Genomic DNA, 57,671 nt, shown 5'->3' on the forward strand with positions numbered 1-57,671 from the left:
ACAATTTATATATTGGATTTTCATTGAAGATATATATGATTTTTTTAGTCATATATTTTTGTTTAACAATTAAAAACTTTCATATTCAAAAGTTATATTTTCATGAAGTTGTATTTTTACTGTTTTATTTCATTTATTGTTTAAGTGGAATTCTTTCTATGTATTTAAATGCTAGTATTCGTATGATTTTTGGCGTGCTACTCGTTTTAGGATGCTATTTTATAATGAGGAATTTATTGGGCAATACTGAAATAGTGGTACTTGAATCATCTATTGCTTATGTAGGAGTAGTATTTAATGTTGTAAGTCTAATACTCTATATAATCGGTTTACAATACTTTAGTTTATACGGTGGAGAAGAGAGAGAAATTTTTGCTGGGTTATTAGTGGATAGAGGATATCCACGGTTAATTGGATTGCTAGATGATCCTAACATTTTTATTTTCTATAATACAATATTTTTTATGTACTATATGACGAATTTACAAAATATCACTAACATCCTAGGGTTAATTTTATGTGTTACGACGAGTTTATTAACCTTTTCAAGGGGCGGTATATTAGCGCTTGTACTTGTCGTTTTTGTATATATATGTATGTCTAGTTTCGCCAAAAAAATAAAAATAATTATGAGTTTAGTATTGTTTAGTGTAGTTATTTTTAGTTTATCGAATAGTGTAATGGGGGGCCAATTAGATGACATATTAAATAAACGAATTTCTGATTTTTCCCATGATAATGGAAGTGGTAGATTTACATTATGGGAAGCTGCTTTTAAATATTATTTATCTAATCCATATATTGGAATCGGCGCTTTTAACTTTTCGAATTATTATGAGTATCAATTTAATGAAAAATTATATGTACACAATACATTTTTAGAAATTTTGTCTGAATCGGGTACAATTGGTTTTCTTCTATATAGCGCGTTTTTATTCATATTAATGTTCAAGCTAGCGCAGCATACTTTGTTTCGTGAAAAACCATACCTTCTATTGACTATGATTGCATTTTTATTTCAGATGATGTCATTGTCACTCATTATTAACGAAGCGTTCTTTTTATTTTTAGCAGTTGTTGTGAAGTATATTTCAATATATGAAGGAAGGGGAAAGATAGATGGTAAAATGTCTATCAGCACATAATGAGCCGCCTTATGTTTCTGTAATAACACCTTCTTATAATAGTATACGATTTATAGGTGAGACAATTTTATCTGTACAGAATCAATCGTATGAAAACTGGGAAATGATTATCATTGATGACTGTTCAACCGATCAATCTGCCGCAAAAATTAAAGAGATAATAGAAGGAGACTCACGAATTAGATTATTATCATTAAAAGAAAATGTCGGTGCTGCTAAAGCTCGGAATTTAGCAATCCAAGAGGCGAGAGGAAGGTACATTGCCTTTTTAGATAGTGATGATATATGGTTGCCGCATAAATTGAAGACACAATTGTCATTTATGGAAGAAATGAATATTGCTTTTTCATATGCGTCGTATAGTTTAATTGATGAAAATGGTAATGAACTAAATCGTGAAGTGAGTGTACCAAAATCTGTTGACTATCATTATTTAGCAGGAAATACAATTATCGGGTGTTTAACAGTGATGATTGATCGCGAAAAAATTCCGTATGTTGAAATGCCTATTATACAGCCGGAAGATACAGCGTTATGGCTGAACTTATTACATGAAGGGTATGAAGCAAAAGGGATACAGCAAGTATTAGCAAAATATAGAATTGTTACAAATTCTGTTTCTAGAAATAAAATTCGAGCAGCTTTCCGGTATTGGAAATTGTTAAGGGAACAAGAACGACTGAATTCGGTGCAAATTTTTTACTATTTTAGTAAGTATGCTTATCATGCTTATAAAAAAAATAAAATCAATGTAGTTGGGAAGACGCGATTATGAATATACTGTTGATGACAGATAAATTGATAACTGGCGGAGCCGAGAGCTATTTCTGTAAATTGGAAAGTAATTTGCGTTATGAGGATTTTAAGATTTATACAGCTGCAGGTGATGGAGAACTATATGAATCTCTTACTAGAAAAGAAAATTTTATCTTACTTAGTCGATGGAATCATTTGAGAAATATTTATTATTTACGAAACGAAATTTTTAAACGAAAGATAGAACTTATTCATGCAAATAGTTTGCGAATGGTATTATATGCTTTTCTACTTCAAAAGTTTATTAAAAAAAAGATGAAAATTGTTTATACAAAACATAATGTAACGATATTAGAAAAGAAAATGCCAACGCTTTTTCGGTATTTCATGAATAAATATGTGAACAATATTATTACAGTAAGTGAGTTTGAAAAGAATAATTTAATGTCAATTCATGTAGCAGAAGAAAAAATAAATACAATTTATAACGGTGTCGATATTGACAAGTTTTTATTCCAGCAGAAAAAGAAAGAATCTACATATAAAATAGGGATATTAGCTAGATTATCCAAAGAGAAAAACCATCAACTATTTGTCAAAATTGCAAATGTGTTGAAAAAGAGAAGTGATTTTATGTTTTATATTGCTGGTGATGGACCAGAGAAAGAATCGATTATGAAAGAAATAGAAAAATATGGATTGCAGCAAAGAGTGAAGATGCTAGGGAATATTTCAGAGCCGCATGAGTTTATAGGGAATATGGATGCCTTACTTTTATTATCTTTTCGTGAAGTGTTTCCAATGGTAGTAATTGAAGCGATGGCTACAGGGACACCCATTGTTTCAATAGATGTTGGTGGAATACATGAAGCAGTAATAGATGGAGAATCAGGTATTTTGATATCTGAATATTGTGAATCTGAATTTGCAAGTGCACTTGAGGAACTACAAGGGAATGAAGAAAGGGTAAATGATATTAGATTGAAAGCACGAGAAAAAGCAGTGAGGTATTTCTCGTTAACTAAAATGATAGAAGAAACGAAAAATATATATGAATTAAACAAATGACCGGGTAGGTCGTTTGTTTTTTTTATTATAGAAACTTTTAAGAGAGAACTCACATATTATATGAAAAAGGTAATATGAGGAGTGAGTTTATTTTGTCAGAATATATTTCTTCCCAAGAAGATTGTGCGCCAGAAAGTAGCGTTCACATTGATTGTTTTGGCGCAGTTCCGAACTCAGGAAATGATAGTTCATTAGCAATCCAGCAAGCTATAAATTATTGTGTAGCGAATCGAATTTCGACGGTTCGAATTACAGGGTTAAATACGTACAAAATTGCAAAACCGATTGTTATTAAATCAAACGTAAGATTAGAGTTGGATCCTACCGTAACGCTGCAAATTGATGGAGATTTTAATGCACTTGAGCTGCAAAGTGATGCTTCAATAACTGGTGGTACTATTCAAGTTATAAATCCATTGTTTCAATCTGCTGTTATTTATGTTTCTGGTTCACAACAAATCGAAGTACCTAATCAATCTGTTATATCAAATATAAATATAATAAATACAACTCCATCGTATAAAGGAAAAGCTATACATTTTTATTGTCAAAAGGCATGGGATTATATTAGTTTCTTTCAAGTTAAATTTATTCAAATTAAAAACTTTCAAACTGCAATATATTTGAAAACAGAGTATATAGATGATATCAATACACCTTGCTGGATTAACGCCAATGTATTTCAATCTATTTTTATTGATGGGTGTGGGTATGGGATTGAAGTCGATGGAAATAGTGATTTGCCAAATGAAAGTTCAGGAAATACGTTTCATGATATTCAAGTGCAATGTAGACAACAAACGAAAAAAGTAATTCGTTGCTCAGGTGCGTATAATACATTTGATTGTATGATTTGGGATACGTACCGGATGAGTAGTGAACAGATTGTCATTGAATTTTCTTCTAATTCGCATCGTAACTACCTTTTTTCAAATTTACTTTCTACAACTATTGTAGATAAAGGACAATACAATGTTTGTAAGTCTACCTATGAAGAATCTCTTCGAATTCAGTTACCGATTACGTTAAATAAACCACATTTAATAGGGAATCAAGATGATATTTTAGTAAACGCTCAGCAGAAGTATACGATTAAGCAAGTAAGTGGGAAAGTGCCTTACGGGGGGAATCTCGCAAATTGCTTTAATTTAATAGATGAACAAAGTGTAAACTATATTGACGTTCCAGATAGTAATCCAGTTGTAATTGAACTGGATTTTACGAAAAAACCAATACAAATGTTAAATTGTTTTGGAATGTATTTTGGGTGGGGAGAGAGCCCAAAGAAAATTAAAATTGAATATGCATTAAGCGCAACTGGAAGTTGGGTTATCGCGTTGGATGTTCCATTAAATGTTGGCGATACAATTATATCGAATATGAAGGCGAGTCAGTTATATAAAGTTAGAATTACATTAAGTGGTTATTCTCAAGATCATAAGCGTTTTCGAATTAATCGTATTTTTGCAAGGTCTTCTATGGAAAACGGGAACGCTTGGTTAGCGACAACTGGTGGAAGAATGTTTGGAGATATTGAAATAGAGGCAAGTAAAGGTATAATCATGAAGACTGCTAGTGGAGTGAAATGGAAAGTTACTATTAATGAAGCTGGCCAACTTATTACGACTAAGATAACTTGAGATGTTGTTTAATTGTATATCCTTGGACGAGTTAAAACGTAGTGGGATATAGGTAATGAAAAAGAGATTGTAATTTGGTTTCAACCAAACTACAATCTCTTTTTTGTTTCAATTACTTCCACCAAATCCAAGTCCAAAGGTAATTTCGTACATTTCGAGGAGTAATGCGAATGAAGCGTTCACCGTCAAAGAAGCAATTTAAATTTGGAAGTGTTTCATCTGGATTTTCTGGAACAAAAGTGACGATGTTTTCGTTACTTGTAACGGTTACTGTAATTGGTGGGTCGGTAGGCGAGACTTGAAGTTGTAACGAAATATTGGCCGTATTTTTAAATTCATTATTAACAGGTGGACTTATTACTTGTACTGTGAATAATACGATAATTGTTTCGTTTGGTTCCAAATTAGTGGCAACTAGGAAACCGATATTCGGATTCGCTAGTGGAGAGCGTTCACCGTTAATAAAGACAGTGCCGTTTATAAATTGTAAACCTGCTGGAATGGTATCTTGTAAAGAAATATTTGAGAGTGAAATTTTGGAATTATTTGTAATTCGTACCGTGTAATCAAAATATTGATTTAAATAAGCTGAGCTGACGGAAGCATTTTTCGTGACTGTTACAGTTATAAATTGAATTGGTATACGAACGATATTTGAATTAACAATGAAAGTAATAATTGGATCCTGTGGTGTCAATTGAAAGGCAGCGGTAACTGTTGCAGAATTTATAATTGTACTGTTTGAAGGAATAGAAGTTACGAGAACTTGAAATGTTATAGTTGCTACTGAATCTGCAGGTAAAGAGCCGATATTAATACCAGTGTCTGGACGAACATTTGGAACGGGAGTACCGTTAATTGTTACGCTGTTTTCTATAAATGTTGTACCAGCTGGAATTGTGTCTATAACAGAAGTACTGATTGTCGGAATTGGGGAGTGATTAAATACCGCTAATGTGAATGTAATGATATCTCCTATAACGACAATAGATTTGTCAGCTGTTTTTTTAATGTCAACCATCGGATCAACGACTGTCGTTGTAACGGTATTTGTTTGCTTTGTAACTGTATTTATTTGCTTTGTAATCGTAATAGGTGGTTGGATTGGACCGACAATAGGCGTATAGGAAATAGTAGCATCGTTATTGATTGTAGATTGAAGAGTAGAAGAAGAAATTGTCACTTGGAATGTAATAATAACAGATTCATTTGGAGCAAGATTTCCTAACGTAATACCATTTTCCGGATTCGCATTAGGTTGATTGATTCCATTAATCGTAACACTACCAATAACAAATGTCGTATCTGCTGGTGCTGTGTCTACTAAAAGAAGGTCTTCGATAATGATATTACCATTATTAGTAATCGTGATGGTATACGTTAAAGTTTGACCGGGTAAGGCACTTGTGAAATCAACAGCTTTTATCGCAATGACATTATCATTTTGGACAGTAGTTGTGACGGTGTTTGTTGTAGTCGTATTTGTAACAGGTACGTTATTTGGGTTGACTATATAGTTAAAAGTAGTAATTGCGTTGTTGTTTAGTTCATTTGGTGTTGGAATAGAAGTCACAGTTACTTGGAATGAAACGATAGCGTCTCCACCTACAATTATAGTACCAATTGGTATGCCGCTTACTGGATTCACTCCTGGAAGAGTTTCTCCGTTTACAATGACGCTATTTTCTATAAACGTAGTACCTTGAGGAATAATATCTTGAATGATTACATCATTTACTGCAACATTACCGGTTTGATTTAGTGTGATCGTATACGTTAACGTATCACCAACCGTTGCAAATGCAAGGTCAACAGCTTTATTACTATTCAAATTTGCGTGATTAATTTCTGTTGCGGCAGCTGATGAAATAATAGTTTCGGTAATAGGTGGTCGATCTGGTACCGTGTATTCATATTCAATTGTACTCGTGTTAGTGATTGGATTTGTTTGTGGAATCGAAGTAACCCGTACTTGGAATAGAATGGTTGCTGTCGTATTAGGTGGAATGGTATCAATTTGTATACCGTTAAGAGGGTTGTCATTTGGCCGAGCGTTGCCGTTCACGATAACACTATTCTCTATAAAGCTCGTATTTGCCGGGATAATATCTGTAACAATAATGTTTTCGACTTGTATATTTCCGTTATTTATGATGGAAATTGTATAAGGGATGATAGTTTGTAAGTCAGCATATTGGATAGGTGTTGTTTTTGTCGCAATTACATTAGCGGAAATAACTTCAGTGAAGGTAATATTGCTAGTCGATATTTGTTCTTCCACGTTTATTGTATAACGAGAAGTTGATTGATTTTGAACATGACCGCTAGCAGGAAGAGCTACGACGGTAACAGAAAATGTGACTGGGATAGAAATGTTAGGAGCAATCGTTCCCACAAGTATACCTACACTTGGGTTGGCGTTAAGCTGAGGAATGTTATTTACTAAAACGCTACCGCCAATAAAGGTTGTTCCATCAGGTATATTGTCTGTAAATACAACAGCAGTGGCATCCGTATTCCCTGTATTCGTTAAAGTTGTTGTATAAGTTAAAATGTCACCAATCGTTACAGAGGTTAAATCAACAGTTTTAAGTGAAACGATATCAGCATCATTAATTTGAACGAAAGTAGTATTGGAAGTAGTAGATTTTTGAATTGGTGCAAAGTCAGGATTGAAAATAAAGTCGTAGGCGATGTTTGCAGTATTAGGTGTTGGATTTACAGTAGGTAAATTCGTAACGGAAACTTGGAATGTTATTGTAGCCATTTGACCTGCTGCGACATTAGGAATGGAAAAGCCGATATTCGGATCTGCTGCAGGAAGTACAGTATTATTAACTATTACACTTCCTGGAATAAATACTGTTCCATCTGCTATAGTATCTGTAAAAAAGATGGAGTTAGTTGTAGCCGATCCATTATTTTGAATGAATACTGTATATTCAATGGTTTCATCAATAGTAGCTAATACAGTATTAGCAGATTTTGTAGCAATAAGAATAGCATCAATAAATTGTATGTTTGTAGCATTGGAAGAGGTCGTTTCTGAAATTGGTGGTGTGCTTGGGTCTGGTCGATACTCATAGTGAATGACGGCGATATTATTAATGTTATTTTGTGGCGGTATAGAAACTACGCTTACTTGGAACGTAACAATAATCGTATTATTTGGAAGAATTATATCAAGATTGATACCGGTAATTGGATTTTCGTTAGGTCTTGGTACGCCATCTACAAGAATGCTATTTGGAACGAATGTGGTGCCAGAAGCAATTGCGTCAAGTAGGAGAGTATTTGTAATAGGTATTGTACCGGCGTTTGTAACTGCGACTGTATATGTGATGATTTGACCGATACGTGTAATGGATCTGTTAGCGGATTTAATTGCACTAACATTTGCCGTTCGCACTTCAGTATTTACTGCATTTGATAACGATCTACGCTGAATAATTGGAGAACTAGGGTCAATTTGGTATTCGTACGAAGTGTCTGAAATATTAATGACTGTATTGCCCTCTGGTATATTTGTAAGTTGTACTTGGAATGAAATAGTGACTGTTTCATTTGGTTGTATCGTGCCGAGAGTTACTCCGTTTTCAGGATTCACGCCAGGCTGAATTACATTATTTATTGCTAAGCTATCTTCAATGAATATAGTACCTTCTGGAATGTTATCAATGAACACGATATTGTTAGCCGGAACGGTTCCTATATTTTGAAGTGTATTTGTGTAGGTAATCATTTGCCCGATTGATACGAAATTTACATCCGCACTTTTAACAGAAATAATATTTGCATTTTGAAGTGATGTTGTAACAATGTTAGAATTTGCAGAGCGATTTACTGGTGGGGCTGTAGGAATACTTACATATTGGTAAGTTGCTGAAGATTGATTTACAATTTCAGTTTCATTCGGTGGATTATTTGTTTGCACTTGAAATAGTATCGTTTTGGAACTGTTTGCTGGAATTGTTCCAATTGGTATTCCGTTTTCAGGATTTACACCTGGCTGAAGGACACCGTTAATTGTGACACTATCGGGAACGAATGTAGTCCCAGTTGGAATAGAATCTGTGAAATCAATATTTATTGCGTCAACATTACCGATATTTTTCACTTCAGAAATATAAAGTATAGTTCCACCGATATCTACAGTTGTTGGATTGGATGTTTTTGTAATTGTCAATTGTGCTTGCACGAAATTTGTAATGACGATATTACTAGTAGATGTTTCAGTAATAGGCGGTTGCCCTGGGTCTGGTTGGATTGTATATGTTGTATTGGATTGATTTGTAATCGATTCTTGCGAGAATGAATCGTTAATAAGAATTTGGAACGAAATAAGATGAGTAGCGTTTGCTACTAGGGTAGGCAAAGTAACACCTACATTTGGATTGGCACCAAGTATAGTTGTTCCATTAAGTGTAAAACTATTTTCTACGAATGTAGTATTTTGGGGAATAGTATCTGAAAATATGAGATTAGTAGCTGGAATATTTCCGGTATTTTCTAGTGTTATCGTATAAGTCAAAATATCACCTGTTGTTGCTTGTTGTGCATTGACTCCTTTTAAAGAAAGGATAGTCGCATCTGAAATTTGTGTGAAAGCGGGATTAGACGTAATTGTTCGAGAGATGATAGGAGCAGTTGGATCGGCGATAAAAGTGTAGTCAATACGGGCTGTATTAGAAATTGGGTTCACGCTTGGAATAGATTGAACGATAACCTGGAATGTTACAGTGACGATTTCTGACGGTGTGATGGAGTTTAATGGTATTCCTACGTTAGGATCAGCATCTGGAACGGAAACGCTATTAATAGTTACGCTATTCGGAATAAAGGCAGTTCCTTCGGGGACCAAATCTGTTAAAGTAACTGTATTTGCAGTAGTATTTCCGTTATTTTGAACGACTACTGTGTAAGTGATTGTACCGTCAGTAGATTGTACGAGAGAATCTGTACTTTTAATTACGGATAACGATGCATCAACAACAGCTGTATTAACCGTATTAGACGAGGATGTTGCTGTAACAGGAGGTTGACTTGGATCGACAATATACGTGTAACTTGTAAGTGCTTGATTTATAATTGCTCCTTGTGGTGGAATAGAACTTGCAAGAAATTGGAATGTAATAGTAGCGGAATCACCTGGTGCGATAATACCAACGGGAATACCGAGAGTTGGACTTGCATCTGGAAGTGAAATCCCGTTGAGCGTAACACTATTTGGAACAAATAATGCTCCTTCAGGAACTCCGTTAATGAGTAAAACAGAGTTTGCAGGGAAGTTTCCAGTATTCGTTAATGTTGCTGTATACGTAATTACATCCCCGATAGACACAATTGAACGATTTGCTTGTAAAACAGTTGTAACAGTCGCGTTATTAATTTGTGTTGAAGCGCTATTAGAATTTATCGTGCCTGTAACAGGAGGAGAGGCCGGATCAACGATGAATGTGTATTGAATAGATGCTACGTTTGTAATCGGATTTGAAGGTGGAGTTGATGTAACTATGACTTGGAAAGTAACGGTTAAGGAACTATCCGAGCTAATTGTTCCGATATTCACTCCGTTATTTGGATTTGCACCTGGAATTGTACTCCCATTTACAGCAAAACTATTTTCAACAAAGGTTGTTCCTGCTGGAACTGGGTCTGAGAAATTTACATTCGTAGCGTTTGTATTGCCGCTATTTTGAATCAAAACTGTATAAGTGATCGTATCTCCAATATTTGCAAAGGCTGTATTAGCAGTTTTTACAGCTGAAAGTATTGCTGTATTAATAGAAGTAACGAAGACATTCGTTTCCACATTGCCAGGCTGAGCCAGTAATGCATTGCCTACGTTATATTGGAAGTTAACAAATCCTAAGTTTTGGAGTTCAGGTGTGAACGTTGTTGGATTACTTACGATTTGTACTTGGAATATGATTGTAACAGTTTGATTTGGATTGATTGTATTTATGCCAACACCGTTAATAACCGAAGCGGATGGTAATGGAGTGCCATCAACAATAACTGATCCTGTAACAAATTGTGTCCACGATGGTAAAGGGTCTGAGAATATAGCGTTGTTAGCAGGAATATTGCCTGTGTTCGTAATAGTCGTTGTATACGTAATCGTATCACCAATCGTTGCAAAAGTTTTATCTCCTATTTTAATAGTATTTAAAATAGCACTTTCAATTTTTGTTGTAACGTTGTTAGAAATAATATTTTTTGAAACTGGAGGATTAGCTGGATTAACGATATGTTGAAAGCTAACGCTAGCTTGATTAGTAATTGGATTTATAGGCGGAATTTCATTGGCGATAATGTTAAATGCTACGATGACAGATTCGTTTGGCGCGATATCACCGATTGGAACGCCTGTAATGATATCTGCATTTGGGATGCTAGTTCCGTTCAGTGTAAAGCTATTCGGTTCAAAGGAAGTTCCGTCTGGAATAAGGTCGGTAAAAATAACATTCGTTGCACTCACATTTCCGCTATTTGTAATTGTAACGGTGTAGGTAATATCCTGCCCGATATCTACCGTAGATACATTTGAATTTTTTTGTGCAGTAAGGATAGCGCTATTAATTTGTGTTGTCGTTGTATTAGATTGATTGGAAGTTGTAATAAGTGGCTGGCTAGGATCAACGACATAATGGTATGTGGTAGAAGCAGAGTTAGAAATGGGATTAAGTGTTGGAAGTGTAATAACAGTTGCTTGGAATGTAACGATTGCCGTATTACCACCATTAATGGAACCAATATTTACACCAGTTGATAAATCGGCGTTTGGAATGGTTTGCCCATTAGCTGTGAAACTATTTGGAACGAAACTTAAATTGCTATCAAGAATATCGATAATAGTTACATCAGTTGCGGTCACATTTCCGGTATTAGGAAGGTTAAGTGTAAATGTTATTGTATTACCAACATCCGCAAAAGTAAGGTTTGCTGTTTTGGTACTAATAATAGTTGCGTTGTTTATTTGAAGGAGTGTAGTGTTGGAAGTAGCTGCACTTGAAACGGGAGGATTAACAGGATCAACAGTAAATTCATACGTCGTTGCTGCTGTATTTGGTGCTGGATTAATAGGTGGAATGTTGTTCACCACAACTTGAAAGACGATACTATATATTTCATTAGGCGGAAGTGCTGCAAGTAATACACCGGTATTTGGATTCGCGTCAGGTTGTAAAACACCATCAACAGTTAATGTGTTAGGAACAAATGTGAGTCCGCTCGGTAATACATCCGTGAATACAATGTTGGCTGCATCTGTATTTCCTATATTCGAAATAGAAGTAGTGTAAAAAGCAGTTTGCCCAATATCTGCAAAGGAGACACTTTCATTTTTCGTCATGGATAATATAACTTCGTTAATTTGTGTTGAAACAGGATTACTAATTGAAGTTTCTGCATCAGGTGGTGAGACTAATTGATACGATGTTGATGAGACATTTACAATTGGGTTTTGGTTTGGTAATGATGTTACAGTAACTTGGAACGAAACTGTTACTGTAGTCCCGGCTGTTATTGTCCCAATATTCACACCGTTCGATGGATCCGCCCCACTTTGAGGAACTCCATTAATAGAAAATGTGTTTGCAATAAATGTAGTGACGCTTGGCACTGTATCTGTAAATATAACATTTTGTGCAGATGAGTTTCCATTGTTTGTTAAAACGACAGTATAAGTGAGTGTGTCTCCAATACGACTAAAGGATTTATCGACTTGTTTTAATGAAAGAATGTTAGCTGTATTAATCGTAGTAAACACTGTGTTTGAAGTAACGTTTCTTGAAACAATCGGTGCATTTGGATCAGCGATAAATGTGTAAGAAGCAGTAGCGGAATTGGCTACAGGATTTTGGTTTGGTGTAGAAGTAGCAGTAACTTGGAATGCGATAGATATTGAGTTGTTAGGAGCAATTGATCCGATTGTTATACCTGTATTAGGATCGAGTCCGATGTGTGTACTGCCATTGATTGTGACACTATTCGGAATGAAAGTTGTGCCGTCTGGAATAAGATCAGTGAAAGTAATATTCGTTGCATTTGTATTGCCATTATTCGTTAAAATGGTTGTATAGGTAATATTATCACCTAGTGTAACAATTGTTTGATCGACCGATTTTACCATCGTTATCATAGCATCTAGTACCGGGTTTGTAACGATATTCGTTGAAGTAGAAGTTGTAATAGGAGCGGCACTTGGATCAACAGTATAAGAGTATAAAATTGTATCGTTATCCATAATTGAACTTGAAGGAGGCACAGAAATAACATTTACTTGGAAAGTAACGGTTACTGTTTTACCAGGAGCGATATTTGGTATAGTTACTCCGAGCGCTGGCCGTGCACCAAATTGCGGTATACCATTGATTGTGAAAGAATTTGGTATAAATGTAGTGTTAGCTGGAATAGCGCTTGTGAATGTAATATTCGTTGCTGTTGTATTTCCTGTATTTGTAATAGTAGATGTATACGTAATCGTATCGCCAACAGAAATAATGGATTTATCAGCATTTTTTGTGGTAGTTAATATTGCGCTATTTATTGTCGTAGTAACGGTATTCGATGAAGCAGTTTGAGTTATAACTGGTTGATTTGGATCGACAATATGCTGAAATTGTACAGAACTAAAATTAGAAATTGGGTTTATACTTGGAATGTTTGTAACAAGTACATTGAGAGTAATAATGGCCGTTCCACTCGGATTTATATTTCCAATCTGAATCCCGTTAGTTGGATTTCCGATTTGCTGTGTACCAGAATCGTTTGTAAGAGTGCCAGATATGAATGTTGTTCCATCAGGTAAAGTATCCGTAAAAATTATATTTTGTGAAGTGACATTTCCAGGGTTACTTAATGTAATCGTATAAGAAATTGTATCGCCAATTGTAGCGAAAGTTTTATCTACAGATTTGATTGCCACGATTTCCCCAGAGTTTATTTGTGTCGAAACCGGATTGGACGTCGTACTTCTTGAAACGAGTGGCAAGTTTGGGCCTGTCATAAATTGATAATTAATGGAAGCACCGTTTACAACCGGTGAGTTTGGTCCGCCTGGTCCAATTGTGAAAATTGGATTTGGAATGCTAACTACTTGCACACGGAAGGTAACATTTATAAAATCTCCTGCAATAATATCTCCAATTGGTATCCCGTTCGCTGGATTTACTCCAGGTAATAAAACTCCGCCTACTCGAACGCTATCTTCTATAAATACTGCGTTATTTGGAATCGGATCTGTAAAAATGATATTCGTAGCAGTTGTGTTTCCTACATTTTCTAATAAAACTGTATACGTTAAAAATGAATTTCCAGGTGCTATGTCAGAAAATAGCCGATTCACACTTTTCGTTGCTTGAATAATCGCTTCGTTAATTTGAACTAAAGTTGGATTACTTGTAGCTGTTTCTGTCACCGGCGGCTGGGTAGGATCAACAATGATCGAGTATGTCGTGCTAGACTGGTTCAAAGTTGGATTTGTAACTGGTATTGAGCCAACGATAGCTTGAAAGCTAATTGTTGTCGTTCCTCCAACTGGAATTGAGTCTAAAGAAATCCCGCTATCTGGTCTAAATCCAAGTTGTGGGATGGTATTAATTTGTACGCTATCAGGAACGAATGAAAGTTCAGGTGGTAATATATCGATAAAAACAGGTGTGTTTGCGGTAGTATTTCCGCTATTGGTGAGGGTAGTTGTATACGTAATTGTATCTCCAACAGCAGCAAAAGCACTGCTTGCAGTTTTTGTTGCGATAACAGAAGCAGTATTTACTTGTGTAAAGGTTTTATTAGATTGAACTGTTCGTGAAACTGGCGGTTCATTTATATCTACAATAAAGCTATATTGAAGCGATGATTTATTCGGGATTGGATTAGGGTTTGGAAGTGTTGTAATGTTTACTTGAAAACTGAGTGTAGCAGATGCATTTGAATTCAAGTTACCAATATTGATACCGTTTTGTGGATTTGCATTCGGAACGGTTACACCATTTATCTTAAAGCTATTTGGGATAAAGGTAGTACCGTTTGGAATTGTATCAGTAAAAATAATGTTGTTCGCAATAGTATTTCCGTTGTTTGTAACAGCTGAAGTGAATGTAATTGTATCACCAATTGTAGCGAAAGTTGTACTAGCGCTTTTATTTATTACTAAAGTAGCGTCAATAATTGGTGTAACTGTTGTATTTGTTACGGTGCTACCAACAGCAGGAGATTGGTTTGGATTTACGGTATATTCATAATTTACAAGAGCATTATTTGTTAATGTGCCACTAGGTGGTATCGCTAAAATTTGTGCTTGAAAAGTAATGAATACAGTATCTCCTGGCGAAATATCTGCCAAGTGAACACCAAGTGATGGATCTAATCCTGGTTGTGGAACATTATTGATAGTTACGGAGTTCTGGATAAATGAAGCTCCTGCGCCAAGCCCATCTGTTAAAACAGTTGCACTAGCAGGGATATTACCCGTATTTGTTACTGCAATCGTATAGGTAACAATATCACCAATTGCAGCTGTCGGTGTATTCACAGACTTAGTAGCGACAATAGTAGCGTTATTAATTTGAGTTGTTATTACGTTACTTAACGTATTGGCGGATGCTGGAGGTAAGTTAGGATCTACGACATACTGGTACGTTGTATTACTTTGGTTCGGGATTGGATTTGGATTTGGGATAGAATTTACTTGTACTTGGAATGAGATGATTGTATTTGCATTCGGATTTATTGGGTCGATTGCAATTCCGCTTGCTGGATTGACATTAGGCAGTGTATTCCCATTTACAGTAACACTATTAGGAATAAACGATGTCCCGTTTGGAATTACATCTGTAAATATTACATTTGATGCAAGTGTGTTCCCATTATTCGTTAAAGTAGTCGTGTACGTAATAATATCATTTACGTTAGCAAACTGTTTATCTGCAGATTTAGTAGCGGCAATTGAGGCGTTATTAATAGTTGTCTGTACAGTGTTAGAAGCAACCATCTGCATCACAACAGGTTTGGATGGATCATACGTATATTGGAATGTTGTGCCTGATTGATTTGTAATTGGGTTTACAGCAGGGATAGTTGGTACAAAAACTTGAAATGCAACGGTGCGTGATGAATTCGCTCCTATCGTACCAATTGAAATGCCGGTGGCAGGATTTGCGTTAGCTACAGGGACATTATTAATCGTTACAGTATTAGGAATGAAGAGGGTACCCGCTGGAATGATATCTGTAAACGTTACATTAGCAGCAGGGATATTCCCGTTATTTGTTAAAATAGTTGCATATAGTATGACATCACCAACATCAGCGAAGTTTGTGCTTGTGAGTTTTGTAGCAACGATATTAGCAGTATTAATTTGTGTAGTTACTATATTGCTAGCAGCGTTTCTAACGAGAGCAGGTAAGTTTGGATCAGCGATAAAGCTATATTGAAGTGAAGCGCTGTTTTGAATTGGGTTTGGTGAAGGTAGCTCATTTGCACTTATTTGAAAAACAATCGTTGTAAAACCACCTGAAGGAATGGAGCCGACTTGAAGACCGGTACTAGGGTCTTCACCTTGTTGTAAAGTACCACCTATAAAAATACTATTTGGTACGATAGTGGAGCCATTAGGGATTATATCGGTAACAATAACATTATTTGCTGTAGCATTGCCAAGATTAGCTAAAGAAATTGTATATGTGATTGGTTGCCCGACGTCGGTGATAGTTAAATCTACTTCTTTGACAATAACAACATTTGCTAAATTAATTTGTGTACTTACAGTGTTACTTACAGATGTTTCTATAGTTGGTGGATCGCCCGGATTTAGAATAAAGCTATACTGTGTACTAGATGAATTTAATGTTGGATTTTGTGTTGGTAAAGAGGTGACGGTTACTTGATAAGAGACGGTAAGTGAACCGTTAGCAGCAATGGAAGGTAGTGGAACACCTATATTTGGATCTGCGTTATTTTGGAGTACACCATTAATAAGAAAAGTGTTTGGAATAAAGGTAGTACCGTCTGGATTCGTATCTACGAAAGTAGGACTATCAGCAGAAACACTTCCTGCATTCGTCAAAGTAACAGTATAAGTTAATATATCCCCTACGGTAGCGAACTCTCGATCCACTGTTTTGGCTGAAATGACATTTGCATCGTTTACTTGAGTAAATGTAGTGGTTGAAGTAGTGTTCTTACTTACAGGTGAAGTGTTTGGATCAACGATAAAGTTATAGGAGATGGAAGCGCTATTTGAAATAGGGTTTGGATTTGGAATGCTAGTTATTACTACTTGGAATGAAGCTGTAATTGTAGTATTAGCATTGATGCTACCAATATTGATGCTAGCTGGTGTAACGCCTGGCTGAGTAACACTGTTAACTATAACGCTGTTTGGGACAAAAGCGGTTCCATTCGCAATTGAATCAGATAGTAATACATTGTTCGCTGCAACATTTCCATCGTTAGTAAGAGCAAAGGTGTAAGTTAATACATCGCCAACTTCCGCAAACGTTTTATCTACAGATTTATTAACGTGGAGATTTGCTAGTCTAATTGTTGATGTAACAGAATTAGAATTTGCTGTTTTTGAAGTCGGTGGCAAACTTGGATTTACAGTGTAAATATAAGAGGCGAAAGCATTATTAATAATAGGGTTTTGGGCAGTAATGTTAATGACTGTTACTTGAAAGGATAAGGTAAAAGTAGCTCCACCAGGAATTGTGCCGATAGGTAAAGCAACGAGAGAATCTACATTCTGCAAAACTCCGTTTAGTGTTACAGTACCAAGAGTCAATATCGTTCCGTTTGGAAGTGGATCTGTTAGTTGAACGTTATTAGCGGCTGCATTTCCACTGTTTGTAATAAGGATTGTATAACTTATCGTTTCGCCAATTGTGGCAAATTGTTTGTTAGTTGATTTTGTTAATGTTACATTCGCATTGTTAATTTGAGTGGAAACGAGATTAGAAGAAATGTTTTTTGTAACGGGAGATTGGCTAGGGTTGACGGTATATTGATAAGAAGCGCTTGATCCGTTAGATACGACATTTGACGCGGGTATTGTGTTTACTACTACTTGAAATGCAACATTTTTTATTGTGCCGCTTGGGATGGATCCAATGTTCACACCGCTAGCGGGATTTGCGCCCACTTGTGTCGTGCCATCTATTGTTAAACTGTTTAGAACGAAAGTTGTTCCAGTAGGAATGACATCCGTAAAAATAACATTGTTCGCATTTGTATTACCTGTACCTGTAAAGGAAACGGTGTACGTTAGTGTATCACCAATATCTGCAAAATTTTTATCTACTGCTTTTGCCATTGTTACAGTAGCGTTATTCACTTGAGTAGATACGATATTGGTCGTATCAGTCCCACTTACTGCAGGTTGATTTGGTACAGGAATGTATTGATATGTTGTTGTACCACTATTTAATATTGGATTTGTTTGGGGGATAGAAGGAACAAATACTTGAAATGAAATAGTAGTAGTAGAATTTGCAGCAATTGATCCAATTGATATACCATTAGCGGGATTTGCGCCAGCTTGAGTAACTCCGTTCACAGTTACACTTCCTGGAATGAAAGTAGTCCCGCTAGGAATCGGATCCGTATATATAACATTTGTTGCAGCAATATTTCCTATATTAGCTAAGGCAATACTGTAAGTTAATGTTTCACCAATATCTGTGAAAAGTTTGTTAACTGATTTTGTTCCATTAATATCTGCCAGGTTAATTTGTGTTCCAGCAGAATTGCTTGTTGCAAGACCGTTAAAGGTTGTTCCTCCAGCGATAGGTGTATATTGAAATGTAATATTAGCAGTGTTAGAGATAGGATTTTGACTTGGAAGAGAAACGACAGTAGCTTGGAAAGTTACTGTGCGAGAAGTACCATTATTAATTGTTCCAAGAGATATACCAGCTGCAGGATTTGCATTTGTTTGTGGTACGTTATCTACTGTTACAGTGCCGGGTATAAAAGAAGTACCGTTAGGGAGGCTATCTATAAAAATAGCGTTATTGGCAGGAAGAAGCCCGGTGTTAGGGATAGTAACTGTATAAGTGAGAATATCTCCAATTGCAGCAACACTTTTATTTACGCTTTTCGTTGCTTGTATATTTGGGGAGTTTATATTAATTTGTAAGCCAACTGTATTTAACATATATGCATCTCCGTTAGTAGTTAAACGGATTGCGGCGGATACTTGTGAGTTTGTTAAATAAGGAGAAATATCAATAGAAGTAATATCCCAGCCCTGTCTTCCAGCGGAGATGTTTGTACTTGTAGAAGCACTTTGATTTCGCGTTCCAAATGTCCCAGTTGTATCTAAGTTTCCTGCAGCATTATTAACTTGAGAACCGAAGAAATTATTTACAGCATTATTTGGCCCAGATAAAGCATTTAATGAACTGAAATTTGTTCCAAATAATGCTTGATCCCCTATTAAATCTGCATCTCCTTCAATAGAACTTAAAAATAACCTCCCGCTTACAGGTCCTCCTGAAGGTGTTAAAAATCCAGAAACAGCTACATCTGCACTACCAGTTTCTGCAGAAACACGGTTACCAGCTACATAAATGGTTAAGTTTCTTGCTGGCAATGTCCCGTTTTGATAAGCGACGATAAGCGTCCATCCAGCCGAATTAATTGTTCCATTAGAAGCATCTATAGGATCTACAAGTCCAGGAACCGCGCCTGTAGTATAGGAACCAGAACCTCCCGCTTGAATAAGGGTTGTTACGTCTGCTGAACGAGTGTAAAAGCCAAATGTAATAGAGTTTGAAACGAATGTTTGGTTTGAAGCCGTAACAGCTGAAGGAGTAATCGAGTATGTTGAAACAGGTGTTGTAAAAGAAACTGGATTTCCTAATACACTCGTAATGTTTTGATCACGAGATAAATAGTTTCCACCCCAAACGAGTTCTGCGTAAAGAATAGTACTACCAGCAGGGATATTTAAAATGGCGGTAGAACTATTTTGTGTATAGTTTAACGTTGTACCAGCAGGAAAAGTAGGTACTTGTAAAGCAGTATTCGTAGTTGCGAATGCACCAATTGCCCCGATTGTACCAGCACGGTTTTGATTGCTGATTTTACTTAAGCCTAAAGTATTACCTGTAATAGCGAGTGCGCCGTTAGTGGTGGTAGAAAATCGATTCGTAATGGGCATGTTGTCACCTCATTTACAATATAGTCTTGGTCAAAATAACATATGTGTGTGACAAATAAAGGGAAACATGTACAAGTTGATTTAGTAATAATGATTTAAATGTCTAGATAAGGGGATGGAGTATGAGTGAATTAGAAATTAGGTTGGAGTGTCTTAGGGAAGAACAAATAGGCGATATTGTATCATTATCTTCTTATATTGGGTGGGATTATAACAGGGAAGAAGTTGAAACAATTTTTAACTCAGGTATTGTATACGGCGTATGGAATGAGAGAAAGGAACTTATTGCTAGCGCAGCAATAATATTATATGGGGAGGCGTTGGCATCTATCGGAATGGTAATTGTACATCCAGATTATAAGGGAAGAGGAATTGGAAAGATGATAACAGATTCATGTATTAAGAGTGTACTAGCTCATACTCCCATTATGTTGATTGCTACGGATGAGGGAAAGCCTTTATACGAAAAGTTAGGATTCAGGGAAGTAAGCTATGTTTCTAAATATATATGTAACTCGTACAATGCGAATAATTATTGTATAGAAAATGAAGATTATATGATGAATTATGAAGAGTGTGATTTAGAAAAAATAATAAAAATAGATGAAAATGCGTTTGGAACAAATCGAAAGGTGTTTTTAAAGAAAAGGATTATGCAAAGTGAACAATGCAATGTTGTGAAAGATAAGGAACAAAATGTACTAGGATATGGTTTGAGTATACAAACGCTAGAAAATAAAATAATAGGACCAGTCGTTGCTAAAAATAATGCGATGGCAATGAGAATAGTACATGATTTAGCAAGAGGGCATAATGGAAAATTAAGAATGGATGTACCAGAAGGAAAGAACGATTTTATGAAAGAATTAGAGATTGCTGGTTTTAAAAAGGTGAATACACCACCAATTATGATGAAAAATAGTAATCGGTTATTAAAAAGAAATGGTGAACTATATAGTATTGCAGCGCAAATTTTTGGATAAAAAAAGAATCCTTTTAAATGAAGGATTCTTTTTTTATCCCGCTATTTGCCGGGCAGTAAGACTCCCACCCAAAAAATTCAGCGGAAGCAAAGAAGTTAGGTGGGGGATCAACAAACCACCACTGATTAAAGTTTCACTTTATCCAATTTAATCACGATATTGGTCATGAGTTGGCTGAAAGAGGTCTTCCTCGATATCTCTCACCATAGAAAAATTATCAACGTTATAATGACCGTGTAAAGTTTTATTGTGATGACCAATAATTTGTTCTGCAGACAATACGTTAGAATCAGTTGTTGAATGCCCGTTTTTAATTAATGTAACGTCAAATCCTTGTACAGTTGCTGTCCTAACGGCAGTGTCAATGCAATGTTCTGTTTTACATCCGCCTATAACAATATGATTAATGTTTTCTTCTTTTAAAAGCTCAAGTAAAGAAGTGCCGTAGAATGAATTGGTTGCTGCTTTATTAATAAGGATTGCAGATTGGGGTACTTGAATTTGATTATGTACTTCAAATCCTTCGCCACTACCAGAAGCAACATCGATATCTCTTACGAAAACAATAAGAGCATTTGAATCTATTGCTTTCTGCAGTGCTATATTTAGTGTAGATAATAGCTCGGTTTTACGAAAAACTGCATTTTCTTGCTCATTTCCATCAATTAATTCTTGTTGAGCGTCGATAATTAATAGTGCTTGTTTCATCGTGTCTCCCCTTTAATATGAAATAAGTTCCACTTTACATATTCCTTCAGATTGTTAGAAAATCCTCCATTGTAAGCGAAGTAGAAGATTGATTTACAAAGTTGTCAAAGAAATTTCATTCTCATAGCGTGTAAAAACATGTATGATAGGAGATGGAGAATTTTTGAGTAGGTGGGAATAACATGCAAACAGTAGAAGATTATCTTTCATTCTTACATACGAAAGGATTTAAATTATCAGAGGAAGCGCAAGGGTTTATTATGTTCGGACAAGGATATACTGGTGCGTCTGATGGGATTGTGAACGCAGCAATAGAAGCGACAATTAAACATCAATTGCAGTTTGATGGTAGTTATTTCGTTGCGTTATTAGAACGATTGAAAGAAGAAGAAATTACAGATAAAAAAAGCGCTAAGGCTTTTATGCGGAAGTTACAAGCGTAACTTCACGCAGCCTGCGCTTCTTTTTTTGTTTTGGAAGGTAATTCAACAAAAATCATGCCTAGGAAAATACATAGACATCCGATAATAGCAGAAATAGAAAGTTGTTCATTTGCAACGAGAACGCCTGTTAAGGCAGCAAAAACGGGCTCCATTGCGAAAATAATTGCTACTCTCGTTGGAGAAGTGTGTTTTTGTGCCGATGTTTGAATGAAAAAAGCAATAGATGTTGCAAACAGGGCAGTTAGAAAGAGTGCGAATAAAAAGGATTGATTCGTCCATAGTGATACTGAAAATAACTTTTCCCAATCTTCAAACAAGAAAGCGCAAATAGAAGAAAATATACCAACAGCTAATACTTGAGATGTGCTTAATAATAAAGGTGATATTTTTTTAGAAAAGAAGCCGTTAATAAGAATATGGGCAGCGAAAGCGACTGCACAACCGAGAACAAGTATATCTCCTATATTTAATTGGAAAGAATCAGCAGCTGTTAATAAGTACAAACCTGTTGTAGCTACAGCAATACCAAGTACGATGAAAATGGTAGCTTTTTGTTTTAAAAAGATAAATGATAAGATTGGGACCATAACAATGCTTAGCCCAGTTAAGAAACCTGCTTTTGAAGATGTTGTATAGAGTAAGCCAAATGTTTGCAATAAATAACCGACAAATAAGAAAAAACCAACGATTATCCCTGCCGTGCTACTATGTTTTATATCTTGTTTTGAAGTTTTTTGTGAGAAAATAATTTGAACGAATAATAAAATAATTCCAGCGAATAAAAAGCGAATACCATTAAACGTAAATGGACCAACGAAAGACATAGCGTTTTGAACGACAACAAACGTAGCTCCCCAAATAAAAGAGACAAATAATAAAGCAAGAGGAGCAATCCACTCTTTTTTCACACTCATACCCCCGTTAATTTTGTAAGATAGCTTTTCTAGCTAATTCATCAGCTACTTTATTTTGACTACTTGGAATCCACTTAATAAAAAAGAGATCGAAGTTTTTTATGTACTGCAGCGCTTCATCTAAAAGAGGTGCAAATATTTTATTTTTTGCGTATTCCTTTTCAACAGCCCGTTCGACAAGCTGGGAATCTGTACGAAAAGAGACAGTGCTATAATTATGCTCGATGCAATATTTTAATGCTAGAAGTAAAGCGCGGTATTCTGCTTCATGATTGGACATTGTTCCAAGTGGTAATGATAATTGTACAGGTGGCTGAACGCCTTTAATAAACACTCCTGCACCAGAAGGACCAGGATTTCCTTTTGATGCACCATCAATATATACTTCAATCAAAATGAGAAACCTCCAAATTATAAGATTATCCCCTACTTAAATGCTTTTTGAAGTAGGGGATAGAGTAGTTATCCGATTGTGATGCTATAACGACATGTAAATGTTTCATTCGCTTGTAAAGATTGAATTCCCTTTTTGTTCTTGAAATCTTTTGCTGGATTTATTTCATCAGCGATTCCATACCAAGGTTCAATACATAAGAAAGGTGCGTTATCCCCTGGTGTCCATACGCCGACAAATGGGAAGCCATCAAATTCTACTTTTACAAATTTATTATGTTTATGAGAACGAATCGAAATTTCATTCGTATTCATATTTTCAAAAATAAGCGCATCATTTTTGAATAAATCATATGTAAGTGGCAATTCAGTTGTATTTTCAGCGATTAATTGCTTTTTGTTTGAAAGATAAGGTCCTTCTAATACGCTTGTTTCTAAGCGTTCCGAACCATTAAATGATAAATGATAATCTGTAAATGATTCACCGTCCAATAAGGGGAAGTTGAATCCAGGGTGTGCTCCGATTGAGAAGAACATCTCTTTAGAAGTAGGATTGTTTACTTCATATGTTACATGAACGCTTTGTCCATTTAGCTCATAAGAAACGAGTAATTCGAATTCGTATGGGTATTTTTTTAATGTTTCTTCATTACTAGTAACGATATAAGTGATTTTTGTTTCGCTTTGTTCTTTCACAGAGAAAGTAAGATCACGAGCGAAACCGTGTTGTGTTAATGAATATGGTTTACCGTCTACGTAGTATGTATTATCTACTAATCGGCCGACAATTGGGAACAAAATTGGTGCACGGCGTCCCCAATAAGTAGAATCACCTTGCCATAAATATTCTGTGTTGTCTTCTTTTAAGCGAACGCTCTGTAATTCTGCACCTTTGTCAGAAATGGAAACGATCACTTTTTCATTTTGAATTGTTGCTGTCATGAAGTGAAACCTCCTAAATCTTTCATATGTTTCATTATACGTTGTCTAAAAGGAAAAAGGTAGTTTATGATAGGAATCTATTGACGAAAGAGGGGCTACCACGTAAAATATAATCTTGTTGCTTAAAAAACGAATAACGTGGTTCGAAACCATCCCACGTAAAAAAACTAAGGAGATTTTGTCATGAATATTAGAACTTTAGTCGGTAATGGTATTTTAGCGGCATTATATATTGCTGTTTCTATGCTTATTCAGCCATTTGGCTTTACGAATGTACAATTTCGTATTTCAGAGATGTTTAATCATCTCGTTGTATTTAACAAGAAAGCAATTTACGGAATTGTATTAGGTGTATTTTTAACGAATCTCTTTTTCTCACCTATGATCGCTTACGATTTAGTATTTGGAGTAGGGCAATCTATTCTTGCGTTAGTTGCAACGATTATTTCTATGCGATTTATTAAAGGTGTTTGGGCTCGTATGATTTTTAATACAGTTATCTTTACAATTACAATGTTTATGATTGCAATTGAACTTCATCTTGCATTGGGTTTACCATTTATGTTGTCTTGGTTAACTTGTGCAATTGGTGAATTTGTTGTCATGGCGATCGGTATGCCTGTAATGTACTGGATTAATAAGCGAGTACAATTTGAAAGATTTATGTAATAGATGAAAGAGCTATTCCTATAGGAATAGCTCTTTTTGTATGTAATCATATTGAATATAATGCTGTGACTCTAGATAAAATATAATAAAATAAAGTGAGGCTTCAATTAGCCGGATATATATAAGAAGTCTTACATAAGGGGAATGTAGTATGAAATATAAAATTCATTGGTTGTATAAAACGAAGCGTGGATTGCAGACGGAATTAACAACAGAGTATATGAACATAGAAGAAGTACTTCAATTTGCAGAGGATTTTGAGAAAACAGGAAGAGCTAAGGAACTTTTATTTTACGATGAAATGGACGCAGAATGGTCATTAAAAGAGATGAAAAAGTTAAGTAAGCAAGTAGAGGAAGAGCCCCAAGAAATACTCGTTTATTTTGATGGGGGGTATGATGTGCAAACGAAAGAAGCTGGCGTTGGTATATGTGTGTATTATAAAAAAGGAAATACAAACTACCGCATTCGCCGCAATGCATATATAGAAGGTATATATGATAATAATGAAGCGGAATATGCATCATTATTATACGGTATGAATATACTCGAGGAACTAGGGATTAAGTATGAAGCAGTTACACTTCGCGGAGACTCACAAGTGGTACTGCAGCAATTAGCCGGAGAATGGCCTTGTTATGATGAGCATTTAAACCATTATTTAGATCAAATTGAACAAAAGGCGAAGCAAATGAAATTAAAACTTGTATGTGAACCGATATCTAGAAAACAAAATAAAGAAGCACATCAATTAGCAACGCAAGCATTAGAAGGGACAGTCATTGATAGTCATAAAGAAATAACCGAATAGAGAGGTGCAAAGGTGGATAAAAAGCAACTCATTACAGAGGTAAATGACTTATTAGAAACATATTGTGAAGGATGTTTCTTGCGAGAACATAATCGAAAGACAAATAGTAAGTATTATGCTCATTCATTTTGTATAAGACAATGTACAGTTGGAGAAACATTGAAAAAATATGGAGAACAGTTGTCATAAAAAAACATCCAGAGAAAATTCTCTGGATGTTTTTTAGTGCTTTGCTTCGTTTAATTGCTGCTCGCATTTGCTTAGTTTCTTTTCCTCGTTCATTAAAAATGGTTCATCTAAATCTACTGCAACAGATTTCATAATTTCAAGCTGTGAGCGAGCTGCTTCTACTGCAGTAGTAGCATGCTCTAATGTATCTGGATCCATTGAAATTGTTGCTGATCCTACCATTTTTTGTGCTGTTTCTACACGGAATTTTACTTCTTCAAAATCATTTACTTCTGATCCCATTGTTACTGCCTCCTTTGTATATTGCGCATTTCACATAGTTTTTGCTCTGTAAAACGGAAATATACAAAGGAATAATAAAGGAGGTTACCAAGTAAGGTAACCTCCTGTTATATGTTGGATTAAAGTTTTACTACGTTAGCAGCTTGAGGTCCGCGGTTACCTTCAGTAATGTCGAAAGATACTTCTTGACCTTCTTCTAAAGCTTTGTAGCCGTCTCCTTGAATAGCAGAGAAATGTACGAATACATCGTCAGCGCCTTCCATTTCGATAAATCCAAAACCTTTTTCGTTGTTAAACCATTTTACTTTTCCTTGCATGTTATAATTCCTCCTAAAAGCGTTTACTATTTTCATTTAGTGAAATTCATTTAAAAAATAATATAAACTAAAAATGCTATATTCTTGAATATTCTGCTAAATGATTAATTTAAATATACACGAATTGGGAGAATTTAGTCAAGTAAGCGATTTTATTTTTTGTATTTTTAAATAATTTTTCAGTCAAATTTTTAAATAGGTATAGGACAGGCCGAGTATGTAATATTCTTAATTGAATGCTATACATAATGAGGTGAAAGAATGAATAAGTCTTATTTATTAGATAATGAAGGAATAAGAACGAGAACCGACATACCGGATTGGGTTGCAAAAGAATTTGAGATTTTTTCAAGTGTCGTGTTAGAACCAACTTTTCCATGTTATTTCGGTTTAACAGCTTTGAAAAAGAATGAACTTCGTTATTCATTTCTTTCTCATAATGATTGGAGTCATTTGCCGCATACAATGTTATCTTTTTTAGAGTTAATGAAAGAGAGGCCGATTGTAAGAAGGGGCTTTTTCCTTTTTATAGAACCGGAATGTGAAGAACAATCACTCGAATATTACCGCGATTCTTTTTGGAAAGTGCTACAGTATTTGCATGAAAACGATGATCAAGCATGGCCAAAGCAAATTCCTGAAGATCCAGACCATTATTTATGGGAATTTTCATTTGGTGGTGAGCCAATATTCGCATTTGGAAATGCGCCAGCTTATAAACAACGAAAAACTAGACATTTAGGGAATGCTCTCGTTATTGGGTTTCAGTCACGCACTATTTTTGATGGATTAGAGGGAAATCGTCCTAAAGGAGCATATTCAAGACAAATGGTCCGTGAGCGAGTTGAAAAGTGGGATCAATTGCCGAAACATCCTAACATTAGTCATTATGGTGACCCAGAGCATCGTGAATGGAAACAATATTTCATAGGAGACGATGTAGAACCAATAAAAGGGAAATGCCCTTTTCTTCATAAGATAAAAAAGTAAGAGCCATCACCTAGATGGCTCTTTTGTATATTTTGGATAAAAAAGGGTATTTTATTACGAAAGCTAGTCTGTTTTTTCAAATTATATCATTAACTAGTAATAAAGAGAGTAGAAAGGATAGAGCGATGTTTGGAGCAATTATACAGCAAATCGTATTAGGTATTTCATTAGCTGCACCAGTAGGGCCGATTAATATTGAAATGTTAAAACGAGGAATTGAACGTGGGTTTTGGCATGCTTGGGTTGTTGGAATTGGTGGAATGACTGCAGATGTTTTATTTATGTTACTCATTTATTTCGGTTTATCTTCTGTGTTTATGTATACATATGTACAAGCCTTCATGTATTGCACGGGTTTTTTCTTGTTATTTTATTTAGGATTTCAAAGTGTAAAACAAGGAATTTTCCACTCGAATATGGAATATAAAAAAGAAGAGGTAGGTGGCCTTAAGCAATCGTTTATGGCAGGATTTTTAATTGCGATATCCAATCCATTAAATCTTGTTTTTTGGTTTGGTATATACGGAAGTACACTTAGCTCATTACTTACGAAGGTAACGAAACAAGAAGCTTTTTTATACAGTCTTTGCATTATTGCTGGTATTATTTTATGGAATTTAAATATTGCTTTTTCTGTACATTTTGGAAGAACTTTATTAAAACCAAAAGCGCTTGGCTATATAACAGCCGGAGCAGGTATTATTTTAGTAGGATATTCTATACATTTTGCATACAAAGCTTTACAGTTGTTCACATAAGATTGAAGGGGAGATTTTTATGTATCGAACCACTATTGACGGAAAAGAAATTATCATTACGTTAGCGCCAAAAATCCGAAAAGAAATTACTGATAGAAATCCACTATATGAAGCGGTATTTCATAATGCTGCAAGATTGCTACAAACAAAGCAACCGACGTTTGCAGTAAATCATGAAATATTTGGTCTCATTATTGGAGAAGTGCAAAGAGGAGGAGTAACAGTGTTTGCAGTGGAACATATTATTCCGAAGCAAAATATATTTGGACCAAATAATTTTTTCTCGACAATAGAACAGCAGGCAAATTTGTAAAGTGAATAGAATAAGAATAGAAAAGAAATAGTCGTAACGATATGTTGCGGCTGTTTTTTGGGAAAAGGGGGAAACAAGATGAAGAAAGTGGGGAAAGAGTTCTTTTTACAACATGATATCGTTATTATGTATAGCATTCTATTTATTTTCATTATTATTTTAAAAATGCAATTTTTCTCTTGGGTTGGCATGTTAGCATGTATGTTTGGGATTGTTTTCTATACACTTAATGAATATATGACACATCGTTTTTTATTCCATATAAAGCCACCTAAAAACACATTTCTATTAAAAATGTTAAGAAGATTACATTATGATCACCACGTATATCCAGAGGATTTAAAACTTTTGTTTTTACCTGTATGGTTTAGTATACCTAGTTTTACTATTTATTTGCTTATAGCATATGGTATTACAAAAAGTGTTACTATTACACTTTCATTTGGAATTGGAATGATTATCATGCTGCTCGTTTACGAATGGAAACATTATATTGCCCATAGACCGATTCGTCCCGTCACTAAGTTTGGAAGATGGCTAAAAAAACAACATATATTACACCATTATAAAAACGAAAAGTTTTGGTTCGGTGTTTCAAATCCAGTATTCGATTTTATATTTGGAACACTTAAAGACGGAAAAGATGTTGAGTTAAGCGAAACAGCTCGTAATTTAGAAAAGGAAAAAAAGACAAAAGTAGTGCGTTAAGCACTGCTTTTGTCTTAATGAGGAAAAAATAAGTAAGGTGTCACTTTATTTTGAAAAAGTATATTAAAAATTTAGGAGAAATTGCCGAAAAATGTCTATCGAAAAATCTTTGCATGAATGTATGGATTGTCTAAAATGAGTATAAGTTTCTGAATATTTATAAAATTTATTCTTTAGGTATGCAAGGGGGAAGTGTATTTCAAGTAAGAGAGGGGATCGGTTAATGAAACGAGATGATACGTCAGCACGTAAGTTGCAAAATGAGGTGAATTATACAGAGGTTGTTCAGTCGGAAGAATTTCAATTGTTATTAAATACGAAAAAGAAGTTTATCGTTCCAATGAGTATTTTCTTTTTTAGTTTTTTTATTGCACTGCCTATTTTAACGTCGTATTCAAGGGTGCTTAATACACCTGCATTTGGTGACGTTACATGGGCGTGGGTATTTGCTTTTTCCCAATTTATTATGACATGGGCACTATGTATGATTTATAGCAAAAAAGCAGAATCATTTGATGAAATCTCCCAAAAAATTCTGCAAGATATGCAAAAAAGGAGGGGCTGAACTTGAATACTACTGCATTTGCACTATTTTTAATTATTGTTCTTGGTACGCTCGTCATAACATATTTTGCATCGAAAAAAACGAAAAATGCGAGTGAATTTTATACGGCCGGAGGGGGATTAACTGGTTGGCAAAATGGTTTGGCCATCGCTGGAGATTACATGTCTGCTGCTTCATTTCTTGGTATAGCCGGAGCAATCGCATTAACTGGGTTTGATGGATTCTTTTATAGTATCGGTTTTTTAGTTGCTTATTTAGTTGTACTGTATCTTGTTGCAGAACCGCTTAGAAATTTAGGAAAGTACACTTTGGCGGATATGATTGCAGCACGCTTTGATGCGAAAAAAGTTCGCGGAGTTGCAGCTCTTAATACGATGACGATTTCTATCTTTTATATGATTGCACAATTAGTTGGCGCGGGTGCACTTATTAAATTATTATTAGGGATTGAATATACGACATCTGTATTAATCGTTGGAACACTTATGACGGTGTATGTTATTTTTGGAGGTATGACAGCAACGAGCTGGGTACAAATCGTAAAGGCTGTATTACTTATGGCTGGTACGTTTATTATTTCTGTTATCGTTTTCGCAAAATTCAACTTCAGCGTGACTGAAATGTTCGCTCAAATGAAAACAGCTACACCTTTAAAAGATTCATTTTTAAATCCAGGTGTAAAGTATAAGGATGGTCTTGATACACTTTCTTTAAATTTAGGGCTAGTACTTGGTACAGCTGGATTACCACATATACTTGTCCGCTTTTTTACAGTACGTGATGCAAAAACTGCGCGTCAATCTGTCGTATATGCGACGTGGTTAATTGGTGCATTTTATATTATGACGATTTTCTTAGGATTTGGTGCGGCAGCGTTTGTAGGAAATGAAGCGATTATTAAAGCGAACCCAGCTGGTAATATGGCGGCACCTTTATTAGCCAAAGCGTTAGGTGGAGACTTCTTATTTGCTTTCGTATCAGCAATTGCTTTTGCAACGATTTTGGCTGTAGTGGCAGGTCTTGTATTAACAGCAGCATCAGCATTCGCTCATGATTTTTATAATGAAATCATTCGTAAAGGAAAATCAACGGAAAAAGAGCAAGTATCCATGGCTCGTTATGCATCTATTGGAGTAGCGATACTATCTATCATACTTGCATTATTTGCCCAAACATTAAACGTAGCATTTTTAGTATCATTAGCATTTGCAGTTGCAGCGAGTGCAAATCTACCAGTAATTTTATTTACAATATATTGGAAGCGTTTTAATACAACGGGTGCTATTTCGGGTATGATTGTAGGTCTCGTATCAGCAATTGTTCTCGTAGCGTTGAGTCCGAATGTTTGGAACCCTGTAGCTGGAAAAGCTATTTTTGTTGGGGAAGCGTTATTCCCATATACGACACCAGGAATTATTTCAATTCCACTCGGATTTCTTGCAGCATATTTAGGAACGGTTTTATCTAGTAAGAAAGAAGATGCAGCGAAATTTGATGAAATTCTCGTGAAATCTAATACTGGTCATGGCATTAGCGATGCGTCTTCACATTAAATAAAAGAGGAGCTTTTCGATAGATAAGAAAAGCTCTTTTTTCTTTTGTCATTTTCTTGTAAATATTACTGATTTGTAAGTAGGATTTGTCTTAATTTTGTGGAATGAAAATAGCAGGGAGAAATTTAAGTCATCATGGCACCAGCGCAGCTTTTGTGAAAAATAAGTTGTTATGGAAGGTGGAAGTAATGATGAAAACGAAGCAAACTGATGAATTATTAGCAAAAGATGAGCAATATGTTTGGCACGGAATGCGTCCCTTTAGTCCAAATAGTACAATGGTAGGGGCAAAAGCTGAAGGGTGCTGGGTTGAAGATATACAAGGAAAAAGATATTTAGATGGTATGAGTGGCCTTTGGTGTGTGAATAGTGGATATGGAAGAAAAGAGCTCGCAGAAGCGGCTTATAAGCAATTACAAACATTATCATACTTTCCAATGTCACAATCCCATGAGCCAGCTATAAAGCTTGCTGAAAAGTTAAATGAGTGGCTTGGGGGAGAGTATGTTATTTTCTTCTCAAATAGTGGTTCAGAAGCGAACGAAACAGCTTTTAAAATAGCAAGACAATACTATGCTCAAAAAGGTGAACCACATCGTTATAAATTTATGTCACGTTATCGAGGGTATCACGGGAATACAATGGCGACAATGGCAGCGACGGGACAAGCGCAGCGTAGATATCAATATGAGCCGTTTGCTTCAGGTTTTTTACATGTAACACCACCGGATTGTTACCGTATGCCTGAAATTGAAGGGCAGCATATTTATGATGTAGAATGTGTGAAAGAAGTCGATCGTGTTATGACGTGGGAATTAAGTGAAACAATTGCTGCGTTTATTATGGAACCTATTATTACAGGCGGGGGCATATTAATGCCACCACAAGACTATATGAAAGCTGCTCATGAGACGTGTCAAAAACACGGTGCCTTGCTTATTAGTGATGAAGTGATTTGCGGTTTTGGACGTACAGGAAAAGCATTCGGATTTATGAATTATGATGTGAAGCCAGATATTATTACAATGGCAAAAGGTATTACGAGCGCATATTTACCATTATCTGCAACAGCTGTGAAAAAAGAAATATATGAGGCTTTTAAAGGTAAAGGAGAATATGAATTTTTCCGCCATATTAATACATTTGGTGGGAATCCAGCAGCTTGTGCATTAGCACTTAAAAATTTAGAGATTATGGAAAATGAAAATTTAATTGAGCGATCTGCACAAATGGGTTCCCTTTTATTAGAGCAACTAAAAGATGAAATTGGGGAACATCCACTTGTTGGGAATATTAGAGGAAAAGGTCTATTAGTTGGGATTGAATTAGTAAATGATAAAGAGACGAAAGAGCCAATTGATAATGATAAAATAGCAAGTGTTGTAAATGCTTGTAAAGAAAAGGGCTTAATTATAGGACGAAACGGTATGACAACAGCAGGATATAATAACGTTTTAACATTAGCGCCGCCTCTTGTTATTTCAAGTGAAGAGATTGCTTTCGTTGTTGGAACGTTGAAGACAGCGATGGAGCGTATTTAATAAATAGAGAGAGAGGAGCGAGCTGTAATATAAGGCTCGCTTTTGTTTAGTAGGAGGGGACTTTTAATGGAGAAATATGATCCTAACAAACATTATCACATCGGATATTATGAAGACGGATATGATTTAGAAGTGACGGCGTACAAAAGAATAAATGAACCAGTTTGGGATGCTTATATTCCGCACTATGAGGCAGACGATTTTTATAAGAAAGTGGAGGGAATGAAGCTAGGTAAATATATAGATGATTATGGCATTATGGTGTATTCATTTGGGAATGATATTGATGATGATGAAGCACGAATTATTTTTGAAAAATGGTTAAAAAAGAACGGGATTGTTTAAAGATAAAACAAAAAGGAGATTGCTATCTTATAAAATAGCAATCTCCTTTTATTATAGTAAATTTATTTACTTGCTTTCATTGCTTTATCTTTTGCACCAAAAGTGTATTTTAACATTGGTGGTGTAATCATTGTAGTTAAAATAACGACAATAACGATTGCTGTAAAGTAATCTTGTGCCAATAGACCTGAAGAAAGTCCTGTTCCTGCGATGATAAGTGCAACTTCACCACGAGAAACCATTCCAGCACCGATAATTGCAGAAGACTTAGCGTCAAATCCAGTCATTCGTGCACCGAATCCACAGCCGATTAATTTCGTTAATACAGCGATAACAGTTAATGCTAAGATGAACCAAATTTGATTGCCGATACCGTCAAATGTAATATTCATACCGATACTAACGAAGAATACAGGAACGAACATAGCGTAAGCAATTGGTTCTACTTTCTTTTCTACTTCATGTTTGTAGTTTGTTTGAGAAATTGCAATACCAGCAGCGAAAGCACCGATAATACCAGCAATTCCTAATAATTCGCCGAAATATGCGAATGAGAAACAGATGATAAGAGCCGCGCTCACGATAGACTCAGATACGCGCAGTGGTGATAACCAGCGCATAATCGCAGGAACACCTTTCCATCCGATTAAAATAATAGAAGCGAAGAATACTACTTTCTTCAAGATAACCATTGTTAAGTTAACATCATCAGTACCTAAGAAGCTCATTGCAAATGCTAATAAAATAACAACAAGAATATCATCAAATACAGCGGCTCCAAGCATCGTCGTACTTTCACGTGTTTTCATTTTACCTAAATCACGAAGTGTTTGTACGGAAATACTAACACTTGTCGCACATAGAAGTAATCCTAAGAATACAGCGTTTCCTTGTTCCATTCCCATCACAAGACCGGAAACGTAACCACCTACGAATGGAAGAATGATACCTCCGAGTGCAACTGCTAAAGAAGAATTACGATTTGCGTTTAATTCTTCTAAGTCTGTTTCAAGTCCAGCCATAAACATTAAAAGAATAACCCCGACATTACTTAATTGAGTTAGAAGCTCTGAATTTTCAATCCAACCTAATACAGCTGGACCGATAACGATACCGACAATTAATTTACCTAGTACAGAAGGTTGACCTAATCTAACACTAAGATCACCAGCAAGCTTTGTACTTAATAAAATAAGTGCAATTTGAAAGAAAAATTCGAATTCCATCTGATCCTCTCCTCGTCATTTTTAATTTTATCATACGATTTCTCGGAATTTGCCTAATGAAAATATGTAAAACCCATTAAACAAAAGGGTCTGATTACAAGTTCTTTTGAACTCGTAATTTGAACCTGTAATTAATATATAATAAAATTTATTAAAAATCAATGAAAAAATAGCAGATTTTCATGATGGAATTTGATTTAGGTATGAAGGGAATGGCTATATAATAAGAAGAAATAAGGCAATATTTTTAATGAATTGGAGAAGGAAACATGTTATTAAATAAACGCTTTACAATTGGAGAAATGGCAAAAATGCATAATATCGCAGAATCTACATTGAGGTATTATGATGAAAAAGGAATTTTTCATCCGTCCATTGTTGATCCTCAAACGAATTATCGTTATTATACAATCGATCAATTTTCACTGTTAGATACGATTAAATTTTTACGCCAGTTAAATATTCCGTTAAAGGAAATTAAGAAATATATTGATGAAAGAAATCCAACATACGCACTCAATTTACTGGAAAAACAACAAGAAATGATGCTGAAGAAACAAAGAGAAATTGAATATGCTTTAGCAAAAATGGAACATAGAATTCATTTAATTAAGGAAGCAACAAAAGCAAAAGCTGAACAAATGGTAATTAAAGAGATCCCGCAGCGGAAAATTACAGCAATTGCGGTTGCTCCAAATACGACGGATGATATGTTTGAGTACTACATCCATTCGTTGCAAAAAAATATGAGGCAAATGGATGATAGTTTATTTTCTGGAGATATTGGTGTAACTGTTGCGAAAAAAGGATTAATGCAAAATGAGTTTCAAGCATATAGTAGTGTTTTCATTCTTTTGGATTACATGCCCTTTCAAGTGAATAGTTCAGATGAAATTAAAGCAGGTATATTTGCCTGTGTATATCACCATGGGCCATATGAAGAAACTGATGAAACATATAAGAAATTAATAAAATATATTGATCAAGAAGGATATGAAATAGACGGAGATTCGATTGAGATTGCATTAATTGATTGGTCTGTAACAGAAAATCCAGAGGAGCAAGTAACAGAAATTCAAATTCCTATAATGAAAAAACAAAGCAATAAGTTATAGGACTCTTATAATTACAAATGAGCATCAAACGCGATAATTAAGTTACCTATTTTTTAATTCTCTATTGACCTTCAAGTTACTTGAAGGTTTAAACTGAGGAAAGAGAGTTGAAAAAAGGAGCATATTAGAGTATGGAAGCAACAGAAAAATTAAGAGAAAAACCGATAAAAAGTTTATTTATTTCTTATTTAATACCAGCTGTTCTAGGAATGGTATTAATGTCAGTTAATATTGTAATTGATGCGGTCATGATTAGTAGAGGAGTTGGGGCGAACGGTTTAGCAGGAGTAAACGTGGCTATTCCAGCGTTTTCGATTTTTTTCTCTATTTCATTATGGATCGGAATGGGCGGGGCAACGTTATATTCCATTGCATTAGGTGAAAATAAACGAGAAAGAGCAAGGTCTATTTTTACTCAATCCATGACGGTAGCAGTTGTTATCGTAGGTGTTTTAGCGGCTATTTGTTTATGGAGAATAGAAGATTTAGCGTACTTATTTGGTGCAAATGAAGTGATTTTACCATATGCGTTAGACTATTTACACGTATTATTAACATTTGGAATGATATACGTTTTAGAAAATATTTTAAGTACATTTATACGAAATGATGGAAATCCTAATTTAGCAATGGCAGGTCTTGTTGTAACGGCTGTATTAAATATAGTATTTGACTATATCTTTATTTTTATCTTTGGATGGGGGGTAACAGGTGCTGCTTCAGCGACTATTCTTTCGGCAGCGATTGGTTTCCTTGTATTATTAACTCATTTCTTTAGAAAAAGTAGTATTTTAAAATGGACGAAATTCCATTTTGAATGGGATACTGTCAAACAAATTATGGTGATTGGTTTCCCAAGTTTTACAGCAGAAAGTACGGTTGCAATCGTAACGATTGGTTTTAATATCGCATTCGTCCAATATGCAGGAGAAGTAGGAGTAGCTTCCTATGCGATGGTGAATAGTATTCATGCAATGGCATTACTATTATTCTTCGGTGTAGGTGCTGCATTGCAACCGATTGCTAGTTTCCATTACGGGGCAAACTTATCAGAAAGATTGCGTGAAGGATTGCAGTTTGCTGTGAAAATTGCTGTTGTACTTGGGGGCATTGCGATAATTGTCGGATTATTCTTCGGGAAATATATCATTGGTCTATTTGATGTCCAATCTCCAGAATTATTGGAGTTAACATTAACGGGTATTAGCTTATTCTTTATTCAATACGTATTTTTAGGCTATAACATTGTGTATGGAGAGTACTTCCAATCAGTGCGACAAACGAAGAAATCAGTACTGATTATAATGAGCCGAGGGTTACTATTTATCATTCCATTGTTATGGATTATGCCGAAATTATTTGGGATAAACGGAATTTGGCTCGTTATGCCAGTTGCTGAAGTAATGACAGCAATTATCGTATTTACGATGAATCGTATGAAACATCCTGTTCCATTAAATATGGCAGGAGAGAAAGAAGCGATATGATGAAGAAAATCCCCTTAAGCAATTAAGGGGATTTTTTTATTCCTTTAAACTAATCGCAAAAGATCCATCCGTTTCTTGAACAGAAGCGAAAGCAACGTTTTTAATATTTGTAATTCCTTTTTCTTTTAATTCTTTATATAACCATTTTTCATCTTTATGGATTAACTTTAAGTTATCGTATTGAATTTGTGAATCGACGATAAGTGCAATTGGTAATCCAGCATACTTAACATCTATGTTTAAATCTTTTGGAGTTAATGGTACAAGTTCTCTTTTTGGTAAAATACTAATAGCTCCGTTCGCTTCTAAAATGGCGTATTCAATTTCATGAACACTCGGATATCCTGCAACGCGAAGATTAGAAAGTAGTTCGGCAATGGGATATCTACTTTTTTGTAAGTTCTCAAAAATAATATCACCATGTTTAATTAAAATGATAGGGTGTCCGAGAATAAAACGATTTAGTTTGTTGAATAGGCTTAATTTTGTAAGGAGTAAATGTAAACATGTAATAACAACCATACCGAGAAATGCTTGTAAAGCACCAGAGACGGGTATGGCCTGGAAAGCTAAATAAGATAAAAAGATTATAGCCCCAAAATCATGAGGAGTTAGTTGTGCTAACGCGGATTTACCGAGTAACTTAAGCGATAGTAAAAATAAGATGAAAAAGAACGACACGTTACATAAAAAGAGAAGCAATAGAGACACTCCTTGGTGTAAAGTTGTACTTACTATTCCCGAAAGTAATATAAATATTACCTTTCAGAGGATAATTTAGGGTTTATTGGAATTTGTCTGTATACAAACAAATAAATGGATATTATCATGAAGGAAGTAAAAGAAAATAGGAGTATATGAGTATGAGAAAGAAGAAAATAATAAAGTGTATTTTAGTTGTTATAATGATTTGCGCCGTATATGCGGGGTTTTTACAATATCACATTTATAAGCATGGACATATGAATGCAAGTGACGATGCTGAGTACATAATTGTACTAGGATCGAAAGTAAATGGAACGAAACCATCTTATTCATTGCAATATCGTATTGATAAAGCAGCTGAATATTTAAAATCACATGAGAAAACAATCGCTATCGTATCTGGAGGACAAGGAAAAGGTGAAGACATTTCAGAAGCATTAGCAATGAAACAAGGACTAATAAAACAAAACATCGCAGAAGACCGTATTATAATGGAGGACAAATCTACGAGTACAGATGAGAATATTACATTCTCAAAACCGTTAATTCCAGCCGATATGAAAAAAGGTATAATCGTAACAAACGATTTTCATATGTTTAGAGCGAAAAAAATAGCTGCCAAACAAGGTTTACAATTAGAAGGTCTTCCGGCAAAAACACCGAAACCAATCATCATTCCATCGAATGTACGAGAATATTTAGCCATTACACAGTATTGGTTTATGAATCGAATATAGTGAAAGTGATCCCGTCTGAAACTTCAGACGGGATTTAATTTGAGGAAAATCTTACAAATATGTCACGTTAGTGAAAGGTAAAGCGATAGTTTCTAGAATGATTTCCTGACATAATGAAAGTAACAAAAACTATTTAGAGGTGAATCGGATGAAAGGAAATAATATTTTATCTTCGTTATGTTACTTTAGTATCTTTTTTGCACCATTTTTACTACCAATTATCGTGTACTTTGTTGCAGAAGATGAAGTGAAGTATCATGCGAAAAAAGCATTTTGGTCACATGTTTTCCCATACGCAATCTTATTTGGAGGACTAGCAGTATCAGGAATGTACGGTTTAGGTTTCAATCAATCTGACGGTGCTGGAATTGGAATGATTATCACATATGCAGTGTTCATTCTTGTAGGAATGTACTACTTCATTTGGAATATCGTAAAAGGTATTAAAGTTTTGAAAACGGCGTAATAAGACAAGAAAAAATTTCATTTAAATTACCATTAATATAATTTCATTTACCGTATTCATAGACGTTTTAAAAAAGAGCAATTCAAAAAGAATTGCTCTTTTTGTGCTTATAAGTTGTGAATATTGAAAAAGATGTGTTAATTTTTCATTATGAAGAGAAAAAGGAGTGATTTTCATGAATGAGATAATACATAAGATAGAGCAACACGTTTCAGTTCGTAAATATAAAGAAGAATCAATTCCGAAAGATGTAGTAGAAAAAATGGTGCACGCTGCACAGCATGCGGCTTCATCACATTTTGTACAGGCGTATTCTGTCATATATGTAACAAATCAGGAATTAAAGGCTAAATTAGCAGAGTTATCCGGAAATCGCCATGTGAAAGACTGCGCAGCATTCTTTGTTTGTTGTGCAGATTTAAAACGACTTGAAATTGCATGTGAAAAACATGGTACAGAGATAAAGCATGAAGGGGTGGAAGACTTTATCGTTGCGACGGTAGATGCTTCACTTTTTGCGCAAAACTTAGCGTTAGCAGCAGAGTCATTAGGATACGGTATTTGTTATATTGGTGGTATTCGTAATAATCCGAGAGAAGTGAGCGAATTGCTTCATTTACCAAATAAAGTATATCCTGTATTCGGAATGACAGTCGGTGTACCAGATGAAGAACATGGAGTTAAACCACGCTTACCGGTAGCAGCGGTTCTTCATGAAAATGGATATGATGAAAAGAAATATGATGAATTATTAAATGAATATGATGAAACGATGAACTCGTATTACAAAGAAAGATCATCAAACAAGAAAAGCGTAACATGGACGGAATCAATGAGTTCGTTTATGTCTAAAGAAAAAAGAATGCATATGAAAGAGTTTTTAAGTGAAAAAGGATTAAATAAGAAGTGAGTAAAGAGGCAAACCTGTGATGTGGGTTTGCCTTTTTTGAAAGGAGAAATACCTAAGGCCAGAAAGTTGTTTTTTCTTTCTGAACTTAGGTATTTTGTTTGTTATCATATACATAGAAATAAAAATTAATAAATTTTTACAAAAGTGATAGAAAATGAGAATGAAATACCAATAGTAAGTAAAGGCAGCTGCTAAAGGGGTACTGAGGAAGGAACATGCATATGATTTTCGATTCTGAAGAGGATTTAATTATAGCTATGAAAAAGCATGATCAAGATGCTTTGAAAGAAGTGATTGATCAATATGGAAAATTAATTTTGTACATTATTCATAAATCATTAAGTACCCCTACTGAAAAACAATATGTGGATGATTGTTATAACGATGTATTTACTGTTATTTGGTTTAATATCGACCAATTTGATACAGAAAAGGGAAACTTAAAATCTTGGATGATTGGTATTACTAAATTGAAGGCATTGGAATATAAAAAGAAAGTATATAAAGAGAATAAAATCGATAAGGACGTAGAAATAGATACAAGTGTCCATGATAGGTATGAAATAGAACAAGAAGAAGAGATTATGGAAATTGTTCAAGATTTAAATAAGAAAGATCGATATATCTTTTTAAAGAGGTATATTGATGGATATTCCATTGACGATATTGCAAAAGAATTAAAAGTAACGGCGGATTATATATACAATCGAATTTCTCGTGGGAAGAAAAAACTTCAAAAACTGTGGAAAAGGAGTGTGTAATATGGATAAAAGATTATTATCGATGTTAAATGAGCTCCAATATTCAGAAGAAGAAATTACACGTTTAGAGAAAGAAGCGAATGAATCTATAAATATAGATAAGTATTATGTGAAAAACGGGGAGTTATTGAAGAAATTAACGGTGCAAATGTTGGAAGAATCAGTTCGGAAAGAGTTGCAAGAAGGAGAGGAAATACAATGTGAAATATTAGTGGAAGAAGGAAGTCTTGTAAATTCTAAAGTTATACCTAATATATTAACCACAGGTGCTACATTTTATTATTACATTGTTTTAACTAATACAAAGTTACAAATTATAGCGTTAGATTGTTATTTTAAAAAGTTAAATGAATACAGTGTATTAGTAAACTCAATTCAAGCAGTTTCGCAACATAAAAAAATGAAAAATGTATATGGAATTAAAATAAATAACAATTATATACAATTAGGAAGTAAAGAGTATAATCAAGAATTAACAGTTTTAATTGGAAAGCTAAAACAATGTGGAGTGAAAGAAGAGAGATATAAAGATTTCGAAAAAAGTTGGATGATTTTTTTCAATGTGTTTGTAATAGCGATAGCTGGGCTTCTAGTTTTAAAATATTTAATGTGAAAATAAAAAGCGGCATAATAGCCGCTTTTTATCGTTTGGTTAGTATTTTATTTATGATTTTGTATTTTGAAAAACTTACTTATAATAAATGCAAACTTTCAATAAGAAGATACATACCCGTGCAACTTAAAAGGATGTACGTAAATATTTTGAAAATTCGTTGATTAAGCCATTTGAAAATAATTTGCCCTATATACAAACCTAGAAATACGATTGGAATAGCGTAAAAACTTGATTCCCAAATTGTTTTGTTTGTGCCAGTAAAGAGTATTTGAGTTAGTAGGCTAATGAAATATATAAATAGATAAAAAGCTAAAGTAGTTGCTCTCAATTTCTCTTTTTTCGTATCAGTTCCTGTAAAGTAAAGTAACAGGGGTGGTCCTGGCATACCGATACTTGTCGTTAAAAGACCGGATAATCCGCCCACTAAGAAATCTCTAGATTTTGTTGATTTAATCTTAAAGTTGCATATTAGCATCAACGTTAATAGTAAAAGCAGGATGCTAATTGCTAATTTAAAAGTGTTGATGTTAATGGAAGTGAAAATGAAAATGCCAAAAGGAACACCAACTATACTTCCGAAAATTAATCTTTTCAGTAGTATAAAATCAATATCTATTCTTATTTTCCAAATGAGTGATATGGAAATAATTAATGATAAAATGATATTTATTTGTATAGCTTCTTGTGGTAGAAATAACATGAGTAAGAAAGGTGTTGCCATAATAGAAAAGCCAAAACCTGTACTTGTTTGTAAAATAGAAGCTACTAATATAATACATATGAAAATGAATATAATTTCCAAAATAGCCCCCCTACATAATCAAATTTAATAAATATTTTAACATAAAGTGAAACTTTAATCAGTGGGAGGCTTACTGCACGGCAAATAGCCGCTTTTTATGTTGCATTTAATATTCTAATGATGATCCTGTAGTTTTAAAGTATTTTTCTCGTGAAGGAGTCATTACCCGGATTGCTAATAAACAGGAAAGGAAAAGAATGAGTAACGAGCTACTTATTACAGTAAATTGAACGGAAAGAAATTGTGCGGATGCCCCAATTGCTAAAACGAAAAAGATTTGGATGAAATTTTTTATGGAATCAAACACGCTATCGATACGTCCTATCATATATATAGGGATGTTATTTTGATAAAATGTTATAAAGCCAGTACCAGCAAATGATGAAGAAATACCAAGTAAAATGAAACCACCTGCTGCGACTATAAATGAATTTGAAAAGGCGAAAATTACATAGCCTATTGCTGTGAAAATCATACCTAATCCGATACAATGTTGAATTGGTAATCGTTTGGCAAAGAGAGAGACGAGAAATGAACCGGAAACGTAAGCAGCGCCAGTTATACTAACAAGCATACTGTATTCTATATCGGTTAAAAACAGTACTTGCCTCGTAAAAACAACTTCTTGTGAATCGAGTGCCATAGAAACAAGCATAGTCGCTTGAAATAAAACGAATATGAGAATAATGTACGTTTCTGTTCGAGCGAACGAAAAAACTTGTTTCCAATCACTTCGTAATGTTTGTACAAAAGTATTTGCAACTTCTTCGTTTTGCTTTGTTTGTAATGTAATGTTTGGCAAGAAGTAAATGAGAATGGTAGAAAGTAGAAATGAAAGTGAGTTGCAGTAAATAACAAAGGCTGCTGAGTACGTGGTGAGAAGTATTCCAGCAAGAGCTGGACCGATAATAAAAGCCCCGTTTGTACATAGGCTATTCCATGCATTAAATTGAGCGCGCTCTTCAGCTCGTATGAGCATTGTTTTATAAGTAAATGAAGCTGGATCGAAAAATGATGTAGCGATGCGAGTTAAAAAGATGAACATATAAATGGCCCAAATAGAATCAAATAATGGAATACAGCCAATGAGAGCTGCTCGAATTATATCTGTGATGAGCATAATGGACCGTTTGTTTAATCGATCTACTATACTACCAGACCATATTTTTGTAACAACAGTGGCGATTGGACCAACAATCCATAATCCTGCTACAGCAGCAGGTGAGTTTGTGCTATTTAACACCATTAAGTTTAGAGCGATGAGATACATAAAATCACCTAAACGAGAAATTCCTGTTCCCGACAATAATAATAATTTATTTTTCATGAATAAATGGTCCTTTCTTTCATTGTTTTTTAATCCTGCAGGAAATAGCGTATTCCTCTTCAGAGTTTGATTGACGAGCGGTTTTGTTTTCCCAGCGTAATAAAACTTGTGTAATCTCCCAAGTAAGCTGTTGTAATTCCTCTGGAGTTAAAAATAAATGAGATACAATATGACTACCTGTATTCGTTCCTTCTGTGCCGCTTTCTTCAATATAGAAATGAGCAGCTTTTGCTTTATAATATTTTTCAATAATCCCTCGTTTTTCCTTCGTTTCTACTAATTCAAGCAACCCTCCATCATATAAAATTTGAACGTGATAATGTACGCTTCCAGCAGATTTATTTAGTTTAGTAGCAACTTGTTTTGCAGTAAGTGCTTCATCTTTTAAAAGGTGAAGAATTTGAATGCGAGTTGCATTGGAAATGAGCTTCTGCTGCTCAGCTGAAATAGTAAGTCTATCGTCAAACATTATGGCACCCCTTTTCTTATAATCTAAATTTATTGTACATTCTAAAAAATTAGAACGTAAGGAAAATAAATCGTCTTTTTCCTCTTTATTTCGACATAAATAAAAATAGCATGTTTATAAACATGCTATTAAGTAGAAGGAGATTCTTCATTAAATTCCCCGCGATAAAATAAAAACAGCCATATAAAACTTACAAAAATACAACATATAGCTAATAAACTGCCAATCATTTGAGGAGAAAGAATTTCTAACAGCCCTCCTGTAAAAAACATCGATAACTGAATAAGAGATCCGTAAATAGAATAATGGAATGAAAAAACTTTACCTATCATATTTTCGTGTGTGTAAGTTTGAAGTAATGTCGTATCAAGTGGAACGATGATTCCTCCTGCTATACGCATACAGAATAAAGTAATGATACCGATAATAAGTTGATCGGATAGAATGAATCCGAGAAAGAAAATTCCTTGTAATAAGTAGGCCCAACCGAATACTTTTTTCATTTTTTCTTTATTATGGGATATATAAAGATTAACGAGAAGGCTTCCTATCATAAGTCCAGCCCCTTGAACCGTATATAAAATCCTAATGTTTGTATGGAAAATTTTTCCGGCATAGATCGTTAGAAGTAGTTGATAAGCGCCTCCAATAATCCCCCATGAAATGCCGACAAGAATTAATGTTAAAATGATTTTTGTTTGTAATATGTATGTATAACCACCTTTTATATCAGTGAAAAATGCATTGTTCTTGTTACAAGTATCATGAGCAGGAATACTCATATTATAAATAAAATAGGCTGAAAGAAAGTATGATAGGCTATTTACTAAAAAAGCGAACTCAATATGTAAAGATTGTGCAATTACTCCGCCCAAAGAAGCCCCCATGATAGACATAAAACCATTAATTGTACTAGAAAGAGAGTTAGCAGTTACGAAATGATTTTGGTGTACGATATTTTTTAGGGTTGCTTGTTTAGCCGGTTCAAATAAACAAGCAAGTACAGATAAACATATATTAGCAATGAAAATAATCTCAATTTTATAGCCTGCGAGTAAGTATGTAAGGACTAGAATTCCCCGTGTAATATCGGTAAAAATCATAATATTCTTTTTAGAGAAACGATCTACAATTCCGCCTATGAATGGACTAAGAAGAAGCTGTGGTAAACCTTTACTTATAAAAGTAAGTGCGATTATAAACGGCGATTCCGTTATGCTGTAGACAAATGTTAATAAAGCTACCGTATGGAACCAATCCCCAAGTACACTTAATGTTTGCCCATAAAATAGTTTATTGAAGTTTTTATTTGTTTTAAGAAGTGTGGAATAAGAAACGGACATAAATAGATTATTCCTTATGTAATGACGATGTTTGAATTTGTTCTTTCCACTCACTCAAATACACTTTTTCCGCTGTAGGAAGTCCAACAGGTAATTGTGCAATCAATTCTAAACTATTTCCATCAGGGTCGTTAAAGTATACGGCTGCATGTGCTAATTCCGGAAAAACAATCGGTTCAATTGGTTCCATTCCAAAGTCTTTTCGTGCTGAAATTCCTTTTTGATTTAGCCAATGAATCGCATTTTCTAAATCATGTAAACTTACTTGAAAGGCGATATGTCGTAAAGAGGGGTGATAATTCACTTTGTATTCTGTGCCTTCCCAAAGGCCGAGCCAGCTCTCATTTTCTTTAATCCAAAAGAAAGCAATATTATCTCCTCTTTTATATAATTTTAGCCCTAGTGATTCATAGAAAGGTATTGATACTTTTAAGTTGCGGACAGGTAAATGTGCTTCGTAAAGACCTCTAATCATTGTAATCCCCCTTAGTAAAAATGTTTCTTATTCCATAGTAAACAATATGTTGCTAGTTGAAATCGCAAATAAGAGGGATATAAATTCATACGAAAGTATGAAAAAAACAGCTCAAATATGAGCTGTTTTTCTATAGTTTTTAGTTCATTTGTCAAGGATAGGATATATTAATATCCGTATCCGCCGCCACCCCAACAGCTACATCCGATGATGATTAGAAGGATGAATAGTACGATAAGCAAAGCAAATCCACCGCCGAAACCAGCGCAACTTCCACCATAACTCATATGTTTTCCTCCTTTTTAGTAAGTTAATCTATATGGTTCATGGACTACTATATACAGTATGTTTTTTGTATAGAAAACGAGCCAGTCTCATTTATAATTAGACAAATGCCTGTAGATTCATTAGGATTGTATGTTAGTGATTTGTAAATAAACCTTTACATGATTCGTAATTTAGGCATAGAAAAATAAAAAATTGTAAAAAAAACCATTTTTTTATTTTTTTATGAGAGAATATGTACTATAATTTTACAAGTAATATTATGGGAAAAGGGAGTTTTAGTATAGAGATGGAGATGGGACAATTACAAAATAAAATAGAAAACAAAAAGAAAGAATTAATTCAACTTGTTGCGAGACACGGATTGGATCATGATAAAGTTTTGTTATTTAGTCGTGATTTAGATATACTAATTAATAAGTTTATGAATATAAAAGACAAAGTGCATAAATAAAAAATTTATAGTTTTTTATATTAAGATGTTTCACAGAAAGGAGAGGACAGTAATTGGAACATTTACAGGAAGAATTGTATAAACAAATAAAAGAAGAAAAAGGTACAGTTACAATTTTCTTAAAGAGTGGCGTTAGAATAGTAGGAGAAGTTGTTGGAGTAGATAAATTTACAGTTTTAATTTTAGTGGATGGAAAACAACAGCTTATTTATAAGCGGGCTATATCAACAATAATGAAATAAGACACTCTTGTTGAGTGTCTTATTTCATTATTGCTTGCATGCCCCAACATCAATGCCGGCAGCAATTAACTTCTTTTCTCCATCTTGTTCAATAATTTTTTGTAATTTAGATAGGAAAGAATCAAAGTTTGTATGCTTTGCTACTTGGAATGTCATTTTATGTTCAATTGGTAGCCACGTATCAATATCAGCTTCGTTATGCTGGATTTTCACCTCAAGTTTATCGAGTGCATTAGCAACTTTTGCTTCGTACGTTTCTTTTGCTTCAAACTCCATCCATAAGTCATATAATTCCTCACCGAGAGAACCTGTTAACGTTTGTTTAATATTTAAAATAGCTTCTAGTTCATTTTTTTGTTTTTGTAGCTGTAATTCGTGACTATTCATCGTATCAAATGCAGGGATATCACCAGCTTCGGCTTCGACTAGGTCGTGAATAATAACCATTTTAAGTAATTTCTCAATATTTACTTTTTGATCCAAATAAGGTTCAACTAAAATGGCCATTAGAGACATACGCCATGTATGTTCGGCAACACTTTCTTGACGCCCGTTGGAAAGCCAGCTATGTCGCATTTCATATTTTAGTTTTTCTGCTAATGCAATGACTTGTAAAATGTTGTGTTCCATCGTGAGCCTCCTCATGTTTTTATACCATAATTCTAATATAGAAATGAAATGTGTCAATTTCATGAGTATATTGCGATAAACAGATGGTAAGCGTATAATACATGTTATATGTGAAAACGTATTATTAAAATAAAAAAATGTTATATGAAAATGGAAAGGAAAGGGCAGAAATATGGGAGAAAAAAATCAAGTATTAGCTAGACCACAAAGAAGAAAAAGGAAGTTTGATATTTCTAGCCCAGTGGGCATTATAGTAGGTTTCATCATAGTGATAGCGGCGATTATGCTTGGCGGCGGTGGAATAAAAGCTTTCAAAAACTTTTTAGATATTTCATCTATTTTAATTGTCATAGGGGGAACAACAGCGACAATTGTTGTGGCATATCGATTTGGAGAAATAAAAAAATATACGAAAAGTATTTTCACTGTTTTACATAGAAGAGAAGAAGATTTAGAACAGTTAACGAATTTGTTTGTTGATTTTTCGAAAAAGTCTAAAAAGAACGGCTTGCTTTCTTTAGAGGTTGATGGAGAGCAAGTAGACAATCCTTTTATTCAAAAAGGAATTCGATTAATGTTAAGCGGTTACGATGAAGATGAATTAAAAGAAGTGTTATTGAAAGATATTGAAACGGAAGTGTATGAGTTAAGAAAAGGAGCGGCATTATTAGATAAAATTGGTGATTTTGCTCCAGCTTGGGGAATGATTGGTACGTTAATCGGTCTTATCATTATGCTCCAAAACTTACAAGATACATCGCAAATTGGTACAGGGATGGCAGTTGCGATGTTAACGACATTATATGGGTCTGTACTTGCGAATATGATTGCAATCCCTCTGTCGGAAAAAGTATACCGTGGTATTGAAGATTTATATACAGAGAAGAAGTTTGTAATAGAAGCAATTTCAGAATTGTATCGCGGACAAATCCCTTCTAAATTAAAGTTGAAACTGGATACATACGTATACGAAACAAAGGTAAAAAAGGTAAAAGGAGCAGCCTAATATTTCAAGGAGTGGTATGATGAGTAAAGGACCGCAAAAGGGATCGCCTCGTTGGATGACGACTTTTACAGATTTAACGATGTTATTATTAACTTTCTTCGTATTACTAGTTGCTACATCAAAGCAAGATGCAGTAAAATTGTCAAAGATGCTTGAAAAGTTTAGTGATACGGGGCAAGTAGATGCAAAAGTAATGGAAAATACAATACCAGATATTTCACATGAAAAAAATGATGAAAAAATGATCTCAAAAAAGAGAATGGATGAATTATATAAGAAGTTGAAAGCGTATGTAGATAATAACGGTATTAGTCAAGTGAATGTATATCGAGAGGATACAGGGGTAAGCGTCGTTATAGTAGATAATTTAATATTTGATACAGGCGATGCGAACGTTAAGCCCGAAGCGAAAGGGATAATAAGTCAATTAGTTGGATTTTTTCAATCCGTACCTAACCCAATTGTTGTAGAGGGACATACAGATAGTAGACCTATTCATAACGAGAAATTCCCTTCTAATTGGGAGTTATCTTCAGCACGAGCGGCAAATATGATTCACCATTTAATTGAAGTGTATAATGTGGATGATAAAAGGCTAGCTGCGGTAGGATATGCAGACACAAAGCCAATTGTACCAAATGATTCACCGCAAAACTGGGAAAAAAACCGTCGCGTTGTTATTTATATAAAAGAGTAGTATATTATTATTTTAATAATAAAATAATAAAAATACGAAAATTCTTTTAAAAAAATATTAAATTTTATCATTTTATTTTGTATAATGAGTGAGAATGATAAGGTGAAATATTAAGATATATTTATACATAGAAGGAGAGAATTAAAAAGAATGGCACATAAAATTTTAGTAGTAGACGATGCGATGTTTATGCGAACGATGATTAAAAACTTATTAAAAAGTAATGCTGAATTTGAAGTTATCGGCGAAGCAGAGAATGGGGTAGAAGCAATTCAAAAGTATAAAGAACTTCAACCTGATATTGTAACATTAGATATTACTATGCCAGAAATGGACGGGCTTGAAGCATTAAAAGAAATTATTAAAATTGATTCAAGTGCAAAGGTTGTTATTTGTTCTGCAATGGGACAACAAGGTATGGTATTAGATGCAATTAAGGGCGGGGCAAAAGACTTTATTGTAAAGCCATTCCAAGCGGATCGTGTAATTGAAGCTTTAACAAAAGTAGCAAATAGTTAATATAGAAGGGGTGCCACAAGGAATCAAAACAGTGATAGCGGATCGACGTGTGGCCCCCTTTTTTCTCATTATAAAACACTAAATTGTTATACATGAATGAAATGTTTGTTAGACAGGTAGGGGATAAAAATGCAAACAGATCTATTAAATATATTTTTCGAAGAGTCAGAAGAACATTTACAGTCGCTAAATGAAAATGTGCTAGTGTTAGAGCAAAATCCTGCTGATATGGATGTTGTAGGAGAAATATTCCGCTCCGCTCATACATTCAAAGGTATGTCTGCGAGTATGGAATTTACAGAGATGGCTGATTTAACGCATAAGATGGAAAATGTGTTAGATGAAATTCGTCATGGAAATATAGTTGTAAATGCGGATATTATTGATGTGATTTTTGAGTGCATTGATAATTTGGAGAAGATGGTTGCAGATGTGCAACAAGGTGGAATGGGCAATATTGATGTAGTGTCAACTAAACAGAAATTAGAAGCATTATTGAACGGCAATGTAGAAACTCCTAAGGAACATATAGAGCAAAATCATATAGACAACGATGATGCAGTTTCACATGAAGTGCATATAACAGTTGAACAGCAAGCAATTTTAAAAGCAGTACGTGCCATTATGTGTATTGAAGCATTGCAGAATGTAGGGAATATACAAAAAACAGCTCCGAGTATTGAAGAAATTGAAGCAGATGCTTTCGGATTTGAATTTACAGTATTTATGGATACTGATTGTAGTATAGAAGAATTGAAACAAGTAGTACTTCATGTTTCTGAAATTGAGAAAGTGGAAGTAAAGCAAGGAGAACCTATATCGAGGGAAGTAGCTTCTAAAAAAGTCGTGACACAAGAAGTTGTGCAAGTAGAAGAAAAGCTACAACCTGCTGTGGTTACGCAAGTAAAATCACCGATAGAGGCAACGAATCAACCTTCAAGTACTATGCCAGCTAAAAGTACTACAAAAACGAAAAATGCTAAAGTGGAGAATCGTTCAATTCGTGTTCAATTAGAGAAAATCGAAAGATTAATGAATATGTTTGAAGAAAGTGTAATTGAACGTGGGCGCATTGATGAATTGGCTCAAATAATTCAAAACAAGGAGCTAATTGAACATTTAAATCGATTAGGCGATATTTCAAAAGATATTCAAAATGTACTATTAAATATGCGTATGGTGCCGATTGAAACTGTGTTCAATCGTTTCCCGCGTATGGTACGTATGTTAGCGAAAGATTTAGGGAAAAAAATCGATTTACAAATTACAGGTGAAGATACTGAAGTAGATAAAATTGTTATTGATGAAATCGGCGATCCGCTCGTTCATTTAATTCGAAATGCAATCGATCACGGTGTTGAAACTGTTGAAAAACGACGTGATGCAGGTAAAAATGAGACAGGTACGATTAAATTAGAAGCCTTTCATAGTGGAAATCATGTCGTTATTCAAATTACGGATGATGGAAACGGTATTAATAAAGGGAAAGTATTAGAAAAAGCGATTAAAAATGGCGTTGTAACTGAAGCGGATGCGAATAGATTAACAGATCGTGAAGTGTTTGATCTTATTTTCCAACCGGGATTTAGTACAGCTGAAGTTGTATCAGATCTTTCTGGACGCGGTGTCGGATTAGATGTTGTAAAACATACGATTCATAGTTTAGGTGGACATTTAATTATTGATTCTGAGGAAGGAAAGGGAAGTACATTTAGAATTGAACTTCCATTAACGTTATCTATTATTCAATCTATGCTTGTTCAAACGAATGATAAGCGTTATGCTTTACCTCTTGGAAATATCGTTGAAGCAATTCGAATTAAGAGAGAAGACATCCAATCCTTACAAGGAAAAGATGTGTTAAATTATCGTAATCAAATTATTGAAGTGAAACATTTAAGTACTGTATTTGGTGAAAAAACAGTAGATGAGGCGTTTGCGTCATATGATGGTCAAATGGTTCCTGTGTTAATTGTTCGTAATACACATCGCAGCTATGGACTTATTGTAAACACAATTATCGGTCAAAGAGAAATAGTCTTAAAGTCATTAGGTGACTTCTTTGCAGAGAGTTCTAACTATTTCTCTGGTGCGACGATTCTCGGTGATGGACGAGTGGTCCTCATTTTAAACCCAGAAGGTTTATAATAGGAATGAAGGAAAGCTCCCCACTTGTATACAATTGGGGAGCTTTTTGGCTAATCGTTACTAATCTAATAATGGGAATACATACATATTAACGTTTTATATAATAAGTTTGCTAAAATCAAATGAGAGTTTATATTATTTGATAGAAAAACAGAAATGAGGAGGCAGGGAAAATGCCTGAGCAACACACAAAAGGGGATACGAGCACGATTGTGCTAGAAAAAGAAAATGAGCATTTAACGCCTCAAGAATGCGATATTCTTGGCGAAATTGCAAATATATCATTTGGTTCAGCTTCGACTGTATTATCAACGATTTTAAATAGGCAAGTAAGCATTACTGCTCCTCGCATAGAGTTGGTAGATTTATATGATTCAAGAGATGTCGAAGTTCCACATGTTGTATTAAACATTCATTTTACAAAAGGATTAGATATGGAAAACCTTCTTGTTCTTAAACAAGATGTTGCATTGTCCATTGCTGATTTAATGATGATGGGAACAGGTGAAGTGGAGGATGGAAAAGAACTTGGTGAATTAGAACTAAGTGCTGTACAAGAAGCGATGAATCAAATGATGGGATTCGCAGCTACATCTATGTCGGAATTCTTCCAAGATACAGTAGATATGTCTCCGCCGACGATTAATGTTGTAAAGTTATCAGAAGAAATGGAGAAAATCTCTGAAATCGATGGGAATCATACGATTGTTAAAGTGTCGTTTGATTTAAAGATAGATAATCTTGTAAACTCTAAACTTGTACAAATTGTTTCAGTTGAGCATGCGAAACAAATGGTAAATAAATTAATGCAATTATCTGGTGGAGTAGAAGAAAAAGACGAGCCAGCAGAAGTAGTGGAAACTGAGATTGTAGAAGAAGTTGAAAAAGAGCATTTAACACAAGAAGAGAAAGATGTGCTTGGTGAAATTGCAAATATTTCAATTGGTTCAGCTTCAACAGTATTGTCAACGCTTTTAAATCAGCCAGTTACAATTAGTACACCAAATGTGGAAGCAATCAATGTTCGTCATTATGATGGAGTACCAGTACCATTTGTTATTTTAAATGTCGACTTTGTTGAAGGGCTAAAGAATGAGAATGTATTCGTATTTACGAAAGATGTCGCCTTAACAATGGTAGATTTAATGATGATGGGAACAGGGGAAGTTGACCCAGAAAAAGAGCTTACTGAATTAGAACTGAGCGGTATTAAAGAAATTATGAACCAAATGATGGGTCATGCTGCTACGGCGATGTCAGAAATGTTTCAAGAAAAAATGGACATGACGCCGCCAAATGTTAAATTTGTAACGTTAAAAGAAGAAATGGAATATTTGGGAGAGTCAATGGAAGTGGACGAACTCGTTCAAATTACATTCAATCTTGAGATTGGCGATCTGCTTCAATCGAAAATGTATCAAATTTTGCCAATTTCTGAAGCGAAAGAAATGGTAAGGCGACTTCTGTATCCGATGGTGGAAGAAGAGGTTGTCACAGAAGAAATTGAAGAAGAAAAAATTGTAGAACCAGTTGTGCAACCTATTGAATTTAAAGAAGTAAAACAAATGGAACCAGTATATATGGACACGTCCATTCTACAAAATGTAGAAATGAACGTGAAATTTGTATTTGGAAGTACAGTGAAAACGATTCAAGATATATTAAGTTTACAAGAAAATGAAGCAGTTGTACTAGATGAGGATATTGATGAACCAATTCGTATTTATGTAAATGATGTATTAGTGGCGTATGGTGAACTTGTAAATGTAGATGGATTTTTCGGAGTAAAAGTGACGAAATCACTATAAGGCATTGAAATAGGAGTTTGAACTAGTAGATGAAAAACGTAAAGTTTTTTCTAATGAGTTGGCTATGCATACATGTATGCTTGTTCTTCCCCTTGCAAAGTCAGGCTGAGGAACAAATTGAGTCAGATCAAAAAATAAATGAAGTGAATGTACAAGAAGACAATAAGGAATCTCAAGAATCGTCAGAGCAAGTGGAAACGAAGCAATATGAAGAGAAACAAAAAGAAGAGAAACAAAAAGAAGCAGAACAACAAGAAGTAGCAAATAAACAATTGAGTGAAAGAAAGATAGAAACGGAACTGGGAATTATTACAGTAAATAAGCCGGAGCTTAAAGTTGGCGAAGAAGTGCGGATTGCTGTAGAACCAAATGGGAAAAATATTCAAAGTATGAAAGGTATATTGCAGTTACAAAAAAATGGCGAGCAATATGCGCAAGAAAGAATGTTATCTTTTGAGTATGATGAAGAAACGAAGAGCTGGGTTGCTAACTATAAAGCAGGGGATTTTGATTTGCAAGGTGATTGGAATCTTCAGCTCGTTCAAAGTTACAAAGAGAATGAGAAAGAAGAGCTCATAAAAAATGAAGTGAAAGTCCCGCTCATTCGTATTAAAAATGAAACGCCAACTATAGATAAAGAATTGCCAAAGTTACAGAAAGTTACTATTGATGAAGTAAAAGAGAACTTAGTTGAACGAAAACAGGGAGATTCTATACATATACAAGTAAAAGCGTCAGATATAGAATCGGTTGTAAAAGAAGTGCGCGTTACATTAAAAGGGAAAGAAAATAAAGAGCTTTCCTTTTTATTAGACTACAACAAGCATGATATGGATTGGCAAAAAGTATTTGAAATAACAGAAGCATTGCCGGCTGGGCCATACGAATTACTTGTAGAGATAATAGATGCAGCAGGTAATAAACTTGTTGAGGAAAGTGAATATACCATTTCTGTTTTGGCGCCAAAAAACGAAGATGATAAAAAGATAGAAGAGAAAGAAGAAAAATTAGATAATAAACTAGAAAATGAATTAGAAGATAAGAAAGAAAATGAGAAGCAAGAAGATTCGAAAGTCAAAAACCCGCTTCCAGAAGAAAATTTACCAGTCGTTCAAATTCCGAAGCAAGATGAGATAGTAAATAAGTTTATAAAAGAACCGTTGAAAGAGAAAGAGGAATTTACTTACGTTATAAAAGAGCCGTTCGAAGACAACAAGGAAGTACATAAGGCGAAGGACCAAAAAGAGAAAAATAACAAACAAGTTGCCTCTAAAAAGAAAGAACAAAAAGAAGAACCGAAAGACAAGAAAGAAGAAAAAGGTGAACAGGGAGTGCAAGCTTCTGATGTGTTTACTATCATGTCAGGTTTATTCGTACTGTTTTTAGTTTTAAAGAGTAATAAAGAATGGGGCTAATTATTTCATAGTAGTGGAGGCGCTTAAATGGAGATTAAACGTACGACAATTGAAGATAAGGCGTTACAACCATTAAAACAGCCTGCAGCTATTTCGGAGCATGAAATCCAGAAAGAACGAAAGCGTAGCAATTTAGTGTTTACTGGACAGTCTAAAATTATTTCGAAAAATAATGAAATAGGTATTTTACTTGCAAGTTTAAGTGATGGAAAGATTATGAAGGAAATGCTTTCTAAAGAGATGGATACAGTGTTACAACTTTTTAAAAAGTTACACACGTTATCTGGAGAAGGTAAGCAAACAGAAAAAATATTTGAACAAGTAATTAGAAGCCTACAAGGGCTTGTTAAGCAGGCGCATATAAAAGAACTTCCTTTGTTAGATGGAACGTATGATTTCGCTGAAGTACAACTATCATTTGGTAGAAAAGTACATATTCCGTTACTAGATGTGAGTGCACTTATCTCTAGAGTGGAAAGTGATTCTTCAGAAGGAAATATAAATTTGATGGTAACGGTTATTACTGCTTATATAACGAAATTGTCTAACGAAACAATTTTAATTAGTGTTACAGACCGCATTGCTAAAGATCGGGATGTAAGTGTATGGAGAGCGCTTGCGGAAATGAACATGACACAATTATCACAGGCATTGAAACAAACGATGCAAGAACATAAATGGTCTATGACGTTTCTTTTTCTCTTTATATGGATTGTCGGTATTATTTTAATTCGAGTTATGTAAAAAGGTCGTCACTCCATTGTGACGACCTCTTTTATATTTTTTCGTAGAAGAATGTATCAAATCGCTGAAGATTGTAACGTTCGGGTGTTAAAATTTGTTCCGTACTACCAACAAATAGTACACCGCCTTTTCGTAAAGAACGACTAAATTTTTCATAAAGTTTTACTCTTGCTTCTTCTGTGAAATATATCATTACGTTGCGACAAATAATCAGATCATAATTTGTATCGAATGACTGCATTAAAAGGTCATGTTGTTTAAACGATACGTTTTGTTTAATGTTTTGATGCAATGAATATATATCATTCTCTTTTGTGAAATGACGTTCTTTCAAATCATTAGGTAATTCCTTTAAAGAACGTTCAGTATATTGACCGCGTTTTGCGGTTTCTAAAATATGAAAATCAAGATCTGTTGCTTGAATTTCAAAACGAAATGGAGCTAGATGCTTTGATAAAATTAAAGAGAGTGTGTACGGTTCTTCACCAGCAGCGCAAGCGGCACTCCATACCTTTAATTTTCCGCTATTTTGTTCGAGTAATTTTGGTAGTGCTTTCGACTCTAAAGTTTGCCATCGTTCTTTATTTCTAAAAAACTCTGAAACGTTAATTGTAATGTAGTCAATAAAATTTAAAAATAAATTTTGATCAGCGCGTAATTTATTTAAAAAATTAGTGTAGTTTTCGAAGCCTTTTCTCGAAATGAAAGCATCGATTCTACGGCGCATTCTATCTTGTTTATACGAAGCGATATCCATATTGAATTGTTGTTTAAAACTCGCGATAAAATGATCATAATCTTGTTCAATTATCATATTTACAATGGGCACAATAATGATATTGTGCCTCCCCCTTTACATCATACGAATTTTTTGTTCAAAGCTTTTTTTCATTTGCTTTTCATGTAATCCTGGTAAATCATAAATGACAGCATCAATACCTGCTTCTTTTGCAACATCGACAGGGATGACAGATGTATGTTTGTCCCCATTATAAAAACAGAGAACTAAATCAGTGTCTTCAATAATTTGTTTAACAAAAAACATATAATCTGATCGGTAAATGGAGTCAGAAGGATGATCGAAAGCAACATATTCGGCTCCGTGTTTTTTTAAGTAATCAACGACTTCTTGAAATTCATCTGTTATTGCTTGCAATGGTTGCAGCGTGTAAAGGCATAAATTTTGAGCGAGTCTTTCATTCTCAACGAAAAAACGAAGAACCTCATTTTCAATAGATTTATAACATAATATGTAAATTTTATGTTTGTGAGCATAGTCAGTTAAAAATTTTTTAATTTCTTCTTGATCTAATGCTGTTAATTGATTTGAACCACAAAGGAAAATATTCATAGAATTGTGCCACCTCATGCTAAATTGTAACATATCTTTTATAAAAAATAACTGCAAAATATTACTGTTCAGAGTATAATTATAAATAACTGGATTTTACGATTAAGTTTAGGAAGAAATAAAAAAATAAATAGGTGATATATATGCTACGTTCTATCTCGCATAATCCAATTTTATCGCATATACCGCCTGCTACTCAAATGCCGAAAGAAGCAAATGTCAGGACAGGACTTGCATTTTCGGATAATTTGCATGCAGATCCGAAAAAAGATAAATTACTAGAACAAATGGAAGCGTTTGTCGATAATATTGGAGAAATTAAAGAGAAAATTGAAATGGAATTAACGCTTGATAATGTAATGGAATACAAAAATACAGTAAAATCATTTTTGAATTTTTACGTTGATAATGTATTGCAGTATAAAGATGTCATGTCTCGTCACCCACGTTACGGATATTCACAGAAAATGACGATTGTGAAACAGGCAGAAATGGGATTGAATGAATTAGAAGATGTTATGAATTTAATTAATACGAAAACAGGACATTTAGAAATGTTAAATCAAATTGGAGAAATCCATGGTTTAATTGTGAATTTAGTCTTGTAAAAGAAAGGAAGCTATATGTACATACAATTATATGAAAAACTCGTTATTATTCAAAAAGCGTATGAAAATATTCAAGCGCTTGGAGAGCAAATATATGAGAATTTAAAAAATAAAAATGTAAATGCA

General features: G+C 34.5%; 53 protein-coding genes and 1 riboswitch (1 of these 54 running past the window's edge). Of the genes, 35 read left to right on the plus strand and 18 right to left on the minus strand.

Annotated features, from left to right (window positions below):
* The 4 genes from ACO6VI_RS09785 to ACO6VI_RS09800 form a co-directional block, all read left to right on the plus strand.
* The coding region (locus ACO6VI_RS09785) for an O-antigen ligase family protein (RefSeq protein ID WP_422423254.1) at positions 1-1,145 on the plus strand (1,145 nt) is incomplete at its 5' end.
* Entirely contained in the window at positions 1,120-1,920 is an 801-nt protein-coding gene (locus ACO6VI_RS09790) for a glycosyltransferase family 2 protein (RefSeq protein WP_088020772.1), read from the plus strand. The genes ACO6VI_RS09785 and ACO6VI_RS09790, both read left to right, overlap by 26 nt.
* Positions 1,917-2,969 (plus strand): glycosyltransferase family 4 protein, encoded by a 1,053-nt coding sequence (locus tag ACO6VI_RS09795; RefSeq protein WP_088020773.1) that lies wholly within the window; start codon positions 1,917-1,919, stop codon positions 2,967-2,969. Before ACO6VI_RS09790 ends, ACO6VI_RS09795 begins: the two co-directional genes overlap by 4 nt.
* A 92-nt stretch (positions 2,970-3,061) precedes the next feature.
* On the plus strand, positions 3,062-4,609 hold the full coding sequence (locus ACO6VI_RS09800) for a hypothetical protein (protein WP_140157237.1): 1,548 nt from the start codon (positions 3,062-3,064) through the stop codon (positions 4,607-4,609).
* Between the two features lie 112 nt (positions 4,610-4,721).
* Here the strand turns inward: ACO6VI_RS09800 and ACO6VI_RS09805 are convergent, their stop codons facing one another.
* Complete coding sequence (locus ACO6VI_RS09805; protein WP_422423255.1) at positions 4,722-19,775, minus strand: DUF7507 domain-containing protein; 15,054 nt, start codon at positions 19,773-19,775, stop codon at positions 4,722-4,724.
* 122 nt (positions 19,776-19,897) lie between these two features.
* Between ACO6VI_RS09805 and ACO6VI_RS09810 the strand changes: the two genes are divergently transcribed.
* The gene (locus tag ACO6VI_RS09810; protein ID WP_161519757.1) at positions 19,898-20,758 is read left to right on the plus strand and encodes a GNAT family N-acetyltransferase; all 861 of its coding nucleotides are present in this window, start codon (positions 19,898-19,900) and stop codon (positions 20,756-20,758) included.
* Between the two features lie 147 nt (positions 20,759-20,905).
* Here ACO6VI_RS09810 and ACO6VI_RS09815 read toward each other — a convergent pair whose 3' ends face one another.
* The gene (locus ACO6VI_RS09815) at positions 20,906-21,466 is read right to left on the minus strand and encodes a cysteine hydrolase family protein (RefSeq protein WP_000806310.1); all 561 of its coding nucleotides are present in this window, start codon (positions 21,464-21,466) and stop codon (positions 20,906-20,908) included.
* Positions 21,467-21,648: 182 nt separating this feature from the next.
* Between ACO6VI_RS09815 and ACO6VI_RS09820 the strand changes: the two genes are divergently transcribed.
* A complete protein-coding gene (locus ACO6VI_RS09820) occupies positions 21,649-21,909 on the plus strand; it encodes a DUF6123 family protein (protein WP_001195212.1) in 261 nt (86 codons plus the stop codon).
* 2 nt (positions 21,910-21,911) lie between these two features.
* On the opposite strand, the gene ACO6VI_RS09825 is transcribed toward ACO6VI_RS09820, so the two are convergent.
* The 3 genes from ACO6VI_RS09825 to ACO6VI_RS09835 form a co-directional block, all read right to left on the minus strand.
* The gene (locus ACO6VI_RS09825) at positions 21,912-22,817 is read right to left on the minus strand and encodes a DMT family transporter (RefSeq protein WP_000712599.1); all 906 of its coding nucleotides are present in this window, start codon (positions 22,815-22,817) and stop codon (positions 21,912-21,914) included.
* 13 nt (positions 22,818-22,830) lie between these two features.
* Positions 22,831-23,217, minus strand: coding sequence for a reverse transcriptase-like protein (locus ACO6VI_RS09830; RefSeq protein ID WP_000573877.1), 387 nt, complete (start codon positions 23,215-23,217; stop codon positions 22,831-22,833).
* Between the two features lie 68 nt (positions 23,218-23,285).
* Entirely contained in the window at positions 23,286-24,158 is an 873-nt protein-coding gene (locus ACO6VI_RS09835) for an aldose 1-epimerase family protein (RefSeq protein WP_161519758.1), read from the minus strand.
* Positions 24,159-24,290: 132 nt separating this feature from the next.
* Positions 24,291-24,335: riboswitch (PreQ1 riboswitch) on the plus strand.
* Positions 24,336-24,341: 6 nt separating this feature from the next.
* On the opposite strand from ACO6VI_RS09835, the gene ACO6VI_RS09840 reads away from it, so the two are divergent.
* The 3 genes from ACO6VI_RS09840 (at position 24,342) to ACO6VI_RS09850 (ending at position 25,827) form a co-directional block, all read left to right on the plus strand.
* Positions 24,342-24,827: a QueT transporter family protein gene (locus ACO6VI_RS09840; protein ID WP_001026474.1), complete on the plus strand. Its 486-nt coding sequence runs from the start codon at positions 24,342-24,344 to the stop codon at positions 24,825-24,827.
* Positions 24,828-24,978: 151 nt separating this feature from the next.
* Positions 24,979-25,638, plus strand: coding sequence for a ribonuclease H family protein (locus ACO6VI_RS09845; protein WP_000875548.1), 660 nt, complete (start codon positions 24,979-24,981; stop codon positions 25,636-25,638).
* 12 nt (positions 25,639-25,650) lie between these two features.
* A complete protein-coding gene (locus tag ACO6VI_RS09850; RefSeq protein WP_000358801.1) occupies positions 25,651-25,827 on the plus strand; it encodes a zinc-finger domain-containing protein in 177 nt (58 codons plus the stop codon).
* Between the two features lie 33 nt (positions 25,828-25,860).
* On the opposite strand, the gene ACO6VI_RS09855 is transcribed toward ACO6VI_RS09850, so the two are convergent.
* Both ACO6VI_RS09855 and cspB read right to left on the minus strand, forming a co-directional pair.
* A complete protein-coding gene (locus ACO6VI_RS09855; protein ID WP_000534400.1) occupies positions 25,861-26,109 on the minus strand; it encodes a DUF2564 family protein in 249 nt (82 codons plus the stop codon).
* A 119-nt stretch (positions 26,110-26,228) separates the two neighbouring features.
* Positions 26,229-26,426: a cold shock-like protein CspB gene (gene cspB, locus ACO6VI_RS09860; RefSeq protein ID WP_001161731.1), complete on the minus strand. Its 198-nt coding sequence runs from the start codon at positions 26,424-26,426 to the stop codon at positions 26,229-26,231.
* A 261-nt stretch (positions 26,427-26,687) separates the two neighbouring features.
* On the opposite strand from cspB, the gene ACO6VI_RS09865 reads away from it, so the two are divergent.
* The 8 genes from ACO6VI_RS09865 (at position 26,688) to ACO6VI_RS09900 (ending at position 33,199) form a co-directional block, all read left to right on the plus strand.
* Positions 26,688-27,416, plus strand: a complete 729-nt coding sequence (locus tag ACO6VI_RS09865) for a YqcI/YcgG family protein (RefSeq protein WP_161519759.1) — start codon at positions 26,688-26,690, stop codon at positions 27,414-27,416.
* Between the two features lie 14 nt (positions 27,417-27,430).
* Complete coding sequence (locus ACO6VI_RS09870) at positions 27,431-28,174, plus strand: LysE family transporter (RefSeq protein ID WP_016513073.1); 744 nt, start codon at positions 27,431-27,433, stop codon at positions 28,172-28,174.
* Positions 28,175-28,193: 19 nt separating this feature from the next.
* Positions 28,194-28,487, plus strand: coding sequence for a hypothetical protein (locus ACO6VI_RS09875; protein ID WP_000286365.1), 294 nt, complete (start codon positions 28,194-28,196; stop codon positions 28,485-28,487).
* A gap of 78 nt (positions 28,488-28,565) precedes the next feature.
* Positions 28,566-29,195 (plus strand): sterol desaturase family protein, encoded by a 630-nt coding sequence (locus ACO6VI_RS09880; RefSeq protein WP_000755393.1) that lies wholly within the window; start codon positions 28,566-28,568, stop codon positions 29,193-29,195.
* A 223-nt stretch (positions 29,196-29,418) separates the two neighbouring features.
* Positions 29,419-29,760 carry a DUF485 domain-containing protein gene (locus tag ACO6VI_RS09885; RefSeq protein ID WP_161519760.1) on the plus strand — a complete coding sequence of 114 codons (342 nt, stop codon included), beginning with the start codon at positions 29,419-29,421 and terminating at the stop codon, positions 29,758-29,760.
* Positions 29,761-29,762: 2 nt separating this feature from the next.
* Complete coding sequence (locus ACO6VI_RS09890; protein ID WP_001098239.1) at positions 29,763-31,313, plus strand: solute symporter family protein; 1,551 nt, start codon at positions 29,763-29,765, stop codon at positions 31,311-31,313.
* Positions 31,314-31,504: 191 nt separating this feature from the next.
* Positions 31,505-32,854 carry an aspartate aminotransferase family protein gene (locus tag ACO6VI_RS09895; protein WP_161519761.1) on the plus strand — a complete coding sequence of 450 codons (1,350 nt, stop codon included), beginning with the start codon at positions 31,505-31,507 and terminating at the stop codon, positions 32,852-32,854.
* A gap of 66 nt (positions 32,855-32,920) precedes the next feature.
* On the plus strand, positions 32,921-33,199 hold the full coding sequence (locus tag ACO6VI_RS09900; protein ID WP_000417068.1) for a DUF3986 family protein: 279 nt from the start codon (positions 32,921-32,923) through the stop codon (positions 33,197-33,199).
* A 62-nt stretch (positions 33,200-33,261) separates the two neighbouring features.
* On the opposite strand, the gene ACO6VI_RS09905 is transcribed toward ACO6VI_RS09900, so the two are convergent.
* Positions 33,262-34,425, minus strand: a complete 1,164-nt coding sequence (locus ACO6VI_RS09905; protein WP_000393901.1) for a cation:proton antiporter — start codon at positions 34,423-34,425, stop codon at positions 33,262-33,264.
* 269 nt (positions 34,426-34,694) lie between these two features.
* On the opposite strand from ACO6VI_RS09905, the gene ACO6VI_RS09910 reads away from it, so the two are divergent.
* The gene (locus tag ACO6VI_RS09910; RefSeq protein ID WP_000925940.1) at positions 34,695-35,540 is read left to right on the plus strand and encodes a MerR family transcriptional regulator; all 846 of its coding nucleotides are present in this window, start codon (positions 34,695-34,697) and stop codon (positions 35,538-35,540) included.
* 131 nt (positions 35,541-35,671) lie between these two features.
* Positions 35,672-37,027 (plus strand): MATE family efflux transporter, encoded by a 1,356-nt coding sequence (locus tag ACO6VI_RS09915; RefSeq protein WP_000388396.1) that lies wholly within the window; start codon positions 35,672-35,674, stop codon positions 37,025-37,027.
* Between the two features lie 36 nt (positions 37,028-37,063).
* Here ACO6VI_RS09915 and ACO6VI_RS09920 read toward each other — a convergent pair whose 3' ends face one another.
* Positions 37,064-37,729 carry a DUF421 domain-containing protein gene (locus ACO6VI_RS09920; protein WP_000923922.1) on the minus strand — a complete coding sequence of 222 codons (666 nt, stop codon included), beginning with the start codon at positions 37,727-37,729 and terminating at the stop codon, positions 37,064-37,066.
* A gap of 161 nt (positions 37,730-37,890) precedes the next feature.
* Between ACO6VI_RS09920 and ACO6VI_RS09925 the strand changes: the two genes are divergently transcribed.
* From ACO6VI_RS09925 to ACO6VI_RS09945, 5 genes are all read left to right on the plus strand, one after another.
* The gene (locus ACO6VI_RS09925) at positions 37,891-38,469 is read left to right on the plus strand and encodes a YdcF family protein (protein WP_161519762.1); all 579 of its coding nucleotides are present in this window, start codon (positions 37,891-37,893) and stop codon (positions 38,467-38,469) included.
* Between the two features lie 148 nt (positions 38,470-38,617).
* Complete coding sequence (locus tag ACO6VI_RS09930) at positions 38,618-38,935, plus strand: DUF4870 domain-containing protein (RefSeq protein ID WP_161519763.1); 318 nt, start codon at positions 38,618-38,620, stop codon at positions 38,933-38,935.
* Positions 38,936-39,110: 175 nt separating this feature from the next.
* The gene (nfsA, locus tag ACO6VI_RS09935) at positions 39,111-39,845 is read left to right on the plus strand and encodes an oxygen-insensitive NADPH nitroreductase (protein WP_097919829.1); all 735 of its coding nucleotides are present in this window, start codon (positions 39,111-39,113) and stop codon (positions 39,843-39,845) included.
* Positions 39,846-40,060: 215 nt separating this feature from the next.
* A complete protein-coding gene (locus ACO6VI_RS09940; RefSeq protein ID WP_161519764.1) occupies positions 40,061-40,606 on the plus strand; it encodes a sigma-70 family RNA polymerase sigma factor in 546 nt (181 codons plus the stop codon).
* A 1-nt stretch (position 40,607) separates the two neighbouring features.
* Positions 40,608-41,219 (plus strand): flagellar motor switch protein FliG, encoded by a 612-nt coding sequence (locus ACO6VI_RS09945; RefSeq protein ID WP_098834533.1) that lies wholly within the window; start codon positions 40,608-40,610, stop codon positions 41,217-41,219.
* 79 nt (positions 41,220-41,298) lie between these two features.
* Here ACO6VI_RS09945 and ACO6VI_RS09950 read toward each other — a convergent pair whose 3' ends face one another.
* The 6 genes from ACO6VI_RS09950 to ACO6VI_RS09975 form a co-directional block, all read right to left on the minus strand.
* Positions 41,299-42,024, minus strand: coding sequence for a sulfite exporter TauE/SafE family protein (locus tag ACO6VI_RS09950; RefSeq protein WP_000402526.1), 726 nt, complete (start codon positions 42,022-42,024; stop codon positions 41,299-41,301).
* Positions 42,025-42,130: 106 nt separating this feature from the next.
* Entirely contained in the window at positions 42,131-43,351 is a 1,221-nt protein-coding gene (locus tag ACO6VI_RS09955) for an MFS transporter (RefSeq protein WP_000791674.1), read from the minus strand.
* Positions 43,352-43,370: 19 nt separating this feature from the next.
* A complete protein-coding gene (locus ACO6VI_RS09960; RefSeq protein ID WP_000459089.1) occupies positions 43,371-43,820 on the minus strand; it encodes an ArsR/SmtB family transcription factor in 450 nt (149 codons plus the stop codon).
* A 128-nt stretch (positions 43,821-43,948) separates the two neighbouring features.
* Positions 43,949-45,163: an MFS transporter gene (locus ACO6VI_RS09965; RefSeq protein WP_161519765.1), complete on the minus strand. Its 1,215-nt coding sequence runs from the start codon at positions 45,161-45,163 to the stop codon at positions 43,949-43,951.
* Positions 45,164-45,170: 7 nt separating this feature from the next.
* Positions 45,171-45,638 carry a VOC family protein gene (locus ACO6VI_RS09970; RefSeq protein ID WP_033696135.1) on the minus strand — a complete coding sequence of 156 codons (468 nt, stop codon included), beginning with the start codon at positions 45,636-45,638 and terminating at the stop codon, positions 45,171-45,173.
* A 167-nt stretch (positions 45,639-45,805) separates the two neighbouring features.
* The gene (locus ACO6VI_RS09975; RefSeq protein WP_000120179.1) at positions 45,806-45,925 is read right to left on the minus strand and encodes a YjcZ family sporulation protein; all 120 of its coding nucleotides are present in this window, start codon (positions 45,923-45,925) and stop codon (positions 45,806-45,808) included.
* 233 nt (positions 45,926-46,158) lie between these two features.
* Here ACO6VI_RS09975 and ACO6VI_RS09980 point away from each other — a divergent pair, with 233 nt between their 5' ends.
* Both ACO6VI_RS09980 and hfq read left to right on the plus strand, forming a co-directional pair.
* The gene (locus ACO6VI_RS09980) at positions 46,159-46,377 is read left to right on the plus strand and encodes an aspartyl-phosphate phosphatase Spo0E family protein (protein WP_000291691.1); all 219 of its coding nucleotides are present in this window, start codon (positions 46,159-46,161) and stop codon (positions 46,375-46,377) included.
* A 53-nt stretch (positions 46,378-46,430) separates the two neighbouring features.
* Positions 46,431-46,619 (plus strand): RNA chaperone Hfq, encoded by a 189-nt coding sequence (gene hfq / locus ACO6VI_RS09985; RefSeq protein WP_081143588.1) that lies wholly within the window; start codon positions 46,431-46,433, stop codon positions 46,617-46,619.
* 27 nt (positions 46,620-46,646) lie between these two features.
* Here the strand turns inward: hfq and ACO6VI_RS09990 are convergent, their stop codons facing one another.
* Positions 46,647-47,249, minus strand: a complete 603-nt coding sequence (locus ACO6VI_RS09990) for an HD domain-containing protein (protein WP_000400767.1) — start codon at positions 47,247-47,249, stop codon at positions 46,647-46,649.
* A gap of 172 nt (positions 47,250-47,421) precedes the next feature.
* Here ACO6VI_RS09990 and ACO6VI_RS09995 point away from each other — a divergent pair, with 172 nt between their 5' ends.
* The 7 genes from ACO6VI_RS09995 to ACO6VI_RS10025 all read left to right on the plus strand — a co-directional run bounded on the left by ACO6VI_RS09995 (position 47,422) and on the right by ACO6VI_RS10025 (position 55,586).
* Positions 47,422-48,255 carry a MotA/TolQ/ExbB proton channel family protein gene (locus tag ACO6VI_RS09995; protein WP_000504188.1) on the plus strand — a complete coding sequence of 278 codons (834 nt, stop codon included), beginning with the start codon at positions 47,422-47,424 and terminating at the stop codon, positions 48,253-48,255.
* A gap of 19 nt (positions 48,256-48,274) precedes the next feature.
* Complete coding sequence (locus ACO6VI_RS10000) at positions 48,275-48,952, plus strand: OmpA family protein (RefSeq protein WP_000033627.1); 678 nt, start codon at positions 48,275-48,277, stop codon at positions 48,950-48,952.
* Positions 48,953-49,102: 150 nt separating this feature from the next.
* Complete coding sequence (locus ACO6VI_RS10005) at positions 49,103-49,471, plus strand: response regulator (RefSeq protein WP_000940568.1); 369 nt, start codon at positions 49,103-49,105, stop codon at positions 49,469-49,471.
* 129 nt (positions 49,472-49,600) lie between these two features.
* Positions 49,601-51,619, plus strand: coding sequence for a chemotaxis protein CheA (locus ACO6VI_RS10010; RefSeq protein WP_161519766.1), 2,019 nt, complete (start codon positions 49,601-49,603; stop codon positions 51,617-51,619).
* Positions 51,620-51,792: 173 nt separating this feature from the next.
* A complete protein-coding gene (locus tag ACO6VI_RS10015; RefSeq protein WP_097912285.1) occupies positions 51,793-53,427 on the plus strand; it encodes a flagellar motor switch protein in 1,635 nt (544 codons plus the stop codon).
* Between the two features lie 29 nt (positions 53,428-53,456).
* Entirely contained in the window at positions 53,457-54,842 is a 1,386-nt protein-coding gene (locus tag ACO6VI_RS10020) for a transglycosylase (RefSeq protein WP_422423266.1), read from the plus strand.
* 27 nt (positions 54,843-54,869) lie between these two features.
* Positions 54,870-55,586: a hypothetical protein gene (locus tag ACO6VI_RS10025; RefSeq protein WP_086389329.1), complete on the plus strand. Its 717-nt coding sequence runs from the start codon at positions 54,870-54,872 to the stop codon at positions 55,584-55,586.
* Between the two features lie 31 nt (positions 55,587-55,617).
* Here the strand turns inward: ACO6VI_RS10025 and cheR are convergent, their stop codons facing one another.
* Both cheR and ACO6VI_RS10035 read right to left on the minus strand, forming a co-directional pair.
* A complete protein-coding gene (cheR, locus tag ACO6VI_RS10030; RefSeq protein ID WP_135278202.1) occupies positions 55,618-56,400 on the minus strand; it encodes a protein-glutamate O-methyltransferase CheR in 783 nt (260 codons plus the stop codon).
* A gap of 39 nt (positions 56,401-56,439) precedes the next feature.
* Positions 56,440-56,937, minus strand: a complete 498-nt coding sequence (locus tag ACO6VI_RS10035; protein WP_001020110.1) for a flagellar motor switch protein FliG — start codon at positions 56,935-56,937, stop codon at positions 56,440-56,442.
* A gap of 143 nt (positions 56,938-57,080) precedes the next feature.
* Here ACO6VI_RS10035 and ACO6VI_RS10040 point away from each other — a divergent pair, with 143 nt between their 5' ends.
* Together ACO6VI_RS10040 and ACO6VI_RS10045 are read left to right on the plus strand one after the other, a co-directional pair.
* On the plus strand, positions 57,081-57,545 hold the full coding sequence (locus tag ACO6VI_RS10040; protein ID WP_000946323.1) for a YaaR family protein: 465 nt from the start codon (positions 57,081-57,083) through the stop codon (positions 57,543-57,545).
* Between the two features lie 15 nt (positions 57,546-57,560).
* A protein-coding gene (locus ACO6VI_RS10045; protein ID WP_000275879.1) for a hypothetical protein crosses the window boundary here: on the plus strand, positions 57,561-57,671 show its beginning. Its footprint extends 342 nt past the window's final position; 111 of the gene's 453 nt are visible here — the first part of the coding sequence; it begins with the start codon at positions 57,561-57,563; its stop codon lies off the right edge, out of view.

The organism is Bacillus sp. PSXD-155 (genome assembly GCF_049310765.1).
Taxonomy (GTDB): Bacteria; Bacillota; Bacilli; order Bacillales; family Bacillaceae_G; genus Bacillus_A; species Bacillus_A cereus.

Bases quoted from the DNA above. Each gene is read 5' to 3' on its own strand.
- ACO6VI_RS10010 (WP_161519766.1), top strand. From the start codon at position 49,601: ATGCAAACAGATCTATTAAATATATTTTTCGAAGAGTCAGAAGAACAT.
- cheR (WP_135278202.1), bottom strand. From the start codon at position 56,400: ATGATAATTGAACAAGATTATGATCATTTTATCGCGAGTTTTAAACAA.
- ACO6VI_RS10015 (WP_097912285.1), top strand. From the start codon at position 51,793: ATGCCTGAGCAACACACAAAAGGGGATACGAGCACGATTGTGCTAGAA.
- ACO6VI_RS09795 (WP_088020773.1), top strand. From the start codon at position 1,917: ATGAATATACTGTTGATGACAGATAAATTGATAACTGGCGGAGCCGAG.
- ACO6VI_RS09895 (WP_161519761.1), top strand. From the start codon at position 31,505: ATGAAAACGAAGCAAACTGATGAATTATTAGCAAAAGATGAGCAATAT.
- ACO6VI_RS09790 (WP_088020772.1), top strand. From the start codon at position 1,120: ATGGTAAAATGTCTATCAGCACATAATGAGCCGCCTTATGTTTCTGTA.
- ACO6VI_RS09995 (WP_000504188.1), top strand. From the start codon at position 47,422: ATGGGAGAAAAAAATCAAGTATTAGCTAGACCACAAAGAAGAAAAAGG.
- ACO6VI_RS09955 (WP_000791674.1), bottom strand. From the start codon at position 43,351: ATGAAAAATAAATTATTATTATTGTCGGGAACAGGAATTTCTCGTTTA.
- ACO6VI_RS09975 (WP_000120179.1), bottom strand. From the start codon at position 45,925: ATGAGTTATGGTGGAAGTTGCGCTGGTTTCGGCGGTGGATTTGCTTTG.
- ACO6VI_RS09970 (WP_033696135.1), bottom strand. From the start codon at position 45,638: ATGATTAGAGGTCTTTACGAAGCACATTTACCTGTCCGCAACTTAAAA.
- ACO6VI_RS09915 (WP_000388396.1), top strand. From the start codon at position 35,672: ATGGAAGCAACAGAAAAATTAAGAGAAAAACCGATAAAAAGTTTATTT.
- ACO6VI_RS09885 (WP_161519760.1), top strand. From the start codon at position 29,419: ATGAAACGAGATGATACGTCAGCACGTAAGTTGCAAAATGAGGTGAAT.
- ACO6VI_RS09840 (WP_001026474.1), top strand. From the start codon at position 24,342: ATGAATATTAGAACTTTAGTCGGTAATGGTATTTTAGCGGCATTATAT.
- ACO6VI_RS10020 (WP_422423266.1), top strand. From the start codon at position 53,457: ATGAAAAACGTAAAGTTTTTTCTAATGAGTTGGCTATGCATACATGTA.
- ACO6VI_RS09945 (WP_098834533.1), top strand. From the start codon at position 40,608: ATGGATAAAAGATTATTATCGATGTTAAATGAGCTCCAATATTCAGAA.
- ACO6VI_RS09880 (WP_000755393.1), top strand. From the start codon at position 28,566: ATGAAGAAAGTGGGGAAAGAGTTCTTTTTACAACATGATATCGTTATT.
- ACO6VI_RS09905 (WP_000393901.1), bottom strand. From the start codon at position 34,425: ATGGAATTCGAATTTTTCTTTCAAATTGCACTTATTTTATTAAGTACA.
- ACO6VI_RS09855 (WP_000534400.1), bottom strand. From the start codon at position 26,109: ATGGGATCAGAAGTAAATGATTTTGAAGAAGTAAAATTCCGTGTAGAA.
- ACO6VI_RS09875 (WP_000286365.1), top strand. From the start codon at position 28,194: ATGTATCGAACCACTATTGACGGAAAAGAAATTATCATTACGTTAGCG.
- ACO6VI_RS09900 (WP_000417068.1), top strand. From the start codon at position 32,921: ATGGAGAAATATGATCCTAACAAACATTATCACATCGGATATTATGAA.
- ACO6VI_RS09910 (WP_000925940.1), top strand. From the start codon at position 34,695: ATGTTATTAAATAAACGCTTTACAATTGGAGAAATGGCAAAAATGCAT.
- ACO6VI_RS09980 (WP_000291691.1), top strand. From the start codon at position 46,159: ATGTACTATAATTTTACAAGTAATATTATGGGAAAAGGGAGTTTTAGT.
- ACO6VI_RS09930 (WP_161519763.1), top strand. From the start codon at position 38,618: ATGAAAGGAAATAATATTTTATCTTCGTTATGTTACTTTAGTATCTTT.
- ACO6VI_RS09865 (WP_161519759.1), top strand. From the start codon at position 26,688: ATGAATAAGTCTTATTTATTAGATAATGAAGGAATAAGAACGAGAACC.
- ACO6VI_RS10005 (WP_000940568.1), top strand. From the start codon at position 49,103: ATGGCACATAAAATTTTAGTAGTAGACGATGCGATGTTTATGCGAACG.
- ACO6VI_RS09870 (WP_016513073.1), top strand. From the start codon at position 27,431: ATGGCTCTTTTGTATATTTTGGATAAAAAAGGGTATTTTATTACGAAA.
- ACO6VI_RS09815 (WP_000806310.1), bottom strand. From the start codon at position 21,466: ATGAAACAAGCACTATTAATTATCGACGCTCAACAAGAATTAATTGAT.
- ACO6VI_RS09960 (WP_000459089.1), bottom strand. From the start codon at position 43,820: ATGTTTGACGATAGACTTACTATTTCAGCTGAGCAGCAGAAGCTCATT.
- ACO6VI_RS09965 (WP_161519765.1), bottom strand. From the start codon at position 45,163: ATGTCCGTTTCTTATTCCACACTTCTTAAAACAAATAAAAACTTCAAT.
- ACO6VI_RS10035 (WP_001020110.1), bottom strand. From the start codon at position 56,937: ATGAATATTTTCCTTTGTGGTTCAAATCAATTAACAGCATTAGATCAA.
- nfsA (WP_097919829.1), top strand. From the start codon at position 39,111: ATGAATGAGATAATACATAAGATAGAGCAACACGTTTCAGTTCGTAAA.
- ACO6VI_RS09990 (WP_000400767.1), bottom strand. From the start codon at position 47,249: ATGGAACACAACATTTTACAAGTCATTGCATTAGCAGAAAAACTAAAA.
- ACO6VI_RS09805 (WP_422423255.1), bottom strand. From the start codon at position 19,775: ATGCCCATTACGAATCGATTTTCTACCACCACTAACGGCGCACTCGCT.
- ACO6VI_RS09820 (WP_001195212.1), top strand. From the start codon at position 21,649: ATGCAAACAGTAGAAGATTATCTTTCATTCTTACATACGAAAGGATTT.
- cspB (WP_001161731.1), bottom strand. From the start codon at position 26,426: ATGCAAGGAAAAGTAAAATGGTTTAACAACGAAAAAGGTTTTGGATTT.
- ACO6VI_RS09925 (WP_161519762.1), top strand. From the start codon at position 37,891: ATGAGAAAGAAGAAAATAATAAAGTGTATTTTAGTTGTTATAATGATT.
- ACO6VI_RS09810 (WP_161519757.1), top strand. From the start codon at position 19,898: ATGAGTGAATTAGAAATTAGGTTGGAGTGTCTTAGGGAAGAACAAATA.
- ACO6VI_RS09940 (WP_161519764.1), top strand. From the start codon at position 40,061: ATGCATATGATTTTCGATTCTGAAGAGGATTTAATTATAGCTATGAAA.
- ACO6VI_RS10040 (WP_000946323.1), top strand. From the start codon at position 57,081: ATGCTACGTTCTATCTCGCATAATCCAATTTTATCGCATATACCGCCT.
- ACO6VI_RS10000 (WP_000033627.1), top strand. From the start codon at position 48,275: ATGAGTAAAGGACCGCAAAAGGGATCGCCTCGTTGGATGACGACTTTT.
- ACO6VI_RS09845 (WP_000875548.1), top strand. From the start codon at position 24,979: ATGAAATATAAAATTCATTGGTTGTATAAAACGAAGCGTGGATTGCAG.
- ACO6VI_RS10025 (WP_086389329.1), top strand. From the start codon at position 54,870: ATGGAGATTAAACGTACGACAATTGAAGATAAGGCGTTACAACCATTA.
- ACO6VI_RS09835 (WP_161519758.1), bottom strand. From the start codon at position 24,158: ATGACAGCAACAATTCAAAATGAAAAAGTGATCGTTTCCATTTCTGAC.